Origin of the sequence: Micromonospora cynarisoli (genome assembly GCF_030518815.1) — a bacterium.
Taxonomy (GTDB): domain Bacteria; phylum Actinomycetota; class Actinomycetes; order Mycobacteriales; family Micromonosporaceae; genus Micromonospora; species Micromonospora wenchangensis.
The window spans coordinates 1,254,008-1,309,360 of the sequence record NZ_CP130426.1 but is presented as its reverse complement, the minus strand read 5'-3'; the positions used below and the strand labels follow the sequence as shown (position 1 = coordinate 1,309,360).

Below are 55,353 nucleotides of genomic sequence, written 5' to 3'. Positions count from 1 at the left end.
GCACTCGACGCTGATGTCCCCCCTGGTCTGGGACCTCGCCCACGTGGGCAACCAGGAGGAACTGTGGCTGGTCCGTGACGTCGGCGGGCGGGAGCCCGTGCGGCGGGACATCGACGACCTGTACGACGCGTTCAAACAGCCCCGCAAGGACCGCCCCTCCCTGCCGCTGCTGCCCCCGGCCGAGGCGCGGGCCTACGTGGCGACCGTGCGGGACAAGGTGCACGACCTGCTCGACGGGGTCCGGTTCACCGGGCGGGCGCTGGTCGCCGACGGCTTCGTCTTCGGCATGATCGTGCAGCACGAGCAGCAGCACGACGAGACCATGCTCGCCACCCACCAGCTGCGCTCCGGCCCACCCGTGCTCGACGCGCCCCCGCCCCCCGAGCCCCGGGCCCGGGTCGCCGCCGAGGTGCTGGTGCCGGCGGGGCCGTTCACCATGGGCACCTCGACCGACCCGTGGGCGTTGGACAACGAACGCCCGGCGCACACCGTCGACCTGCCCGCGTACGTCATCGACGCCGCGCCGGTCACCAACGGGGCGTACCGGGAGTTCCTCGCCGACGGCGGGTACGACGACCCGCGCTGGTGGAGCGCGGCCGGCTGGCGGCACCGCACCGAGGCCGGACTGACCGCGCCGATGCACTGGCGACGCGACGGCGACGGCTGGGCGTACCAGCGGTTCGGCCGGTGGGCCCCGGTCCGCGACGACGAGCCGGTGGTGCACGTCTGCTGGCACGAGGCGCAGGCGTACGCGAGGTGGGCCGGCAAACGGCTGCCGACCGAGGCGGAATGGGAGAAGGCGGCCCGCTGGGACCCGACTACCGGCCGGTCCCGACGCTGGCCGTGGGGTGACGACGAGCCGACCGCCGAGCACGCCAACCTGGGGCAGCGGCACCTGTGGCCGGCGCCGGTCGGGGCCTACCCGGCGGGCGCTTCGCCGCTCGGCGTGCACCAGCTGATCGGCGACGTCTGGGAGTGGACGGCGAGCCCCTTCCACGGCCATCCCGGCTTCGCCGTGTTCCCCTACCGGGAGTACTCGGAGGTGTTCTTCGGCGGCGACTACCGGGTGCTGCGCGGTGGCTCGTTCGGCACCGACCGGGCGGCCTGCCGGGGCACCTTCCGCAACTGGGACCACCCGATCCGGCGGCAGATCTTCAGCGGTTTCCGCTGCGCCCGTGACGCCCGGCCCGAGGAGGCCGACGGGTGAGAGGCGGCCCACGGGTGAGAGGCGGCGTCGCCTGATGTGCCGGCATCTGGCCTACCTCGGCCCCCCGGTGACCCTGCGGTCGCTGCTGTACGACCCGCCGCACTCGCTGGTCCGGCAGTCCTGGGCCCCCCGGGACATGCGCGGCGGCGGCACGGTCAACGCCGACGGTTTCGGCGTCGGCTGGTATCCCGGCCCCGGCGGGACGGACGGCGGGGGCGACGGTCGCGGCGGGGCCCCGGTGCGGTACCGCCGGGCCGGCCCGATCTGGTCCGACCCGACGCTGCCCGAGCTGGCCGCGGTGACCTGCTCCGGCACGGTGCTGGCGGCGGTGCGATCCGGCACGGTCGGCATGCCGGTGCAGGAGAGCGCCGCCGCGCCCTTCGCCGAGGGGCGGTGGCTGTTCAGCCACAACGGGGTGGTGCGCGGCTGGCCGGACTCGGTAGTCGGGCCGGCCGGCGGCCTGCCGGTGCGGGACCTGCTCACCCTCGACGCGCCGACCGACTCGGCGCTGCTGTGGGCGCTGGTCCGGCACCGGCTGCGGGCCGGCGCGTCGCCGGCCGAGGCGGTCGTCGCGACCGTCCGGGAGGTGGCCGCCGCGGCCCCGGGATCACGGCTGAACCTGCTGCTCACCGACGGCGTGTCGGTGGTGGCGAGCGTGTGGGGCCACGCGTTGTCGGTGCGCGCCGACGACGGCACGGCGCTGCTGGCCTCCGAGCCGGTGGACGACGCGCCCGGCTGGCGGGAGGTGCCCGACCGGCGGTGGGTCCGGGCGGGGCCGGACGGCGTGCACGTCGGCGAACTGGATTGACCGGACCGAACAGCACCTTCTCGATACAGGAGCAGACGACATGAGCGCGGAACCGCTGGAGATCTACCTGGAGGAACGGGACCTCGACCGGGCGCTGCGGTCCGACGTCCGGACCGGGCTGGCCGCCGACCCCAAGTGGCTGCCCCCGAAATGGTTCTACGACGCCCGGGGCAGCGAGTTGTTCGAGCAGATCACCCGGCTGCCGGAGTACTACCCGACCCGGGCGGAACGGGCCGTGCTGGCCGTCCGGGCACCCGACATCGCGGCGTCGACCGGGGCGAAGACGCTGATCGAGCTGGGCTCCGGTTCGTCGGAGAAGACCCGGCTGCTGTTGGACGCGTTCACCCGGCACGGTGGGCTGGGCACCTTCGTGCCGCTTGACGTGTCGGTGAGTGCGCTGCGGCAGTCCACCGCGCAGATCGCCGCCGACTACCCGGCGCTGCGGGTACGCGGCATCGTCGGCGACTTCACCAGGCAACTCGACAGGCTGCCGACCGGTGGCCGCCGGTTGGTGGTCTTCCTGGGCGGCACCATCGGCAACCTGGTGCCGGCCGAGCGGGCCGACTTCCTGGCCGCCATGCGCGCCGCCCTGGAGCCGGGCGACCACCTGCTCATCGGTACCGACCTGGTCAAGGACCCGGCGGTGATCGTCCCGGCGTACGACGACGCGGCCGGGGTGACCGCCGAGTTCAACCGCAACGTGCTGCGGGTGATCAACCGGGAACTGCACGCCGACTTCGACCCGGACGCGTTCGCCCACGTCGCCCGCTGGGACCCGGCGCAGGAGTGGATCGAGATGCGGCTGCGGGCCCGACGCGCGGTGCGGGTCCGCGTCGACGCGCTCGACCTGACCGTCGACTTCGCCGCCGACGAGGAGCTGCGCACGGAGGTGTCGGCGAAGTTCCGGCCAGCCGGGATCCGCGCGGAGCTGACGGCGGCCGGGTTCCTGCCGACGGAGTTCTGGACCGACCCGGACGGCCTGTTCGGGGTGACCCTGGCCCGCGCCGCCTGACCGTCGGTGGGTCAGGCCGGCCGGTCCGCCGCCGACCGCGCCTGACCGCCGGCGACGACACCGCCGGCCCGGTGCGTCGGGGCGTCGACGGGCACCCTGCGGGGTGACGTGGCGCACCCGGCGCACCGGCCGGTCGGGCCGGTCGGTTAGGCTGGCCCGGCGAAGGGGAGTAGCCCCCAATGTCGTGGTCGACACACTGGTGCGTTCCGCACCCGGCCACGCGGCCCCACCAGCGGTGGGGCGGGCGAGACCTTCGACTCAGGCTGTCACACAGCCGGGTCGAGGTCGCCCCGTAACCTCCTCCCGGCCTGATCGGGAAGGTTCCTCATGGACGGTTTCCTCGTCGCGCTGGTCGTCAGCTTCGGCGTCATCTTCGTCGCCGAGCTGGGCGACAAGTCCCAGCTCATGGCGCTCACGTTCGCCACCCGGTTCAAGACGGTCCCGGTGCTGATCGGCATCACCGTCGCCACCGCGATCGTGCACCTGGCTTCGGTGGCGATCGGGGTCGGCCTGAACGCGGCCCTGCCCACCGGATGGATCTCGTTGGTCGCCGGCCTGGCGTTCCTCGGCTTCGGCGTCTGGACGCTGCGCGGCGACAAGCTCACCGAGGAGGAGAAGCGCAAGGCGGAGAAGACCGGCAAGTCCGCCATCGTCGCCGTCGGTGTCGCGTTCTTCCTGGCCGAGTTGGGCGACAAGACGATGCTCGCCACCATCACCCTGGCCACCAAGTACGGCTGGTTCGGCACCTGGCTCGGCTCGACGCTGGGCATGGTGGCCGCCGACGCCCTGGCGATCCTGGTCGGCCGGCTGCTCGGCCGGCACCTGCCGGAGCGGACCATCCGCTACGGCGCCGCGGTGCTCTTCGCCATCTGCGGCCTGTGGCTGATCCTGGAGGCGGTGCGGGAGCTGTCCTGACCGCCGACTAGCCGGGGTGCGGGCGGGTAACGCCACCCGGTGAGGCTGGACGAACTGCTGCGGCACGGCGACGCGGTCGCGGTGGGGGTCGTGGAGACCATCGGCGCGACCGTCATCGTCGTCGGCGCGCTCTGGGCGGCGCTGCGGATCGTGGTCGAGGGGCTGCGGCACCGCAGCGCCGCCGTGTTCACCCCGATCCGGCTCTCCCTCGGCCGGTTCCTCACCCTCGGCCTGGAGTTCCAGCTGGCGGCGGACATCCTGCGGACCGCGGTGTCGCCGACCTTCGCCCAGCTCGGTCAGCTGGCCGCGATCGCCACCATCCGGACTGCGCTGAACGTCGTGCTGCGCCGGGAGATCGCCCAGGAGAAGCGGCAGGTGGACGCCGGCCCGGACGCCGGTGACGGGGCGCGCCCCGACCAGCGGGCGGCCTCGGGCGGCAGCGGCGGGAACCCCTGATGACCGACCTCGTGGTGCTGCTCGCCACCCTGGTCAGCACGCTGGCCCTCGGTGTCGGCGGCGCGGTGCTGCTGACCGTCGGGTCCTGGCGGACGGCCCTGCGGGTCCTGCTCGACCTGCTGGTCGCGGCGGGCCTGCTGCGGCTGGCCGGCGGGCCGGGCTGGCCGGCGCTGGCGTCGGCGGTCGCGGTCGTCGTGCTGCGCCGCATGCTCTGGTCCGGTCTCGACCCGGCGTCGACTGCCGCGCCGCCGACTACCGACCCCCCGGCGTGGGTAAGCCGAGCCCATCCCCACCGGGGGCAGCAGGCCACGAACCGGACGTGACGGAAGGATTCCCCTATGAGCCGGCACGACGAGCCGAACGAGTACGGCTTCGCGGGCGGGGCCACCGCCCCGCAGCCCCCACCGGGCGGCCGCTCCGACGAGCAGGACCGCGCCGAGGCGGTCGCGGTGCCGGGCGACGACCTGACCGGGTCGGTCACCGAGGCGCTGGAGGAGACCGAACCGGACGAGCGGGACGACGCGGCCCGGCGACGCCGCTGACCGGCCGGCCACCGTCCGCCCGGTGACACACACCGGGCGGACGGTGGGTTCAGCGTGGTGAGGTCAGGGTGGACAACCGGGGGGCGTCGTCGACCCGGGCGTGCTGGTCGTCGCAGCACGCCGCCAGCCGTTTGACCAGCTCCTCCGGGTCGCCGTACGGGTCCAGCCCGGCCAGTTCCGCCGGGTCCAGCGCGGGGACCCGGACGTGGGAGATGAGCGGGTGCAGCGGCCGGCTGTCGATCTCGTCGACGCCGAACAGGTCCTCGTGCAGCTTCTCCCCGGGGCGCAGGCCGGTGTAGACGATCTCGGGGGGCTGGGCCGCCTCGGCCGCCAGTCGCTGGGCCACCTCGGCGATGCGTACCGGCTCGCCCATGTCCAGCACCAGCGCCTCCCCGCCCCGGCCGACGACGGCGGCCTGGAGCACCAGGTGCACCGCCTCCTGCACGGTCATGAAGTACCGGGTCACGTCCGGGTGGGTCACGGTGATCGGGAGCCCGGCCCGGACCTGGGCCTGGAAGGCGGTGAGCACCGAACCCCGGCTGCTGAGCACGTTGCCGAAGCGGACGCTGAGGAACGCCGCGCCGTACCGGTCGGCGTAGTGCGCCGTCAGCCGCTCGGTGATCCGCTTGGAGTAGCCGAGGACGCTGATCGGATTGGCCGCCTTGTCGGTGGAGATGTTGACGAACTCGGCGACGTCGCGGCAGGCCTCCAGCAGGTTCAGCGTGCCCTGGACGTTGGTCTTGACCGCTTCGCCCGGGTGTCGCTGCAACAGGGTGAGGTGTTTGAGGGCGGCGGCGTGGAAGACGATGTCGGGCCGTCGTTCGGCGATGATCCGGGCGATCCCGTCGGCGTCGCGGAGGTCGGCGAGGATCAGCTCCGGCCCGTCCAGCAGCGCCCGGCCGTGCAGTGACATCTGGAGCGCGTGCAGCGCCGACTCGTCCCGGTCGAGCATCATCAGCTCGCCGGGGTCGCAGCGGGCGATCTGCCGGCACAGCTCGGAGCCGATCGAGCCGCCCGCCCCGGTGACCAGCACCCGGCGTCCGGCGAGCCCGTTGCGCTCCACGGGTAGTTCGGCCACCCGCTGGGCCCGCCCGAGCAGGTCGGTGAGTTGCAGGTCGCGGACGGCGTGCGCGGTGACCGGGCGGTCCAGCAGCTCGCGTACGGGCGGCAGCACCTTGAACGCGGCGCCGGCCTGCAGGGTGCGGCTGCGGACGTCGCGCATCAGCTCGGCGTCCGAGCCGTTGATCGAAAAGATCACCGTGCCGGCCCGGGTGGCGCGGACGGCCTGGATCAGTTGCTCCCGGCCGCCGAGCACCCGTAGCCCGGCCACCCGCAGCCCCTGCCGCTCGGGGTCGTCGTCGAGCAGCCCCACCGGCAGGTATCCGCTGGTCGGGTCGCCGAGCAGCACCCGGACGAGGCGTTCGCTGGCCGCGTCGACCCCGTAGATCAGGGTGCGGTCGGCCGAGCGGGCGGGCCGGGCGTCGCGGTCGCGTCGCCACCGGTAGGTGACCCGGCCGGCCCCCATCAGCAGTAACGCCACGGCGGCACCGAGGATCGGCACGCTGGCCGGGATGGGGCGTTCGGCCATCGGCAGCAGCGCGGCCAGCGCCACGGCGGCGGCCAGCACGACCGTCCCGCCCAGGTCGCGGGCCTCGCCGACGCTGCCGACCGGGTGCCGGCCCCGGGCGGTGAACCGGACCTGTTCGAGCGCCGCGTGGATGACCGCGCACACGCCGGCGGCGCCGAGGGCGAGGGCGCACTGCCGGGGGGTGATGCCGAACTCGTACCGGGCCCAGGAGGCGACCAGGAAGCCCGCGCACCAGGAGGCGGTGTCGAGCGTTAGCAAGGACAGGGCCTTCGCGCGTCGCGTGACCCAGTCGCGCCGCTGGCTGGGGTCGTCGTCGGGCTGGGGGTCTACGTGGTTCATTGGCGTCCTCTGCGTTTTGTTCCGTGATTGCGAGGATTCGGCACTGAAGATCGGTTTGCATCGTATACGTTGTTTTTGCAACTTAAAGGGCTACTCGCTGCGTTTAGATACTCTCACGGCGTTATAAGAACCTAGGGAGACTTCGTGCTTTTTCACCAGCTGGCCGTTCCGCCGGAACGGAGGGCGTGATGGACGTCCGCACCTGCCTGCGCCTGGTCCGCCGTCACTGGTGGATCGTCCTGGTCACGCTGATGCTGACGGTCGGCTCGGCGGCGCTGGTCACGGTCCGCACGGCGCCCCGTTACGTGGCCTCGGTGACCTTCTTCGTCACCGCCCCCAACCAGGGCGTGAGCAACGCCTACCAGGGCGAACTCTTCCTCCAGCAGCGGGTGAAGTCATATGCCGACCTGCTGCGCAGCGACCGCCTGGCGCAGGCCGTGGTCGCCGACTCCGGCCTCGGCCTCACCGCCGACGACATCCAGCGCCGGGTCGCCACCTCGACCGAACCGGGCACCGTGCTGCTGCGGGCGAGCGTCACCGACACCGAACAGACCCGGGCCATGAAGGTCATCGAGGTCCTGTCGGCCAAGTTCGTCGAGCTGGTCAAGAAGATCGAGACCACGTCGGACGGCAAGGCCGGGCCGACCCGGATCGAGGTGGTGGGCGGCCCCCGGGTCAGCGCCAGCCCGGTCTCCCCGAAACCCAACCGCAATCTCGCCCTCGGCGTCCTGGTCGGGCTCCTGCTCGGCGTGGCGCTCGCCGTGCTGCGCGGCATGGTCGACATACGGCTGCGGGACGCCGCCGGCCTGCAACGCGCCACCGGCAGCCCACTGCTCGGCGACATCCCGTTCGACCAGGGGGCCAAGGCGGCGCCGCTGATCGTCGGCGAGGCGGCGACGTCGGCCCGCGCCGAGGCGGTCCGCAAGCTGCGGACCAACCTGCGCTTCGTGGACGTGCACGAGCCGGCCCGGGTGATCGCGGTGACCAGCGCGTTGCAGGGGGAGGGGAAGACCACCCTGTCCTGCAACCTGGCGATCGCGCTGGCCGAGGCGGGCTGGCGGGTGCTGCTGGTCGACGCCGACCTGCGCCGCCCCAAGGTCGCCGACTACCTCGGTGTCGACGGCGGCGTCGGGCTCACCGACGTGCTCGTCGGCGACGTCCAGGTCGGTGACGTGGTGCAGCGCTGGGGCGACAAGTCCCTGCTGGTGCTGCCCAGCGGCTCGACCCCGCCGAACCCGAGCGAGCTGCTGGGGTCCAAGGCGATGGCCGACCTGCTCCTCGCGCTGCGCGAGTCCGCCGACATCGTGGTGGTCGACACCGCGCCGCTGCTGGCCGTCACCGACGGCGTGGTGGTGGCCGTGCAGGCCGACGGCGCGTTGCTCGTCACCCAGCAGGGGCGCACCTCGCGCGCCCAGGCCGCCGCGGCGGCCCGGTCCCTGCACTCGGTGTCGGTGCGGCTGCTCGGGTGTGTGCTCAACATGGCCAAGGTGGCCCGCGCGGACGCCTACCAGTACGAGGCGTACCGGATCGCCACCGCCTCGGGGGCGTCGGTGCCGGCCGACCGCGCCACCGCCGCCCACCGCGACGAGCAGGGGCTGCACCCGGCCAGCGACCGGACGCAGGAACTCACCCGGCTGCCGCGATGAGTGCCGCCGCCGGTCCGGCCGGGCCGCCTGCGGGCGGGGCTGCGCGCGGGTCCCGCAGGTCGGGGGCGGCGGTCCGCCGTCGCCCCCCGGCCCGGGACCGCGCCGACCGGCCGGCCGGCCGACGACCCGTCGGTGGTACGCAGGGGGGAGCGCGGCGATGAGGGTCGGAATCCTGTCGTACCACTTCCCGCCGGAACCGGCCTTCATCCCTGGCAGCCTCGCCGAGGAACTGGCTCGGCGCGGACACGAGGTGCGGGTGCTGACCGGGTTCCCGGACTATCCCGGCGGCCACGTCTATCCGGGGTGGCGGCAGCGCTGGCGGCACCTGACCCACAGCGAGCGGCTGACCGTACGCCGGGTGCCCCGTTACGCGGGCGGCGACGCCTCGCCCGCCGCCCGGATGGCCGGCTACCTCTCCTTCGCCGGCAGCGCGGCGCTCGCCGGACGGCGTTTCCTGTCCGGCGTCGACGTGCTGTACGTCTTCCAGTTCCCCGCGACCAGCTTCGCTGTCGCCGGGCTGCTGCGGCTGCTCGGCCGGGTGCCCACCGTGCTGCACGTGCAGGATCTCTGGACCGGGGAGGTCACGGCCGGATCGCAACGACCCGGGCGGATCACCACCACCATGCGCCGGGTGCTGCGGGCGGCCGACGCGGTGGCGGTCACCGCCCCCTCGATGCGTGATCTGGTGCTCGCCGACGGGGTCGCCGGGGACCGGGTGCGCACCGTGCCCAACTGGACCGACGAGCGGATCTTCCAACCGGTACGCGCCGGACGGGCCGCCCAGGCGCTGGTCCGTGGGGACGCGCGCTGCGTCGTCATGCACGCCGGCACGATCGGCGAGCGGCAGGGCCTGGAGACGGCGGTCCGGGCGGCTGCGGCGCTTCCCGACCGGATGGATCTGGTGCTGGTCGGCTCCGGGGCGCAGGAGCGCCGGGTCCGGGGCCTGGCCAGCGAACTCGGGGCCGGCAACGTGCGTTTCCTCGACCGGCGGTCACCGTGGGAGATGCCCGAGTTGTACGCCGCCGCCGACTACCAGCTGGTGACCCTGCGGGATCTGCCGGAGCTGAACGGGACGGTGCCGGGCAAGGTGCAGTCCGCGCTGGCCTGTGCCGCCCCGCTGGTGGCCTCCGCCGGGGGCGACACCGCGGCGCTGGTGGAGCGGGCCCGGGCCGGGCTGTCCTGTCCGCCCGAGGACTGGGCCGCGCTGGCCGACCGGTTCTGGCTGGCCAGCACGATCCCACCGCCCGCGCGGGCCGAGATGGGGCAGCGGGGGCGGGAGACCTACCTGCGGGAGATGTCGCTGCGCGCCGGGGTGGACCGGATCGAGTCGCTGTTGCGGGAGGTGGCGTCGCCCCGGGTGCCCGCCGCTCAGTCCCCGATCCGGTGAGCTGAATACGAAAATTCGGTAACTGCCTGACAAGATTCCTTACCGTGCTACAAAACCCCTGAATGGTCATATCATCTGAAATGAGAGCGAGCAACGGGTGGCGGAGAGCGGTAGGCCGCGCAGCGGCCGACGGAGACTGCGGCGGCGGACCCGGCGACGGGTCCGCCGGGCCCTGCTGGTCTGTCTGGTCGTCGGGTCGGTGCTGCTCGGTGCCGCCGGCTGGGTGGGGTTCCGCGGCTGGCAGGCGCGCGCCCACCTGGTCAACGCGGCCGGGCTCGCCCGGGAGCTGAGCACCCAGGTGCTCGGCGGCGACCTCGACCGGGCCCAGCGCACGCTGGCGGCGTTGCAGGGGCAGGCCGGGGCGGCCCGGACCGTCACCGGGGGCCCCGGTTGGGCGCTGGCCCGGCACGTCCCGTACGCCGGGGACGACGTGGCGGCCGTCCGGACCATCGCGGTGGCCATCGACGATTTGGCCCGCGAGGCGTTCCCGGCGCTGCTGCGCACCGACCTGACCACGCTGGTGCCGACCGAGGGACGGCTGGACCTGGCCCGGCTGCGGGCCGCCTCGGCGGACCTGACCGCCGCCGACACCGCCGTGCGCAGGTCCCGGGCCGGCCTCGACGCGGTAGCCGCCGAGGACCTGGTCAGCCAGCTCGGCACGGCGCTGACCGAGCTGCGGGGGGAGATCGACCGGCTGGCCGGGCTGACCGGAGCGGCGGACCGGGGCGCCCGGGTGCTGCCCGCCCTGCTCGGCGCGGACGGGCCGCGCAGCTACCTGCTGCTCTCGCAGAACCTCGCCGAGCTGCGCGCCACCGGCGGCATGTTCGGCGCGTACGCGGTGATCCATGCCGACGACGGGCGGATCCGGATGCGCGAGCAGGGCACGAGCGCCCAGTTCGGGTGGTTCACCCCCGCGCTGCGGGTGGACGAGGAGGTGCGTCGGCTCTACACCGATCTGCCCGGCATCTACCCGGCCGACGTCAACCTGAGCCCGAACTTCCCCGCCGCGGCGAAGCTGTACCGGGAGATGTACCGGCGGCACAGCGGCGTGACCGTCGACGGGGTGCTGGCCGTCGACCCGGTGGTGCTGTCCTACCTGCTCCAGGCCACCGGCCCGGTGCAGGTGCCCGGCGACGCCACCCTGGTCAGCAACCAGGTGGTACGCACCCTGCTCAGCGACACCTACCAGGGCCGCGACGACACCGGGCAGGACGCCTTCTTCGCCGCCTCGGCCTCCGCCGTCTTCGACGCCTTCCTCACGAAGGAGGTCAACCCAAGAGTGCTTTTGTCGGCTTTGGAGCGCTCTATAACGGAAAGGCGGATACTGTTCTGGAGTGCCCGATCCACGGAACAGCGGACGTTCGCCGACACCCGGCTCGCCGGTGCGCTTCCCGAACAGGAGAGCACCCCGACCGTCGGGGTCTTCCTCAACGACGGCAGCGGCGCGAAGCTCGGCTACTACCTACGGCCGACGGCGACCCTCACCACCGGTGACTGTGCCGACGAGGGACGCCGGCAGCTCCGGCTGCGTTTCACCCTGCACTCCTCGGCCCCCGACTCGGGTCTCACCAAGTCGGTGCTCGGCCTCGGCAAGGCGGGCGACCCGTACACGGCCCGGACCCTGATCTCCATCTACAGCCCGGCCGGCGGGACCGTGCTCGACGCCCGTCTGGACGGGAAACCGACCCCGCTGGGCAGTGGGGTCGAGCGTCGCCGACAGGTCGTCATCGCCACCGTCGACGTCGCTCCCGGCGCGACCCGGACCCTCGACGTGAACCTGCTCACCGGCAGGAACACGTCCGGCACCCCTGAAATCTGGCACACACCGACCGCCACCCCATGGACCACCCAAGTAGTTCCCGCACCTAGCTGCAAACAGTAGGAGGAGACCATCATGCGGCTATCCCGCATTCTCATGGCGCTGACGGTCGGTCTGGCCATCGTGGCCGTGCCGACCGCCGCGGGGGCTGCTCAGCCGCAGCCCTCCCCCACCAGCACCCCGCAGCCGCCACCGGACTATCCGCCCGGCACGCCGTCGCTGACGGTCAACCAGCCGACGATCATCATCGGCGAGACGGTGGTGCTCACCGGCACCGGCTTCGGACCGAACGAGATCGTCGACATCGACGTCACCGTGGCGCCCCTCGCCGCGGCCGTTCCGGGGCAGGCACCGGCCCGGCGCAGCGACGGCACCGCCGTCGCCATGGTGAAGGTCGACCATTCGCAGCCCGCGCCGCGGCACTTCACGGCGCAGACCGACGCGAACGGCACCTTCACGGTGAGCTACCGGCCGAGCGACGTCGGACGGCTCACCTTCACCGCGACCGGGCGTACCTCGGGCCGTACGGCCATCACGACGCTCACCGTGCTGCCGAAGAAGCACCTGCCGGTCACCGGTGACGACCTGAGCACACCGCTCAAGGTCGGCGGCGGGCTCGTCGGCGCCGGTGTGCTGCTGATGCTCACCGCGTTCGGCTGGCGGCGTCGCCACCGGTTCGGCATGACCCGCTGACCCGGAACCACTGCGGTACCCGGTGCCCGTCGGACCTTCCGGCGGGCACCGACCGTGCCGGCTGCGTCGCCGACCGCCCCCGGGCGCGGATCGTCACCCCCGTCCGGTTCACTGGACGGGTGGACGAGGTGATCTGGGACGCGGCCCGCGCCGCCCGCGCCTGGCTGGACGCCGCCAACGGCACCGACCAGACCGAGCTGACCTGCCGCATCCTCAAGCTCAGCGAGGAGGTCGGGGAGGCGGCCGGGGCGTGGATCGGCGCGCTCGGCCAGAACCCCCGCAAGGGGGTCACCCACACCCGTGACGAGGTGGCCGCCGAGCTGGCCGACGTGGTCTTCACCGCCCTGGTCGCCATCGAGAGCCTGGGCCTGGACGCCCGGTCGGTGGTGGCCGCCTGCGCCGCGAAGGTCGAGTCCCGGATCACCCCGTGACGACCATGCTGGCCCGGACGGGCGGTATGGCTCCCGGTGCCGGTGCGAGGGTTGTCCGGTGCCGTCCGGTCCGACCCCGGTCGCCGTGACCGGCGGCACCCCCGGGCCGGAATCCCGGCCCCGTCCCCGGCGTTACATCCCCCGTACGACCGCAGCAGCACCCGGCCGACCCCGCCGACCCGGCGGGAATGGCCCCGGGACCCCGGTCGTTACACCTGACCCCGGCACGAGTGGCCACCGCCCCGGCCGGGAAACCCTGAACCTCTTTCCCCCGTATGAGCGGCCCCCGACGTGGTGCCCACGCCCCTTTCCGCTGCCCGTCCCCCACGGGCGCACCCGGCCCTGACGGGCCGGGCGGGGCGTCTACCCCCGAAGGAGCAACCACCATGACCACCATTCTGCGTAAGAGCGTCCTCGGTATCGCCGGCCTCGCCTTCGCCGGAGGCATCGCCGCCGGCCCCCTGCACCTCACCGACACCACCACCGTCGACACCCGACCCGTCGCCGCCGTGCAGGCCGACAAGCCGGCCGTGGACAAGGACAGGCTGATCCCGCACGGTGTGCAGGGCAAGCAGTCCCGGATCGACCTCGACGACGAGCAGACCAGCAACGTCAAGGCGATCATCGCGGCGACGAAGAAGGCCGGCATGGACGAACGGGCCGCCGTGGTGTCCATCGCCACGAGCCTCCAGGAGTCGAAGCTGGAGAACCTGGGTCACCTGGGTGACCGCAACGACCACGACTCGCAGGGCCTGTTCCAGCAGCGTCCGTCCTCCGGTTGGGGCACGGTGGAACAGATCACCGACCCCGAGTACGCGACCCTGGCGTTCCTCAAGGGCCTCAAGCAGGTCGACGGCTGGCAGGACATGCCCCTGACCAAGGCCGCCCAGACGGTGCAGGTGTCGGCCTACCCCGACCACTACGCCCAGTGGGAACAGCAGGCCGCCGACCTCGTCGCCCACCACTGGAACAGCTGACCCGTACGACACGATGGCCGGCACCCCACCCGGGGCGCCGGCCATCGACGTGCCCGGGTGGCGCGGGTCACGGCCGGCAGGGGAAGGAGCGGGCGGGGTGCCGCGTTGAGCAGGGTGTCGGTGTGTCCGGTGTCCCCGGGCCTCACCTGAAATAGCCGTCGCGGAGTTCCGTTCGGCTGGAGCCGCGTCGCGCCACGCGCCGAGAGGCGACCCGCACATCGACACCCGCCGCCCCCGACCCACCAGGGTCGGGGGCGGCGCACTGTGTGCGTACCGGGCAGAATCACGGTGTGGACTGGTCCAGCTCGACCGGCGTGGTCACCCTGCCCAGCGGCGCGACCGTGCGCGGGCGGCGGGTGGCCGACCCGGTGTCCCCGGCCGACTTCGCCCTGATCCTGGCGCCCGGCCCGACGCCGGCCTGGGCGCACCGGCGCATCCGGTGGCCCGACTTCTGGCTGCCGACCGACCGCGTCGACGCCCTGGACGCCTTCCGTGAGGCGCTGCGCCGTGCCCACGCCGGCGACCGGGTCGAGGCCGCCTGCCGGGGCGGGATCGGTCGGACCGGCACCACCCTCGCCGCCCTGGCGATCCTCGACGGGGTGCCGGCCCGGGACGCCGTCCGGTGGGTCCGCGACCGCTACCATCCGAAGGCCGTGGAGACCCCCTGGCAGCGCGCCTGGCTGCGGCGGCTCCCCAGCCACTGACCGTGCGTCCGTCCGCGCCGACCCGCCCCGCCGGCGGCGGGCCACCGGCGGGGCGGGAGAGCGGCCCCGCTCAGCGGGGAGCGACGTACTCGCGCAGGTGCCTGGCGGTGAGGGTGTCGCCGTGGGCGACCAGGTCGGCGGGGGTGCCGGTGAAGACGATCCGCCCGCCGTCGTGGCCGGCACCGGGACCCAGGTCGACGATCCAGTCCGCGTGTGCCATCACCGCCTGGTGGTGCTCGATGACGATCACCGTGTTGCCGGCGTCGACCAGCCGGTCCAGCAGGGCGAGCAGTTGGTCCACGTCGGCCAGGTGCAGGCCGGTGGTCGGCTCGTCCAGGACGTAGGTGGCGGCCTTCTCCGCCATGCGCCCGGCCAGCTTGAGCCGTTGCCGCTCACCGCCGGAGAGGGTGGTCAGCGGCTGGCCGAGGGTCAGGTAGCCGAGGCCCACCTCGGTCAGCCGGTCCAGCACCACCCGGGCCGGGCCGGACGGGAAGAACTCCCGGGCCTCGGTGACCGACATGCCGAGCACCTCGCTGATGTTCCGGCCGCGCAGGGTGTAGGTCAGCACCTCGGGGGTGTACCGCCGGCCCTCGCACGCCTCGCAGACGGTGGCGACGGCCGCCATCGTCGCCAGGTCGGTGTAGACCAGCCCGATCCCCTTGCAGGTCGGGCAGGCACCCTCGGAGTTGGCGCTGAACAGCGCGGCCTTCACCCCGTTGGCGCGGGCGAATGCGGTGCGGATCGGGTCGAGCAGCCCCGTCCAGGTCGCCGGGTTGCTGCGCCGGGAGCCCCGGATGGGGGACTGGTCGACCACCACGACGCCGTCGCGGCGGGGCAGCGAACCGTGGATCAGTGAACTCTTGCCCGAGCCGGCCACGCCGGTGACCACGGTGAGCACCCCCAGCGGCAGGTCGACGTCGACGTCGCGCAGGTTGTGCAGGTCGGCCCCCCGGATCGCCAGGTGGCCGGTGGGCCGGCGGAACGCCGTACGCAGGGTCGCCCGGTGGTCGAGGTGCCGACCGGTCAGGGTGTCGGAGCGGCGCAGCCCGGCCACGTCGCCGGTGTAGCAGATCCGCCCGCCGGCCGAACCCGCGCCCGGACCCAGGTCGACCACGTGATCGGCGATGGCGATCGTCTCCGGCTTGTGCTCGACGACCAGCACCGTGTTGCCCTTGTCGCGCAGCCGTAGCAGCAGGCCGTTCATCCGGGCGATGTCGTGCGGGTGCAGCCCCACCGTCGGCTCGTCGAAGACGTACGTCACGTCCGAGAGGCTGGACCCGAGGTGGCGGACCATCTTCACCCGCTGCGCCTCGCCACCGGAGAGGGTGCCGGACTCCCGGTCCAGGCTGAGGTAGCCGAGGCCGATCTCCACCATCGAGTCCAGGGTGTCGCGCAGGTCGGCCACCAGCGGGGCCACCGACGGTGCGTCGATCCCGCCGACGAACTCCGTCAGGTCGCTGACCTGCATGGCCGCGCACTCGGCGATGGTGCGTCCGGCGATCCGCGAGGACAGCGCCGCTGCGTTGAGTCGGGACCCGCCGCAGGCGGCGCAGGTGGCGAAGGTGACCGCCCGGTCCACGAAGGCGCGGATGTGCGGCTGCATGGACTCCCGGTCCTTGGCCAGGTAGAGCCGGCGGACCTTCACCACCAGCCCCTCGTACGTCCAGCTGTTGGCACCGACCTTGATCTTCGTGGCCGGCTTGTGCAGGAAGTCCGCCCACTGCTGCGGGGTGAAGTCCTGGAGTTTGGCGTCCGGGTCGAACAGACCGGACCCGACGATCGTCTGCCAGTACCAGGAGTCGACGGCGAAGTTCGGCACCAGGATCGCCCCGTCGTTGAGCGAGCGTTCCACGTCCACCATGGCCGACACGTCGAGGTCGGAGACCCGACCCAGCCCCTCGCAGGTCGGGCACATGCCCTCGGCGAGATTGAAGCTGAACGCGCCGGCCCCGCCGACATGCGGTTCGCCGAGCCGGCTGAACAGGATCCGCAGCAGCGCGTACGCGTCGGTCGCGGTGCCGACGGTGGAGCGGGAGTTCGCCCCCATCCGTTCCTGGTCGACCACGATCGCCGGGGTCAGGTTCCGCAGCGAGTCGACGTCGGGACGGGACAGGTTCGGCATGAACGACTGGAGGAAGGCACTGTAGGTCTCGTTGATCAGGCGGCGGGACTCGGCGGCGACGGTGCCGAACACCAGGGAGGACTTTCCCGAGCCGGAGACCCCGGTGAACACGGTGAGCCGTCGCTTGGGTATGTCGACGGAGACGCCGGTGAGGTTGTTCTCCCGGGCCCCCCGTACCTCGATCACGTCGTGGTGGTCGGCGGCGGACTGCGCTGGTTGCTCCATACCTTCGATTTTCTCATTCCTGCTCCCGTAGCGACTTTCTCCGCGATTCACGCATCGCAGGTTGGGCTATGCGATGAAAAGTCTCAAACCACGTGACAACCACTAGGGTGGACGGGAGACGAGTGGTGGGGGAGGGGCCCGGGTGACGGAGGAGCGACGGTGGCGGCTGGTCGACGTCGCGGCCAGCGCCGGCATCTCCGCCCAGCAGGTGCGCAACTATCTGGCCGACGGGGTGCTGCCGCCGACCGACCGCACCCCGAGCGGCTACCGGATCTTCACCGACCGCCACGTCCGGGCCCTGGCGGTGGCCCGCCTGATGGCCGAGGGACACGGCTGGGCGCGTACCCGGGAGGTGCTGGCGGCCGTGCACCGGGGTGAGCTGCCGGCGGCGCTCGCCGCGCTCGACGCCGGGCACGCCGAGTTGGACCGTGAGCGGGCCGAGATCGCCCGGGTGCTGGGCGCGTTCGCGACGGTGCTGGGCAGCCGGCCGGGGGCCGTGCCCCGCCGGGATGCCCGGATCGGCGAGGTGGCGGCCCGGGTGGGGGTGCGGACCTCGCAGCTGCGCCTGTGGGAGCAACGCGGGCTGCTCCGCCCGCACCGGCAGCGGGGCACCGGCTACCGGGTGTACGACGTGGCCGAGGGGCGGGCGGCGCAGGTGGTGGCGCTGCTGCGCCGGGGCGGCTACCCCTTCGAGATCATCACGGCGGTGCTCGACGAGCTGCGTAGCACCGGCCGGCCGGACCGGGTGCGGGCCGAACTCGCCCGGCGGGAGCAGGAGTTGAACCGCCGCAGCCTGCGCCGGCTGCGGGCCTCCGCCGCCCTGCACGACTACCTGGACGGGATCGGCACCTGAGCCGGGCGGCCCCGTGGATCGCGCCCGCCCACTGCCGGACACCTGCGCACAGCCGGACGGCCCGGCGGATGATCCGCCGGGTCGTCGGTGATCGAGGTGTCAGTTCAGGCCGCAGGCGGCGAAGTTGTCGAGGTCGGGGCGTTGTGCGCCGACGCGGTTGAAGGCGATCTCGATGCGGTCGAGGGCGGCCTGGCGCTTGTCCTTGAGCGGGCCGAGGATGGCGTTGTTGATGAAGTTGGCGCCGCCCTGGGGGTTGGCGGCCTGCTGCGCGAGGCGGGCGTTGGCTTCGTTGATCTGCTTGTCGAGGTTCGCCAGTTCGGCCTGGACGTTCGCGGCGGCCTGGGCGGGTACGTCGGGCAGTTGCGGCGTCGGGCAGTTCACCGTCCGGGCCGCACCGGCGTTCCCGTTGCCCGCATTCCCGTTCCCGGCGTTGCCGTTGCCCGCGTTGCCGTTGCCGGCGTTCCCGGCACCCGCGTTGCCGGCGTTGCCGGCGTTGCCCGCACCTGCGCCGTTGAGCCCGCAGGCGGCGAAGTTGTCGAGGTCGGGGCGTTGTGCGCCGACGCGGTTGAAGGCGATCTCGATGCGGTCGAGGGCGGCCTGGCGCTTGTCCTTCAGGGGGCCGAGGATGGCGTTGTTGATGAAGTTGGCGCCGCCCTGGGGGTTGGCGGCCTGCTGCGCGAGGCGGGCGTTGGCTTCGTTGATCTGCTTGTCGAGGTTGGCCAGTTCGGCCTGGACGTTCGCGGCGGCCTGGGCGGGTACGTCGGGCAGTTGCGGCGTCGGGCAGTTCACCGTCTGGGCGGCGGCCGTGGTGTCGTTCCCGCCGGTGGCGGCGTTGCCGGCCTTGACGGAGCTGTTCAGCGCGCTGGCCACACCCGGGGCGTTCAGGCCGCAGGTGGCCAGGGCGTCCAGGTCGGGCCGCTGGGCGCCGGCCCGGTTGAAGTTGATCTCGATGCGGTCCAGCACCGCGACCCGCTTGCTCTTCAGCGGGCCGAGAATGGCGTTGTTGACGAAGTTCGCGCCGCCCTGCGGGTTGGCCGCCTGCTTCGCCAACCGCTCGTTCTGCCGGGCGATCTCCTCGTCCAGGTTGGCCAGTTCCCGTTCCACCCCGGCGGCGGCCGACGCGGGGATCGCCGGCAGCCTGTCCCGTACCGTCGGGCAGTTGACGGTCTGCGCGGCGGTGCTGCCGGTGTTCTCACCGGCGGAGGCGAGTTGCAGACCGCCGCCCAGCAGCAGCACCGCCAGGGCGCCCACTCCGCCGAGCTTGAGGACGGCATTCTTCCGCATTGGCCTGGCCATGTACCTCTCCTCTGATCTCCGGCGGGTCGTCGACGGCGTCGCGTCAGGTGGCCCGACGGTGGCTGTGGTCAAGGCGGACCGGGTGTCCGACGCCAGGCATCGGCGTCCGCCCCGATCCGTCCTTGCGGCGTGGGATACGGGGACCGGTCGAAGATCGTTCAAGAATTCCGGTGAGCTACCTGTCGCCCTCCGTGGTCGACGGAGAAACCGCAGCTCATCGGGGTTGGGAGCGATCCCGTCGGTGCGCGGGAGGGCCGATTCCGGCTACCTGAAGTCACGTTTCGGTCATCGACGGTCAGGTTCGGGACCCTGTCGGGCCGGCCGCGTCCCCTGGGGAACCCGTTCCCCGTCTCGGTAGGGTGCCTCACCATGAGAGCCCGGGTCCTGGCCGCCGGCGTCGCGGCCGTACTCCTCACCGGTGTGCCGGCCACCCCCGCCACCGCGGGCGGTGCGGCCCGCGCCGGGTCGGCCGCCGTCGTCGTGCCGTGCCCGAAGCTGCCGACGCCGAAGGTGACCCGACCGCCCCGGCCCACGCCGCCCACGGCCGTGCCCGAGCAGCAGCGGGTGGGGGGCGAGGCGCTGGCCACCCCCGGGCTGACCGTGCCGCCCGGGGTGCCCGCGCCGCCGCCGGTCACCGCGACCTCGTGGCTCGTCGCCGACCTGGACACCGGCGCGGTGCTCGGCGGCTGCGGCCCGCACGAGTACGGCACCCCGGCCAGCGTGCAGAAGCTGCTGCTGGCCGCCACCATGCTGCCGAAGCTGAACCCGAAGCAGGTGGTCACGGCCACCCGCGCCGACCTGGACATCGAGCCGGGCAGTTCCGCCGTCGGCCTGCTCGACGGCGGTCGCTACCCGGTCGAGACCGTCTGGCTCGGCCTGCTGCTCCAGTCCGGCAACGACGCGGCGAACCTGCTGGCCCGCCTGGGCGCGGGCAGCGCCGCCGCCGGGGTCCGTGAGATGAACGCCGAGGCACGCCGGCTCGGGGCGTGGCAGACCCACGCGGTGACCCCGTCCGGGCTGGACGGGCCGGGCCAGTTCACCAGCGCGTACGATCTGGCGCTGATTGCCCGGGTCTGCTTCGCCGACCCCACCTTCCGCCGGTACGCGTTGACCGAACGCACCCAGATCCCGGCCCAGCCGGCACTGCGCAAACCCGGCTTCCAGATCCAGAACGAGAACCAGCTGATCTACCGGTACCCGGGGGCGCTGGGCGGGAAGACCGGCTTCACCGACCTGGCCCGGCACACCTACGTCGGGGCCGCCGAGCGCGGTGGGCGACGACTCGTGGTGACCCTGCTCGGGGCCGAGGCCCGCCCGGTACGCGGCTGGGAACAGGGGGCGCGGCTGCTCGACTGGGGCTTCGGCCTGCCCCGGGACGCCTCGGTGGGGCGACTGGTCGAGCCCGGTGAACTGACCACCGCCAGCCCGTCGGCTCCGCCGTCTGCCCCGGTGGCCGCCGCTCCGGCCGCCCCCCGGCCGACGCCCGGCGCACCGCACTGGCTCGGCGGGGCGGCGGTCGGCGGGGCGGCCGGGCTGGTCGGCGTGCTGGCCGTCCTGCTCACGGTCGGCCGTCGACGGCGCTCCCGCCGCCGGGTCAGGCGGCGGGTCGCCTGGCACTGACGACGGTCACCCCCGCCGGGATCGGCCGGCGTCGACAACCGGTGGCAGCATCCATAGACTCCGGTCGTTCCGGTACCCGCCGTCTCTCCGGTACCACGAGTCCAGGAGGACCATCAGTGTCGAGTGAACCCCGACCGTCCGCCGCCGGGTCGCGCCCCCACGGCCGGCTGGCCCGCCTCGCCGGGGCGGCCCTGGCCTCGGCCGCGCTGGTCGTCGCCGGTGGCACCGCCGCCGTCGCCGCGCCCGCCGACGGGCCGTCCGCCGCCCGGACCACGAAGGGACCCTGCGCGTACACGTCCACGCCCGACGAACCGCCGGCCCGGCCGGTGCCGCTGCCGCCGGACCCGCGCCGGACGCCCGACCACGGCACGGTCCGGATCACCCTGCGCACCAGCCAGGGACCGATCGGACTCACCCTGGACCGCGAGCAGGCCCCGTGCACCGTGCAGAGCTTCCTGCACCTGACGAAGCACCGGTTCTACGACTGGACGCCCTGCCACCGGCTGACCGCCTACCCGACGTTGCAGGTGCTCCAGTGCGGCGACCCGTCCGGCACCGGTGAGGGCGGGCCGGGCTACCGCTACCGCGACGAGCTGCCCACCGACCTGCCGCCCGCGCCGACCGACCCCACCGGCGTGCGCCGGCTCTACGCCCGGGGCACGCTCGCCATGGCCAACGCCGGGCCGGACACCAACGGCAGCCAGTTCTTCCTGGTCCAGGCGGATTCGGCGCTGCGCCCCAACTACACCGTTTTCGGCAGCATCGACGCGGCCGGGCTGGCCACCCTCGACCGGATCGCCGCCGGTGGCATCGCGCCCACCCCCGAGGACCCGGCGCCGGTGGACGGCGCCCCGGCCCTGCCGGTGCAGATCCACCGCGCGATCCGTAGCCACTGAACGACGCCGGCCGGCCCGTAGCGGGCCGGCCGGGCGTATCGCCGGGCGGGGGCGGCTGATCGCCCCCGCCCGGCGGTCAGCCCTGCTCGCCTGCCGCCCGGGCCCGGTCGGCGTCCGCGTCGGCCGCACCGACCGGCACGCCGTCGCCGTCGCGGGCGGCGTCGGACAGGTCCACGTCAGCACCGGCGCGGGCGGCGTCGGCGCGGGCGTCGTCCGCACCCACCACGGGGCGGGTGTCGACGTCGTCGACGTCGACCAGGTCACCACCGGCCGCGAGGCCGATCGGGGCGTAGCGGGGGTCGGTCATGGTCTCCTCCTTCACCGGGGCCTACCCTCCGCTACCCCCATCCACCACCGTCGACACCTCCCGAGGCCGTCCGGCGGCATGTTAGCGGTCCGGCCGCACCCAGCGGGTGGGATTCGCCGGATCGCCGGACCGGCGGGGCGGGCGTCACTACCTTCGTCAGCGTGAGAGTTCGGGGACGTACCGCCGCCGTCATCGCCGCCGTGCTGCTGTCGCCGGTCGTCGCACCCGCCGGTGCGGCGGACGCCGCCGGGGCCGTCACCACCGGCCCGTGCGCGCCGGTGCCGGCCGTGTCCCGCCCACCCCGGGCGGTCCCGCCCCACCCGGACCCCGCCGCCCGGGCGGTCGGCGGCCCCGCCCTGGCCACCACGGAACAGGTCCGACCGGCCGGGACACCCAGGCCGCCCGCCGTGGCGGCCACCTCCTGGCTGGTCGCCGACCTGGACAGCGGCGACGTGCTCGGCGGCTGCGGCCCGCACGAGTACGGCACCCCGGCCAGCGTGCAGAAGCTGCTGCTCGCCGCCACCGTGCTGCCGAAGCTCGACCCCCGCCAGACGGTCACCCTCACCCACGGCGACCTCGACATCGAACCCGGCAGCTCCGCCGTGGGCTTCGCCGAGGGCGGCCGGTACCGGATCGAGACCCTCTGGTTGGGCCTGCTGCTCAAATCCGGCAACGAGGCGGCCAACGCGCTGGCCCGCCTCGGCGGCGGCCCCGACGGGCTGCCCGGCGGGCTGCGGGCGATGAACGAGCACGCCCGGCAGCTCGGCGCGTTGCAGACCCACGCGGTGACCCCGTCCGGGCTGGACGGTCCGGGCCAGTTCACCAGCGCCTACGACCTGGCGCTGATCGCCCGTGCCTGCTTCGCCGATGCCACCTTCCGCCGCTACGACACCACCCGGGAGACGACGATCCCCGCCCAGCCGGCGCTCGGCGAGAAGGCGTTCCCGATCCAGAACGACAACCAGCTGCTCGACCGCTACCCGGGGGCGCTGGGCGGCAAGACCGGCTACACGGACCTGGCCCGGCACACCTACGTCGGGGCCGCCGAGCGGGGCGGCCGGCGGCTGGTGGTCACCCTGCTCGGCGCGGAGGTGCTCGACAGGCGGGGCTGGGAACAGGGCGCGGCCCTGCTCGACTGGGGGTTCGGGCTGCCCCGGGGCGCGGCGGTCGGTCGGCTGGTCAATCCGGGCGAGCTGACCGCCGGCCCGTCCGCGTCCGCCACCGCCACCCCGCCCGCGCTGGCCGCCGCCGGCGGGCCGGGCCGGCTCGACCCGGGCAGTCACCCCTGGTCACGTCCGCTGTTCGCGGTCTCCCTGGCCGCCGTCGTGGCCGGGCTCGCCGGGCTGCTGCTCGCCCTGCGCCACCGGCCCCACCACGGACGCCGACGACGGTGAGACCCGGCGCGGACCACCCCCGGTGGCTGCCGCTCCGGTTGCTGGTCGCGGCGGCGGTGCTCGCGACGGCGGGCTGTGGCCGGCCGCCGCAGCCCGCGCCGGTGCCGAGCGCCGCCATGCCGACCCCGGCCGGGCCGCGCGCCCCCGCCGACGTGGTGCTGCTGTCCGAGGTCGACCCGAGCATCGTGGCGGACATCCGGTACGCCGGCCCGCACAACTTCGTCGGCCGGCCGGTGGACGGCTACGACGAGCCGCTGTGCCTGCTCACCCGGCCCGCCGCCGAGGCGTTGCGGCGGGTGCAGGACGCGGCCCGCGCCCAGCGGCTGAGCCTGCGGGTGTACGACTGCTACCGGCCGCAGCGCGCCGCCGACGCGTTCGTCCGCTGGGCGAAGGACCCCGCCGCGCAGCAGATGAAGGCGGAGTTCTATCCCCGGGTGGCCAAGTCGGGGCTGTTCGCCGACGGCTACCTCGGCGCGCCCACCGCGCACAGCCGGGGCAGCACCCTCGACCTGACCCTGGAACCCCGCCCGGCCCCGCCCCGCGCCTCGTACGCCCCCGGGCAGCCGCTGGTGGCCTGCACCGACCCGGTCGAGCGGCGGTTCGCCGACGGCACCGTCGACATGGGCACCGGATTCGACTGCTTCGACCCGCTGGCGCACACCGCCGACCCCCGGGTGACCGGCGTCGCCCGGACCCACCGGCAACTGCTCGAACGCCTGATGACGCAGGAGGGTTTCGTCAACTACGACCGGGAGTGGTGGCACTACCGGTACGCCGACGAGCCCTACCCCGACAGCTACTTCGATTTCCCGGTGGCCCGTACGTCCCTGCCCCGCTGACCCGCCCGGGTCCGTTCCCGGCGGGCCGGCAGCCGCAGGCCGCTAGGCTGCCCGACGGCTCCCGGCCGCCCGCCCGGGGCGACCCCGTCCCCGAAGGACCCGACATGACCACCGAACGGATCGGCCCGCCGCTGCGCGCCGGGGAGCGGGAGACGCTGCGCGCCTTCCTCGACTTCCACCGGGCCACCCTCGCCATGAAGTGTGAAGGGCTGACCGACGATGAACTGCGGCAGCGGGCCGTACCGACGTCCAACCTGACCCTGCTCGGCCTGCTGCGGCACCTCGCCGAGGTGGAACGCGCCTGGTTCCGCCGGGTGATCGACGCCGAGGACGTCCCGCTGCTCTGGTCGCAGGACGGCGACTACCAGCAGGCGTACGACCCGACGGGGTCGACCGGCGCGGAGGCGTTCGCGGCGTGGCAGCGGGAGGTGGAGCACTCCCGGCGGATCGAGCGGGAGGCGGCCTCACTCGACGTCACCGGCCACCAGGCGCGCTGGGGCGAGGATGTGTCGCTGCGCCTGGTGATGCTGCACATGATGCACGAGTACGCCCGGCACAACGGCCACGCCGACCTGCTGCGGGAGGCCGTCGACGGCAGCGTCGGCGTCTGACCCGCCGACCCGCCCGGTCCGGCGGTCGGCGGCTCAGCCGGCGGCCGGCCGGGTGCGCAGCGGCAGCCAGGCCAGCACGTCGCGGATCGTGGCGTCCCAGTACGGCCAGTCGTGGTCGCCTGGGGAGAAGTCCACGGTCACCGGCACGCCCCGGTCCCGGGCGGCCGCGACGAAACGCTCGTTGTCGTCGTACAGGAAGTCCTCGGTGCCGCAGGCGACGTAGAGCGGGGGAGTGTCGGCCCCGGCCCGACCCACCAGCGCGACGGTGTCGTCGTCGGGGCCGGCCGTCGGGGCGTCGCCCCAGACGGTGTGCCAGACGTCCGGGTCGAGCGGACGGTCCGGGGCGTAGCGGCGGTGGGCCACGTTGAGCGCCCCGGACAGGCTGGCCGCCGCGGCGAACCGTTCCGGCTGCCGCAGCGCCCACTTCACCGCGCCGTAGCCGCCCATCGACAGCCCGGCGACGAAGGTGTCCTCCCGGCGGTCGGAGAGCCGGAAGAACGACCGGCAGACCCGGGGCAGTTCCTCGGTGAGGAACGTCCAGTACCGGTTGCCGTGCTTCTCGTCGGCATAGAAGCTGCGCCCTGCCTGGGGCATCACCACGGCCAGACCCAGGGCCGACACGTACCGTTCGACCGAGGTCTGACGGGTCCAGGCGGTGTCGTCGTCGCTGAGCCCGTGCAGCAGGTAGAGCACCGGTGGGCCCGCGTCGGCGGGCTCGGGCCGCGCCGGGTCGGGTTGCGGCAGGATCACCGTCATCGACGTGCTCATGCCCAGGGCCTCGGAGTCGAACTCGCACCGCATCAGAGCCATGGCCATGGACCGTACCGTCTGACGGCCGGGGCGGACACGCCCGCGCCGTTCGGACACCCTAGGCTGTCGCCATGTCCGCCGAGGATGCCGTGATCGACCTGGACGCCCCTCGGCCCGGGTCCCTCGGGCCGGCCGGTGCCCGTGCCCGCCGTGCCGCCCGACCCCGGTTCGTCCTCGGCCTGGTGGCCGCCTTCGTGGCCGGCCTCGTGCTGGGCGGCTGGGGCGTCGACCGGTCGCAGGAGGCACGCGCCCGGCAGGAGCGGGAGTCGGCGGTCAGCCTGGTCGCCATTCCGGCCGCCATGGGCGGCAGCGGGGTGAACTCCGGCGGCCGGGCCCGGCTCGAAGGGTCACTGGCGGTGGTCAACGCCGGGCCGTCCCCGGTCACGGTACGGTCGGTCCAGGCGGACAGCCCCACCGTCGTCGTCCGTGATCTCGGCCGGACCCGGCTGATCCGGCCCGGCGGCACCGGCTGGATCGGCGTGGTGGTGCAGTTCCAGTGCGGGGAGGCACCCACGGCGGAGCCGCTGTCGGTGCGGTTCTCCGTCGAGACCGCCGACGGACAGGTCCGGGAGGTCCGCTACCCGATCGTCATCGTGGGCAGCCTCTGGCTCGACCCGCTCTCCACCATGTGCGACCTGCGATAGCCGGATCGCCACCCGGGCGAGGACGGATATCCGTTTGCGACGGTGCGGGCGTCCGCCTAGGTTCGACGTCGACGCCACACCGACCAGCCGGGGAGCACACCGTGTCGCCGTACCTCAGCACCGAGACCACGCGGTTCCTGCCGCGCGGCAGGGTGCTGTTGCCAGCCGGCGAGCGAGCCCGGGGTTGCCGGTGGCGGCGGGGGTGGCGGCGCGGATAGCGCCAGCGCGACCCGCGCAGCCGCCCACCCCACCGGGGGTCCGGGCGGCTTTTTCGACCCGGACACCCGCCGAGGGGTGTAGCTCAACGGGGGAGAGCACCGGATTCCACACCCGACGGTCGCAGGTTCGAATTCTGTCACCCCTGCCCCCCACGAACGAGGAGAACGACCATGGCATTCACCCCGCTGCCGGGCACGAAGGCGCCGGTACGGGTCTGGACCGACCCGTACGGCATCGAGCCCCAGGCCGCGCAGCAGTTGCGCAACATCGGCGCGCTGCCCTGGGTGCAGGGCGTCGCCGTGATGCCGGACGTGCACTACGGCAAGGGCGCCACCGTCGGCTCGGTGATCGCGATGCGGCAGGCCGTCTCGCCGGCCGCCGTCGGGGTGGACATCGGCTGCGGGATGAGCGCGGTACGCACCTCGCTCACCGCCGCCGACCTGCCCGACGACCTCGCGTCGCTGCGCTCGGCGATCGAGGCGGTCGTGCCGGTCGGCTTCGCCAAGCGGGACGACCCGGTCGACCCGCGTCGGGTCCGGGGCCTGGAGCAGCGCGGCTGGGACGACTTCTGGGCCCGGTTCGCCACCCTGGACCGCCGGGTGGCGCAGCTGGAGAGCCGGGCCCGGCACCAGCTCGGCACCCTCGGCGGGGGCAACCACTTCATCGAGGTCTGCGTCGAGCAGGACGGCCCGGACGCCGGGCAGGTCTGGTTGATGCTGCACTCCGGTTCCCGCAATATCGGCAAGGAGTTGGCCGAGCGGCACATCGGGGTGGCCCGTGCCCTGCCGCACAACGCCGACCTGCCCGACCGGGACCTGGCGGTGTTCCTCGCCGGCACCCCGGAGATGGACGCCTACCGGCGGGACCTGTGGTGGGCGCAGGAGTACGCGCGGCGCAACCGGGCGGTCATGCTGGCCCTGCTCTGCGGCGTGGTGCGGGACGCATTCCCGCAGGTCAGCTACGGGGAGCCGATCTCCTGCCACCACAACTACGTGGCGGAGGAGCACTACGACGGGGTGGACGTGCTGGTCACCCGCAAGGGCGCGATCCGGGCCGGCCGGGGGGACCTGGGCATCATCCCGGGGTCGATGGGCACCGGGTCGTACATCGTGCGGGGGCGGGGTAACCCGGACGCCTACTGCTCGGCGTCGCACGGGGCCGGCCGGCGGATGTCGCGGGCGCAGGCGAAGCGGACGTTCACCGTCGACGACCTGGCGGTGCAGACCGCCGGGGTGGAGTGCCGCAAGGACGCCGGGGTGGTCGACGAGATCCCCGGCGCGTACAAGGACATCACCGAGGTGATGGCCCGGCAGGACGACCTGGTCGAGGTGGTGGCCCACCTCAGGCAGGTGGTCTGTGTGAAGGGTTAGACCGGCCGACGCCCCCGGGCGTCGGCCGTGAGCCCCGGTGGCGCAGCGGACAGCGCGCCGGTCTACGAAACCGGAGAGCCCAGGTTCGAATCCTGGTCGGGGCACGGGCCGCCGTGACGGTCGGGCGGGGTGCGCTTCACGAGGCGTACTCGGTCGAGATCTCGGTGGCGTAGGTCTTCCACAGCGGTGCCATGGTCTCGGCGTTGACCGGCCGTCCAGAATCGATCATGGCCTTGAAGTCGCGGAAGTACTGCACGTACAGGTCCGGCGTGAACGTGTTTAGCATGACCGCGTTCCCGTCGCCGACGTTGGCGAACGTGTGCGGCGCCCCGGTCGGCACGATGACCCAGGTGCCCGGTCCGGCGTCGTACTGGTCCTCGCCGACCGTGAACCGGAACGTCCCCGCCAGCACGTAGAAGCCCTCGTCGTGCTGGGCGTGGCGGTGCTGCAACGGGCTCGGGGTGCCCGGCGGGACGGTGACCTCGGCGAACCCCAACCGGTGCTCGGTGTGCTCGCCGTTTTCCAGGATGCGGATCTGCTGCGCCCCGCTGCCGAGGATCTCGCCCTCACCGGGGCGGACGATGTTCACCGGGCGGCCACGGCGGTGACCGTACGTCCGCCTGCGGCCAGCTCGGCCCGGCAGCGCTCCAGGCGGCGACGGCGGATCAGGGCCGCGACGGTGAACGGCTGGTCCTCGAACAGCTTGTGCAGCCGGCGTACGGAGATGTGGTGGGCGGCGGCGATGCCGGGCGGGGACAGACCGGGGTCGGCCAGCCGGGCCTCGATGTAGCCGGTGATCCGCTCCCGCAGCCGCTCGTCCGGGGCCGGTTGCTCGTCGCCCAGCCGGGCCTCCAGCGCGACCGCGATCAGCTCGATGACGGCCGCTGCCGACCGCAGCGCCGCCGCCTCGCGCAACCCGGTCGCCGACCGCGCCGACTCCCGGGCCAGCACGGAGACCAGAGCGCCCGGACCGTGGCTGCCGTCGATGCGTACGCCGACGAGCCGGTCGATCTGCGCGGGCCGCATCCGCAGCTCCCGGCGCGGAACCAGGATGGTAACGTGCGCCGAGGCGGTGCTATCGAACCGGAGCCCGCGCGTCGGATCGAGCAGCACCAGGTCGGCCGGCCCGAGTTCGGCGGTGCCACGCCCCTGCTCGATCCGCGTCCGACCCCGGGTCATCACCTTGACCGCCAGGTTCCCGCCGTCGCAGGCGTCACGTTCCCGCCCGACACACGCGCTCGCGGGCGTGTCGAGGGAGACCAGCCGCAGCGGCCCGAGGTCGCGGGTGGTGACCCGGCCCGGGCAGCCGGCCCCGGCCAGTCTGTTGACCAGCGGCGGAAACCCGCAGGCGACCAGCTCGTCCCGGAACGTCTCTCGATTGCCGACCACCGGTCAACGGTAACGGCGACTCTTCCACCCGGATGCTGCGACGACGCCCACACCGCAGCGGCGGCGATCAACAGGGGTCACCCGGTCGACGCACCCTGTGGGGCCGGCTGCTCGCTGCATCCTGGTCAGGGCGGGTCAGTCCGATGGTGTCGGCGAGGCGGGCGACGTCGGCCGGGGTGGGGCCCGCGCGCAGCACGGCGGTCAGGGCGGCGCGGGCGGCGGGGCGGGTGCGGGTCTCACCGGGGGCGGTGCGGTCGGCGGCGAGCAGGGCCCGCCCGGCGGCGTCGGGGTCGCCCAGGTCGAGGTGGCTGCGGGTGATGTCGATGAGGTGGGCGGCGCGGTGTTCGGCGGGGAGCCGTCGCCAGCCGTCGTGCCCGGTGGCCCGGCGGTGCAGGGCGACGGCCCGGTGGTGGTCGCCGAGGTGGGTGGCGGTCAGGGCGCGGGCAAGGTCGACGCTGGTCGGGCCGAACGTGATGCCGTCCGGGTCGGGCGGCTCGTCGGCGGTGGCGAGCGGGGCGGCACGCTTGGTCAGGTCGTGGGCGGTGGCGGCGTCGCCGTAGCTGGCGGCGGCGAGGGCGGCCTCGACCAGCAGCGCCCCGGTCAGGGCCAGCGCCGGCGGGTCGCCCTGCGCCGCCGCCGGGCCGAGCTGGCGTACGGCGGTGAGGGCGGCGGTCCTGGCCAGCCGGCCCCGCCGCAGCGCCCGGAGCACCTGCGCGAGGGTCACCGCCGCCCGGCCGATCCGCACCGGGTCGCCACGGACGGCGGTCATCATGGCCCGGTCGGCGGCCAGCCAGGCCAGCTGGGCGTCCCCGAGCTTGACCAGCGTCTGGGCGGTGAGCCGGTGGACCCGCACCAGCAGGTCGAGGACGGGCGGGTCCACCGGGCCGGTGTGGCCGGCGTGGCGGCTGTCGGCGAGCAGGTCGGGCAGCACCCGCAGCACCTGGGGGTGCTGCCCGTTGCGGTACGCCGCCCAGGCGTGTCCGGCCTGGTCGCCGAGCCGCCGCAGCAGCGGTCCGGCCGGGGTGGACGCCGGGGGGTCGTGGCGGGCCAGCGCCGCCCCGACCCGTTCCACGGCGGCACCGACGTCGGTGACCGGTGCCGGCGGGGTCCGCCCTGCGAGCAGGAGGTGCGGCGCGACGCCGAGCACGCCGGCCACGGTGTCGATGACGGAGAGCCGATCGAGGGTTCGCACCCCCCGTTCGACCTTGTCGACCCAGCTCTTCGACTTGCCGATCCGGTCGGCGAAGACCTGCTGGCTCATGCCCCGGCGCGCCCGTAACTCGGCCATCCGCCGTCCGATCGCCGACTCGGTGTCGGTGCGCTGCCGGCCTGGGCCGGTCACCGGTCGTGTCCCGGCACGGGCATGGTGTGGGTGGACCCGCCACAGTGGGGACACCACCGGGACTTGACCCGGAACGCGAGCAGCCCGAGCAGGAAGCCCGGCACCAACCCCCCGAACAGGACCGACAGGACCTGGGAAATCATCTGCGCTCTCGCCTTCTGCCGCGCCGGTCGGGAGGCGGGATGACCGTTGCGCCTGTCACTCGCTGTCCCATAGGGTCTACTCGCAGTAAACGGTGATGCCGTGGTGCTCGGAAGTCGCGCCGGGCAGCGTTGGTGTTGAACGCGTGGAACGCAGTGCAACGGGGAAGGCCACCGATGGCAGTACGGCGACGCAACGAAAGACTGCTGGCCCTCGTTCGCGAGTGCCGGTGGTCGTACGACGCCTGTGCCGCAGCGGTACGTGCCGTCGCGCTGGAGAACGGTGGCGCGCTCCCGTCCTGTGATCGTTCCCATGTGGGGCACTGGATCGCCGGAGTAAAGCCCACCCGAGACGACCTCCCGCTATTTGGCCGAAGCCTCCTCCCGCCGGTTGGGCCGGGTTGTCGGCCCGGCCGATCTCGGGCTTGTCGTCGGCGATAGCCTGGAACCTGATCTGACCGGCCTGGATTGGTGGAAGCACGACCCGGCCACTGATCTCCTGACGCTCGGGAGAGCCGACGTGGAACGACGGGCGTTCGGATTCACCGCCCTGTACTCACTGGCTGCGCTTGCCGTTCCGCTGGACTCCTGGGAGGACATCGCGGAGCGGGGTCGACGGGCGCGGGGCGGGGGCGCGGCGGTGGGTCGCCGCGAGATCGACGCCGTGCGTGACATGCTCGCGGTGTTCAGCAGAGCCGACGAGCGGTTCGGCGGCGGGCATGCGCGGCTCGCCGTGGTCCAGTACCTCACCTCCGACGTGGCCGGCTACCTTCAGGGCACCTTCACCTCCGACCAGGATCGTCGGGCCATGTTCAGTGCCGCCGCCGAGTTGACCTATCTCGCGGGCTGGAAGGCGTTCGATTCGTCCCTGCACGGGGTGGCCCAGCGGTACTACCTCCAGTCGCTGCGGCTGGCCAACGAGGCGGACGATCGGGCGTTGGCCGGTTTCACGCTTCGGGCGATGGCGCATCAGGCTGTCGACCTGGGACATGGTGCGGAGGCGTTGCAACTCGCCAACTCGGCCCTCGCCTGGTCGAAGGGGAGGGCGACTCCGGCGGCGACCGCGCTGTTCACCGTTCTCGCCGCCCGGGGGCACGCCGCGACGGGCGACCCGGCCAAGACGTCAGCGGCGCTCAGGGCCGCCGAGGCCCACCTCGCGAAGGCGTCCCCGGACGACGAGCCGACCTGGATCCAGACCAGCGGTTTCACCACGACCTCGCTGGCGAGTCAGGCGGGCCAGGCGCTTCGCGACCTGGGTGACCTTCCCGCTGCGGAAACCGAGCTGCGCCGCTCGGTCGCCACTCGCGACACCGAGGCGTACCGGCGGATCCACACCCTGACGTTGGCCAACCTCGCCGACGTCCAATGTGTTCGCGGGCGGCTGCGCGAGGCGACCGAGAGCTGGAACGACGCCCTGGACTCGATGGTCGGCGTCCGGTCCGGCCGGGCTACCGTGGCCGTGAAGAACATACGTACCCGGCTCAGCAGCTTCGGCCCACGCCTGCCTGCGTTCGCGAAGCAACTCGACCAACGGGCCGCAGCTCTCCTCGTTGCCCCTTGATGCGCCTCGCTCGGCCATCCGCTCGCGCGGGCCTGCCGGCTGGTTCCCCACTACCACCTGCCAGCACGGGTAGGGGACAGCCGCGCCCGACACCCGACGCACGAGCCGTCGAGCCCGCGAAGGTGAACCGCGAGGACCATCTGCTCCGCACTGCTGGTCACCGCTCACCGTCCCCGGGTCAGTGGCCACGCTCGATCGGGAGCCGGTGCCGGGCATGACAGGGCAGATCGGCTCCACATCGGCAGATGCGCCCTCATCGCCGAAGTCCGATGCTCATCGTCATGTGGCCGACCCTCCGTCGTCAGGACGCGGAGGACATCTGTTGATGTGCCTCGTCCCGCGTCCGGCTTCAGTGAGGTTCAGCGTTATGCCCAGCTTGCCGCCGATCCAGAGGGTGAGCGTCCGCTAACCGGGTGTGCTGTCCGCTGGCGGCTACCGCCTGGGTGCGTATTCCAGGCACGCGTCACGCAATGTTGCCGCCTCTGGTGCTCCCGACTGCTCCACCTTGGCCAACAACTCCGCCGCCCGCCACCAGTTCGACGGCACTACCCGGCCGGACGTCACCGCCTGCGTCCCCAGCGCAGCCGCCTCGTCCGACTGGCCGGCGGCGACCAGGGCGAGACCGAGATCGAGGCGGGCCGACGCGGACCGGCGGGGCCGTGCTCCCCCGTCGCCGTACGGGTCCAGCTCGGTCAGCACCGCCCGCGCCACCTGCTCGGCGCCGGGATCACCCGCCCATGCCAGAGTCGTGGCTGCATAGGCAGCGGCCTTGGCGGGGTCGTAGCGATAGTGGTGCTCGGCCCGCTCAGGAACGGGCAAATTCGCTGTCAGTCGCTCCACCCGGTCCAACGCCCGCCGGGTCGCACCGACGTCTCCGATCCTCGCCCACGCACGAGCCTCCTGGGCAGTCGCCTGAATGCGGGCGGAACTCCCCCTCGGGGCGATCCGCTGCGCTTGCTGGGAGAGATCGAGTGCCGCCCGGTAGTCACCTTGGGTCAACACGTCCCAGGCCCGGGTTTCGAGACACCATGCCTGGACCTCGCCATGCTCAGCATGATCGGCAAGATCACGAGCAGCTCGTAGGTGGGCGACCGCAGCAGTCCGCTGCCGCAGATCGATGTGAACCGTCGCTCGTAGCACCGACAGCCAGCCACCGGCAACCAACAGCCGCCGCTGCTGCGCGAGCGTCACCCGTCCGTCCAGTAGCCGCCCTACGTACGAAAGATGCCTCCGCACCAACGGCAAGAGATCCGCCGGGGTCATCGTCGGATAGGAACTGGCCAGATCGTCGACGCCCTGCTCTATCCGATCGAGCACGTCCCCGCTGACATCGCTGGCGGCAACTCTCGCCCGCAGCTCACTGGCCTCAGCCGCATGATCGACTGGCGCATCCGCCAACCGAGCAAGCACACCCCCCGCTTCGAGAACATGGTCGAGGTGACGCGCCGTGGCGACTGTCGGAGCCTTGAGCGCCGCCTCCAACTCGTGCAGATGACTCTTGCTCCGATGGGCAAGCTGTCCCAGGAGGCGAAGTGACAACCCTCGTCGCTGCCGAAACTCACGGAGAGCTGCGCCGAAGCGCGGATCGACGGACGAGGCCATAGCGCCACTCCAAGATCACGAGGCCCAGGCAACCTGAACCGGCCGCCACCTAGTCGGACGGTACCCCGACATGTCGCGCGCCGAGTCCCCCTCGCCTGCAACTTCGGGATGTTCCGTTGGGTGCCGTCCACGCACATCATCTGAAGTCGAGATGATCTATTCGGCCCGTCGAGTGCGCCGCACGTGATCGGCGTTGACCGCTGCATGGGTCACGCTGCGAGCACGGCTGGTTGAGTGCTTACGCTGATGCCTATGGAGGGCATCGGGGCTGGGGCCATGTTGCCGTGTGGCGCGCTGAGTTGCCTGTTCGTCTGCCTCATGCTTTGCGCCGCCGCTGCGGCTTGGGCCACTCGGCCCGAACGTGGGCGCTGACCCCACGGATCGACCTTCGCGTCCCGAACGAGTGATCCGGATCGATCAAGAGGAACTGTGCAAGCAGCCGAAGAACCAACCTCTATCGTCCACAGCCTGCGAGCAGACGGAGTCACCGAGGGGGCGGGCAGATGAACGACGACCACGACGACGTCGGAGCCATGCGCTTCATCTTCGAGGCCGGCGTACTCAAACGCGCCGCCCGCACCGGGTGGTGGTTCGCCGGTGTCAAGCACCCCGAGTCCATCGCCGACCACTCGTTCCGGACGGCGCTGATCGGGATGATGCTCGCCGCCATGGAAGGTGCCGACCCGGCCCGGGTGTCGATGCTGTGCGTCCTGCACGACACCCAGGAAACCCGGATCACCGACATCCCGCACATCGCCAGGCGCTATCTCACCGCCGCACCCAACGCCACGGTCACCGCCGATCAGGTCGCCGCCTGCCCGCCGGCCGTCGCTGACCTCATCAGCGCCGCCGTCGCCGAGTACGAAGCGGGCGAGACGCCTGAGGCCATCGTCGCCCGCGACGCCGACAAACTCGAATGCCTCGTCCAGGCAGTCGAGTACCGCCATCAGGGCATCGGCAACGTCCAACGCTTGATCGACAGCTCACGTGCGGCACTGAAGACCGCCAGCGCGTACCGCCTGGCGGAAGCCGCCCTCAGCGGTCAACCCCTCGCCTGGCTCACCCCGCCCCCACCGCCGGTGTAGCCGCCAGGCGTCAGCTGCGGGACGTGGTCTCGCAACACGTTCGTTCGTCGTCGGCTGCGGGCGAGGTCTGCGCGGAGGTGCCGTACCGGTCGGAGTCGCCCTTGACGACGTACACCTCCCAGCGCTCGTCACCGGGCCCGCGAACCCAGACCTTGTCCTGCACGGCGTAGCAGCAGGAGGTGTCGTTCTCGGTCAGGGTGATCAGCCCGGCCTCGGTGAGCCGGTCGGTGGCGGCGGTGACCTGCGCGCCGTCGAACACCTCGACCCCCAGGTGGTCGAGCGCGGTGGCCTGGTCCGGGTCGCCTTCGAGCAGGACCAGCTTGAGCGGGGGCTCCTCGATGGCGAAGTTGGCGTAGCCGGGTCGCCGCTTGGCCGGCTCGGTGCCGAACAGCTTCGAGTAGAACGCGATCGACCCTTCCAGGTCGGAGACGCGCAGGGCGAGCTGGACGCGGGACATCCCACACCTCCGGTTGTTTAGATGCCTGTCTAGGCAGAAGATTGCACTCTGGTTTGATGCTTGTCAAACTAGACGGGTGTCGAGACAAGAACTGCCGGTCCTCGCCGACCCGTCGGCCTGCTGCACGCCGATGGTCACCGAGGCCCTGACGGAGGACGCCGCCGCCGGCCTGGCGCGCGGCTTCAAGGCCCTCGGCGACCCGGTACGACTGCGGCTGCTGTCCCTGATCGCCGCGCGGGCCGGCGGCGAGGTGTGCGTGTGCGAGCTGACCGACGCGTTCACCCTGACCGGCCCGACGATCTCCCACCACCTGAAGGTGCTGCGCGAAGCCGGGCTGATCGACTGCCAGCGTCGGGGCACCTGGGTCTACTACTGGATCGTCCCGGCCCGCCTCGCCGCCCTGTCCCGGCTCCTGGACGTCTCGGCCGCCGCCGCGTCGACCGGGCCGACCCGGTGACGCCCGACCCGCCGCACGCCGTGCTGCGTCGGGCGTCGGCGGAACTGGTCGGCACCGGCCTGCTCGTCACCGCCGTGGTCGGCTCCGGGATCGCCGCCACCCGCCTCTCGCCGGGCGATGTGGGGCTGCAACTGCTGGAGAACAGCATCGCCACCGCGTTCGCCCTCGGCGCGCTGATCCTCATCTTCGGTCCGGTGTCCGGTGCCCACTTCAACCCCGTCGTGTCACTCGCTGCCTGGTGGCAGGCCCGCCGTGCGGGAACCGGTCCGTCGACCCGTGATCTCGGCGCGTACGTCGTGGCTCAGGTGCTCGGTGCGACCGGCGGCACGGTGCTTGCGCACCTGATGTTCGGGTTGCCCGCCGTCGCGATCTCCACCCACCGGCGGGACGGGAGCGGACTGTGGTTGGCCGAGATCGTCGCGACCGCCGGGCTCCTGCTGCTGATCGCCGCCCTCACCCGGGCCCGCCGGACCGACTTCGCTCCGGCGGCGGTCGGGGCGTGGATCGGTGGCGCGTACTGGTTCACCGCCTCCACCTCGTTCGCCAACCCGGCCGTCACGATCGGCCGCATGTTCACCGACACCTTCGCCGGCATCGCCCCCACCTCGGCGGCCGGGTTCATCGCCGCGCAGCTCGCCGCCGTCGGGGTCGCGCTCGCCGCGACCACCTGGTGGTATCCGACCGTCCGCCAGCGGGACGCAGCGGCGGTCGAGCTGGCACCGGCACAGCCGGGACGGACCGCCTCATGACCGGCGTCCGGTCGCCCCGACCCGATCTCGTGCCGATGACCGACGAGCACGCCCCGGCGGTGCTCGACATCTACCGGCACGGGATCGCCACCGGCGACGCCACCTTCGAGGCCGAACCACCCACCTGGGCCCGGTTCACCGCCACCCGCCTGCCCGGACACCGCTGGGTCGCCCTCGACCACACGGCTGCCGACCGCGTGCTCGGCTGGGTCGCGTGCACCCCGGTGTCCGACCGGTGCGTCTACGCCGGGGTCGTGGAGCACTCCGTCTACGTCCACCCCGACGCCCGGGGCCGAGGCGTCGGCCGGCTCCTGCTCCACCGCCTCATCGACTCCACCGAACAGGCCGGCATCTGGACCATCCAGTCCGGGGTCTTCCCCGAGAACACCGCCAGCCTCGCCCTGCACCACGCCTGCGGCTTCCGCACCGTCGGCGTCCGCGAACGCCTCGGCCGCCACCACGACCGGTGGCGCGACGTCGTCCTCATCGAACGCCGCAGTCCCGCCATCACCTGACCGCCGCCGCACCGGAAGAGGTCCACCCATGAGCACCCCCACCCGGCACACCACGCCATCGGTGCTGTTCGTCTGCGTCCACAACGCCGGCCGTTCCCAGATGGCCGCCGGCTGGCTGCGCCACCTCGCCGGGGACGCCGTCGAGGTCCGCTCCGCCGGCTCCGCACCCGCCGAACACGTCAACCCCGTCGCGGTCGAGGCCATGCGCGAGGTCGGCATCGACATCGCGGGCGAACAGCCGAAGATCCTCGACTGGGACACCGCCGAGGCCAGCGACGTGATCATCACGATGGGCTGCGGCGACACCTGCCCCGTCTTCCCCGGCACACGCTACGAGGACTGGAAACTCACCGACCCCGCCGGCCAGCCGCTGCCCGTCGTCCGCGAGGTCCGCGACGAGATCCGCCAGTACGTCGTCCGGCTCCTCGACGGTCTGACCTGACTGTTCAACCTGATCGACCCCGTTCGCAGGTCCTAAATGGTTTGCCGGTGGTCGGCGGGCGTTGGGATGCTGCGGCCGACCGGGAGCGGGAAGGGGCCAGCATGCCGTCGGAGTCCGAGCCGGAAGTCCGTACCGTGGCCGGTGTCCTGCACGGCTGCCGGGAGGCGGGCCGGGCGGTGTTCCGGGGCATCCCGTACGCCGAACCGCCGGTCGGAGCCCTCCGGTTCGCCGCGCCGCAGCCGGTGCGCGGCTGGGACGGCGTACGTCAGGCGCTCGCCTTCGGTCCGCCGCCCCCGCAGCCCGGCGCGTTCGGGACGTCCCCGCAGGGGACCGGCGACGACTGGCTGACGCTCAACGTCTGGACGCCGGACCCGGACCCGGCGGCCGGGTTGCCGGTCCTGGTGTGGATTCCCGGCGGCGGCTACCTCGTCGGCTGTTCCGGCCTCCCGGAGTACGACGGCGGACACCTCGCCGACGGCGGAACCGTGGTGGTGACGCTCAACTACCGCCTCGGCTTCGAGGGATTCGGGCAGCTCGACGGTGCCCCGGCCAACCGGGGGCTGCTCGACCAGGTCGCGGCCCTGCGCTGGGTGCGGGACAACATCCGCGCCTTCGGCGGCGACCCGGACCGGGTGACGGTCTTCGGTCAGTCGGCAGGCGGCGGCTCGGTCGCCGCGCTGCTGGCCGTGCCGCGCGCCGCCGGGCTGTTCCGGCGGGCGGTCGCGCAGAGCGTCCCGGGGACGTTCCTCTCGCCCGAGCTGGCCGCCGACGTCGCCGCCGCCTGCGCCGCCGAGCTGGGGGTACGACCGACCCTGGCCGACCTGTCGACGGTGCCGCCGGACCGGCTGCCGGCCGTGGGCCAGGCGATCTCGGCCGGGATCGTCAGGTGGCGGGAGCGGTGGGGGTCGATCACCCACCGACCGATCCCGTTCGCGCCGGTCGTCGACGGCGACGTGCTGCCGGCGACCCCGTGGCGGGCGCTGGCCGACGGTGCCGCCCGGGACGTCGACCTGCTCGTCGGGCACACCCGCGACGAGCACCGGCTGTTCAGCCTGCTCGACGGGGTGCTCGGCCAGGTCACGCCGGAGCAGACCGGGACCGCGCTGCGGATGCTGGCCCCGGGCCCGGACGGTGCCCGCCGCTACCGGGAGGCGTTCCCCGACGCGACCGACGAGCAACTGTACGAGCTGGTCAACGCGGACTGGCTGTTCCGGATGCCGAGCCTGCACCTGGCCGAGGCGCAGCTCGCCGGTGGCGGCCGGGCGCACTTCTACGAGCTGACCTGGCCGGCGCCGGGCCTGGGCGGCGCCCTCGGTGCCTGTCACGGCCTGGACGTGCCGCTGGTCTTCGGCAACCTGACCAGCGGGCAGCCCGCCATGCTGATCGGTGATCCGCCTCCGCCGGCGGCACACGAGCTGTCCGGGCAGCTCCGGGGGGCGTGGACGGCGTTCGCCGCGACGGGCGACCCCGGGTGGCCGGCGTACGACGCGGGGCGCGGCACGCGCGTCTTCGACGAGCGGGCGGCGGTCGTCGCGTACCCGGAGGAGACCTCACGGCTGCTGTGGCGGGACCACACCTTCGCCGCGCTCCCGCTGCTGGCCTGACCGCGTCCCGGCGGCGGCGTGACCGGTGGCGGTGCGGGTGAACCGGCCGGCCAGCAGCGCGAACGCGTCGGCGAGCGGTTGCGGGCCGACGACGGTGATCTCGGCGTCGTACCGGGCGACGGCGGCGGCGAGGCTCACCCAGGACCACGACCCGAGGGTGAGCCGGCACCGGTCGGGGGAGATCTCCTCGACGAGGCCGTCGCGGGTGTGCCGGGCCACGGTAGCGGCGGGCAGGTCGAGGAGCACCGTGCCCCGGCACGGCCAGTCCGCCGACCCGCCGCCCGACCCACGGAACACCCCGGTGAGGTACGTGGCGACGTCCCCGCCGGGCAGCGGCCTCGGGGTGAAGCGCGGCCCGTGGGGCGGGCGCAGGGTGATCCGGTCGACGCGGAAGGTCCGCCAGTCGGCCCGGTCGAGGTCCCAGGCGACGAGGTACCACCGGCCGTCCCAGGTGACGACGTGGTGCGGTTCGGTGTGCCGGGCCGGCCCGTCGGTGCTGTCGGGCCCGTAGTCGAAGCGCAGGATCTCGCGGTTCTGCGCGGCGGCGCTGAGCGTCAGCAGCACCCCGCCGTCGACCGGTTCGGCCGCTGCGGTGGCGGGCCGGGCGACGGCGGTGACGGTGAGCGCCCCGACCCGCTGCCGCAGCCGGGTGGGCAGCACCTGCCCGACGGTGTGCAGCGCCCGCGCCGCGTCGTCGGCGAGCCCGCCGTCCGTGCCGGTCGCCGCGACCTGGAGGGCGACGGTGAGGGCAACGGCCTGCTCGTCGTCGAACAGCAGTGGGGGCAGCACGGTGCCGGCGGCGAGCCGGTAACCGCCGTCGGGACCCTTGACGGCGGCGACGGGGTAGCCGAGGTCCCGCAGCCGGTCGACGTCGCGGCGCACGGTACGCAGGCTGACGCCCAGGCGTTCGGCCAGCACCCCGCCGGACCAGTCCCGACGGCTCTGCAACAGCGACAGCAGGGCGAGCAGTCGGGCGGACGTGGTCGGCATGGAATCCATTCTGCCCGTAGTAGGTGCCATTCCCTGTCACCTACCGCTGCGAATCTTGCTCCCGACCAGCCCACTTCCGGGCGTCGAGCACCAACAGCAAGGAGTCGACCATGGGTATCTCCGCCACCACGCACCTCAACTTCCGGGGTGACGCCCGCGCGGCGCTGGAGTTCTACCGGTCCGTGTTCGGTGGCCGCAGCACCGTCGTCAGCTACGGCGACCTGGGCATGCCGAAGGACCTGCCGGACGCCGACCGGGTCGTCTTCGGTCAGGTCACCGCCGACAACGGCTTCGCCATCATGGCCTACGACGTGCCCGCCGGTGCCCCCGCCGCAGCCGCGCCGACCGCCACCACCCGCGAGAACGGGACGACGCTGACCGGCGAACGGTTCTTCGTCTCCGTCCGGGGCGACAGCGCGGAGGAGGTCGGCGCGCTCTGGCACCGGCTCGCCGAGGGCGCGGACCTGATCGAGGAGTACGGGCCGTCGCCGTGGGCACCCGGGTTCGGGATGCTCACCGACCGGTTCGGCGTCACCTGGGTCCTCGACGTCGCCACCCCGCACGCCGGCTGACCGCCCGGTCCGGGTCGGCGTCCGTCGCCGACCCGGACCGGAAGGTCACTCGGTGCGCAGCCCGTCGGCGCGGGTGAGCCGCCACAGCAGGGGCAGGCTCAGCCCGGTGATCGCCAGGACGGTCAGCGCGCCGAGCCCGACGGAGAAGCCGACCACCGGCCAGGCGACCGAGACCGGGGCCTGCACCATCCGCAGCAGGGCCGCGCCGAGGCCGAGCCCGAAGACGACGGCCAGCACCAGCCCTACCCCGACCGGCAGGGCGGTCTGCCACAGCACGGACCAGCCGAGGGTGCTGCGTCGGGTGCCCACCGCCACCAGCATGGCCAGCAGCCGGCGGCGTTCCCGCAACTGCTCCAGCGTGCCGACCAGCATGCTGGTGGCGATCAGCACCAGCGTGACGACCGTGCCGATGGCCAGGCCACGCCGGATGTCGGCGAACCGGGGCGACTCGATGGTCGAGGACAGCACGGACACGGGAGTGGCCAGGTCGATCGCGGCGGCGGCGTTGCGGACGTGTTCGACCGCGTCGGGGTCGGCCTGGTCGAGCTGGAGGTAGACGGTCGTGCGCAGCGGACCGAGGACCCGCGAGCCGACCGCGCCGGGAGTGACCAGCACCGCGTTCTGCATCCAGCCGGCCGGGTCGGGCCGGGCCTGCGCGGGCCGCGCCGTCGTCGGCACCCGCCACCGTGACCCGTCCTCGACGGTCAGCACCGTGCCGGCGGGGACGACCGCCGGGTCACGCGGATCGGACACCAGGAACGTGTCCCCGTCCGCGCACCGGTCGAGGTGGGCGAACTCGGCCAGCGCGGCGCAGTCGCCGACCCGGACGTCCACCGGTGGGCCGTCCGGCGAGCCGGCGTTGGCCCCGGCGCTGAGGGTGCCGGTCACGGCTGTCACCCCCTCGGCCCCGCCGAACTGCCGCAGCACCCCGGCCAGGTCCGGTTGGTTCTGGAACTGCACCTGCACCTGCGCCCGGGAGGTGTCCTGCCCGCTGGCGGTGGTGAAGTCCCCGGCGATCCCGGCGAAGAGCATCTGCAGGCCGATGGTGCCGGCGACGGCGACCGCGATGCCGTTGACCAGCCGGGCGGAGGTGGCGCTGTCCAGCTGCACCCGGCGGACCGCGAGCTGCCAGGACACCGGACCGCCGCGCAGCCGCCGTACCAGCAGGTCGGTCAGCCAGGGCAGCACGGTGACCGTGCCGATCAGCAGCAGCACCGCCCCGGCCGGCACCAGCCACCGGGTGACCCCGCCGTCGGAGTCGCGTAGGCCGGCCACGGGCAGGAGCAGGGCCAGGCCGGCGGCGGGCAGCAGCAGCCGCCACCAGAGCCGGCGGCGGACCGGGGTGCCGCGCCGGGTCACCCCGAGCGGCTCCACCACCACCGCGCGCAGAGCCAGCATCGCCACCAGTACGGCCAGCGCCGGCACCGCCAGCACGACCGCCAGCAGCAGTACGGTGGGCGGCCGGATGTCGGAGGCGTACACGCTGATGTCGTAGAGGGTGACCAGCGGGACCAGTTGGCGGCCGGCGAGCAGGAACCCGATGCCGACGGCGACCCCGAGCAGGGCGCCGGCGGCGGCCTCCCCGGCGGCGATCCGCCGGACCATGGTGGTGTCCGCGCCGACCAGGCGCAGCGCGGCGAGCCGCCGGTCGCGCCGTTCACCGCCGTAGCGCACGGCGGAACCGAGGAACACCGCGATGGGCAGCAGCAGCACCACGAAGATGACCGCCACCAGCAGCATCAGGACCGGGCCCAGGCCCTCGCCGGGCAGCCCGCCGCCGAAGCTGTCCAGCCGGGTCGCCCCGCGCGTGTCGGTCAGCCGGTCGTCGCCCTGGTAGTAGGCCAGTTCGTTGGGGCCGGCGAGGCCCTCGTCGGCGATGGTGCCGGTGACCCGCGCGCCGCCCAGCCGGGGAGCGAACAGCGGGCCGTCGGAGGAGTCGAGCAGCCGGCGCAGGGCGGGGGAGACGACCACCTCGCCGGGGGCGGGCAGGGCGGTCAGCCCCGGCGGGACGGGCGCGGCCGGTCCCTCCGGCCGCAGCAGCCGGCCCCGGACCGGCGTGCCCCGGAACTCGTTGTCCACCGGGTGGACCAGCAGGGTGCCGGGCCCGGCCGCCACCTGTTCGCCCAGCCGCAGGTCGTCGCGGGCGTCGCCGCGCGCCTGCCGGGCGTCGAGCGCCCCGGGCACGGCGGTGGCCAGCAGCAGCATGGCCACCCCGATGCCGACGCCGACGGCGGTGAGCAGCGCCCGCGTCCAGCCCTCCCGACCGCCGGTGACGGCCATCCGGGCGCCCATCGCCAGGTCCGCGAGCACGCCCCGGCCGGTCACGCCGCGACCTCCAGGTTCCGGGTCCGCCCGTCGCGCACCACGACCTCCCGGTCGGAGTACGCGGCCACCCGCGCCTCGTGGGTGACCAGGACCACCGCCGCCCCGGTGTCCCGGGCGGCCTCGGTGAGCAGCCGCATGACCCGTTCGCCGTTGAGCGAGTCCAGCGCGCCCGTCGGCTCGTCGGCGAAGATCACCCGGGGGCGGGTGACCAGCGCACGGGCCACCGCGACACGCTGGCCCTGGCCGCCGGAGACCTCGCCGGGGCGCTTGCCGACCACCTCGGTGACCTCCAGCCGTTCCAGCCACTGCCCGGCCCGCTGTTCGGCCTCGCGGCGGGGGACGCGGGCCAGCCGCAGCGGCAGGGCGACGTTCTCCAGGCAGGTCAGCTCGGGCACCAGCTGGCCGAACTGGAAGACGAACCCGAACTGCTCCCGGCGCAGGGCGCTGCGCTGGGCGTCGCTCATCGTCACCAGGTCCCGGCCGTCGAAGACGACCCGGCCCCGGTCGGGGCGGACGATCCCGGCCAGGCAGTGCAGCAGGGTGGACTTGCCGGACCCGGACGACCCGAGCACCGCGACCACCTCGCCCTCGTCGATGCGCAGCGCGGCGTCGACCAGCGCGACCGTCTCGCCGAAGCGGCGGTGCAGGCCCTCGGCGACCAGCAGCGGGGCGCTCATGCGCGCACCCGCGCGGCCAGCTCGTCGAGCCGGGCGGTGGTCAGTTCCAGCCAGCGCAGGTCGGCCTCCAGGTGGAACAGGGCGTGATCGCAGATCAACTGCTCGGCGAGGTCGCCGCCGCGCTTGCGCCGGGTCAGCTCCCGCATCAGCCGCAGGTGCTCGGCACGCTGCACGTCGAGCAGTTCGGCCGCCGCGCGGCCGGTGAGCAGGGCGAGCACCACCTTGGTGTAGAGGACGCTCTGCAGGTAGGGCTCGGGCTGTTCCGGGCGGGCCAGCCACTGCGCCACGTCGGCGACGCCCGCCTCGGTGATGGCGTACCGCTTGCGGTCGGGGCCCTCGCCGGGCTCGACCGCCTCCACCTCCACCAGGCCGCCGCGCAGCAGCCGGGACAGGGTCGCGTAGACCTGGCCGTAAGCGACCGGGCGGGAGTGGCCGAAGTGTTCGTCGTAGCGCCGTTTGATGTCGTAGCCGTGCCGGGGGGTCGCCTCCAGCAGGCCGAGGAAGGTCTGGCCGATGGACATGCGGGTGACTATACACATCGCGTATACGCGCGTTGTCTACACCCCGCGCCGACGTCGCCGCGGCCGACTCCCGGCGGTCTTCCCGGCGTCGCCCGGGAATGTGACACCGTCCGACCGATTGACCCGGAGATTGATACATGTCAGTGTTTCCTTCCCCGGCGTCTCCGGCGCGACCCCACCCCCGGGTCGCGGGACCCGTGCACCCCCATGCCGACTCCGGCACACGGGACGGTGACGCCCGGGCGGACGCCCCGCCGACCCCCATGAGGAGCTCGCATGAAGCGCAGAACCCTGGCGATCGCCGCCGTCACCGCGGTGACGCTCGCCCTGGCCGCGCCACCGGCCTCGGCCACCCCGACCGCCCGGCCGGCCACCGCCGCGCCGGCCGTCGCCGCGCTCGCCGCCCCGGACGTCTCGGTCAGCAACGTCCAGGCGCACCTGGCCCAGTTCCAGAGCATCGCCACCAGCAACGGCGGCAACCGGCGGGCCGGCTCGGCCGGCTACACCGCCTCGGTCGCCTACGTGAAGTCCAAGCTCCAGGCCGCCGGCTACACGGTCACCGAGCAGACCTGCACTAGCTGCACCTACCAGGGCAACAACGTGATCGCCGAGTGGCCGCAGGGCCCGAGCACCGACGTCGTCATGTTCGGCGCGCACCTCGACGGCGTCGCCGCCGGGCCGGGCATCAACGACAACGGCTCCGGCTCGGCGGTGCTGCTGGAGAACGCCCTGGTGCTGGCCCAGCAGAACCCGACCATGACCAAGCGGGTCCGGTTCGCCTGGTGGAACGGCGAGGAGCAGGGCCTACAGGGCTCGAAGTTCTACGTCAACTCGCTGACCACCGCCCAGAAGGGCTACATCAAGGGCTACTACAACTTCGACATGGTCGCCTCGACCAACGGCGGCTACTTCATCAACCGGGTCACCTCCACCACCGCCGCGCCGCTCAAGGCATACTGGGACTCCCTCGGGCTGTCGCCGGAGGAGAACACCGAGGGCCAGGGCCGCTCCGACGACTACTCGTTCCAGCAGGCCGGCATCCCCACCTCGGGCTACGCGATGGGGGCCAGCGCCCGCAAGACCAGCTCCCAGGCCAGCAAGTGGGGCGGCACCGCCAACGCCGCGTACGACCCGTGCTACCACTCGTCCTGCGACACCACCAGCAACATCAACGCCACCGGGCTCAACCGCAGCGCCGACGGCGTCGCGTACGCCATCTGGGACCTCGCGGTCGGCGGCGGCACCCCGACCAACGACTTCTCGGTCGCGGTCAGCCCGACCGCCGGTGGCGTCGCCCGGGGCGGCTCCACCACCGCCACGGTCAGCACCGCCACCACCAGCGGCAGCGCCCAGACCGTCACGCTGTCGGCCTCCGGTGCGCCCAGCGGCGTGAGCGTCTCGTTCAGCCCGTCGTCGGTCACCTCCGGCGGCTCGGCCACCATGACGGTCAGCGCGTCGTCGAGCGCCACCCTCGGCACCTACACGCTGACCGTGACCGGCACCGGCTCGGCCACCCGGACGGCCAGCTACACCCTGACCGTCACCGGCGGCACCGGGAGCTGCACCGGCGGGCAGGTCGTCGGCAACGGCGGCTTCGAGTCGGGCACCAGCCCGTGGACGGCCACCTCCGGCGTCATCACCAACTCGTCCAGCCAGCCGGCCCGCACCGGCTCCTACAAGGCGTGGCTCAACGGCACCGGCAGCACCAGCACCGACACGCTGTCCCAGTCGGTGACCGTGCCGGCCGGCTGCTCCTCCTACACCCTCGCCTTCTACCTGCACATCGACACCACCGAGCGGACCACCACCGTCGCGTACGACAAGCTGGTGGTCCAGGTCGGCAGCACCACGCTGGCGACGTACTCGAACCTGAACAAGGCCAGCGGCTACACCCTGCGCTCGTTCGACGTGGGCGCGTACGCAGGGCAGACGGTGACCCTGAAGTTCACCGGCACCGAGGATGCCTCGTTGCAGACCAGCTTCGTCATCGACGACGTGACGTTGCAGGTGAGCTGACCGACCCGGGTGGGGTGGACGCCTGGTCCACCCCACCCGGACCGTCATGACGGTAAATGTCATACCCGGGTCCGACCATGGGGGGCATGGCTGCCCCCGCGCTGTCCCACCACAGTGGTCGACCCTGTTCCGTGCCGCTGCGCGAGCTGCGTACCCGGCTGACCCAGCTGATCGCGATGGCCGAGCTGACCGACACGGTCACCCTGGTCACCCGCGACGGCGACCCCCGGCCGGTCGCCGCGATCGTGCCGGCCCCCGCCGCCCGCAGCGCCGCCCAGGCCCGCGCCGACGGTGAACGCCTCGCCACGGTGACGGCGGGTTGGGCCCGCCGGCTGGAGGAGTCGCACCGGCAGGGCGCCCTGCGGCACGCCGCCGAGTTGCGGGCCGTGACCGACGCCCTCGCCGAGGTCTGGGCCGAGCTGGACCGGCACGTCCCACCCGGCACCGACCCGGCCGTCGACCGGCTCCGCGCCGCCCACGCCGCCCTGCGCCGCGACTGACCCCGACCCGACCCACCTCCTGCCCGACCTGCCTCCCGCCCCGGCCTGTCTCCGGCCCGACGCCCGGGTCGGTCCCCACCCGCACCGCGCCGGCACGCCCACCGCCAGACGCGCCGCGCCCTGGTCCCGCCCATCCCCACCCCATCCCACCCTGGCCCCGGCCCACCTCGCCTCGGTGATCAAGAAGTTTGCGTCAATTGATCAAGAGGTTTGCGTCAACTTGAAGATCGAAGCTGACGCAAACCTCTTGATCACCGAGAACAGAGGCCGGAGCCAGGGACCGGGGGCCGGAGGGCGGGGGAGGGGGCGGGGGGCCGGTGCGGGGGCGGGAGATGGTCAACTGACCGGGGTGGGGGTTTGTGCCGGGCGGTCGGGGGTGACTGGGCGGTCCAGTGTGCGCCAGGGGCCGCCGAGTAGCGGGGTGAGCACCACCAGCAGGTAGCAGCCGCCCACGGTGAGCAGGGTGGGCGTGGTGCCGAAGCTGTCGACGGCCACCCCGGCGGCGAGCGCGCCCAGTGGGATGCCGGCCCAGCAGCCCGCCCCGATCACCCCGAACACCCGGGCCCGCAGGTGGGCCGGCACCCGTTCCAACTCGACCGCGCCGAGCAGCGGATTGATCGCGCCGGCGGCGAAGCCCGCCCCGGCGAAGACCACGACCACCCAGGGCAGCGGCGGCGCGGCGGCCAACACCCAGAAGGGCGGCGCACCGGCCAGCGCGAACGCGGTGACGAGGGTCGCCCGGCGGGGCAGGCGGTGGCCGACCGCGCTGAACAGCAGCGACCCGACCAGCGCGCCGCCGCCCATCGCCCCGACCAGTAGGCCGAACGCGGTGGCCCCGCCGAGTTCCCGGTCGGCCACCACCGGCAGCAGCACGCTGCTCTTGGTCGCGTCGAAGAAGTTGGTCACCAGCACCAGCAGCACCACCGCCCGCAGCAGCGGTTCCCGGGCCAGGAAGCGCACCCCGGCGGCGAAGTCCCGCCAGTAGCCGCCGCCGGTCGGCCCGGTCGACTCGGCCGGGCGCAGCGACCGGGGCACCAGCAGCGCCACGACCAGCGCCGAGACCGCGAAGGTGGCGGCGTCCACGGCCAGCACCGGGAGCGCGCCGAGGGCGGTCACGAGCAGCCCGGCCACCGGCGCGCCGACCAGCCGGGCACCGCGTTCGGTCGCCTCGTACCAGCCGACGGCCCGCTCCAGCGGCGCCCCGGCGGCGGTGGCCGCCTCCGGCAGCAGCGCGTTGCGGGCGGTCTGCCCCGGGGTGTCGAGCAGGCCGCTGGCGAAAACCAGCCCGAGCAGGGCCCAGAACGGCAGGCCGACGGTGGCGTCGAGCAACGGCACGGCCGCCACGGTCAGCCCGGAGACCACGTCGGCCAGGACGCTGGCCCGCCGGTAGCCGATCCGGTCCACCAGCACCCCGCCGAGGGCGCCGCCGAGCACCACCGGCACGGTGGCGACCGCGCCGGTCAGGCCGGTGGCGGAGGGCGAGCCGGTCGTGGCGAGCACGTACAGCGGCAGCGCGATCAGGGTGAGCATGTTGCCGGTGAGCGAGACGGCGTGACCGACCAGCAGGCCGACCAGGGGAGCGCGGCGGCGCGGCGGCGTCACCGCGGGTCCCGGAAGGCGTGGTAGATCAACGACACGGAGGCGGCCCCGGGCCGGTCCGGGTCGCTACGGTCCCGCCAGCGGGCGGCCAGCGCCTCCAGGTCGGCCCGCAGCTCGATCAACTCGTCGCTGGTCAGGTGCAGCGAGGAGTCGCTGCTGGCGGTGCCGCGCACCCACTGCGGCTCGAGGGTCGCCTCGACGTCGAGGTAGTGGCCGAGGCGTTCGGCATACCGGTCGAGGACGGCGCGGCGCAGCAGGTCGGAGGCGGCCCGCCGCTCCGGGTCGGCGAGCGCCTCGACCGGCTCCCAGGACGTCCGCGCGTGCGTCGCCCGCCACCAGCGTTCCCGGCGGTCTCGGGCGTGCTCGGGGGCCTCCTCGACGAAGCCGTGCTCGGCCAGCTTGCCCAGGTGGTAGCTGACCGACCCGACCGCCTCGTCGATGGCGTCGCTGAGCATGCCGACGGTGCGTGGGCCCCGCACCCGCAGCTCGCCGAGCAGCCGCAGCCGGGTCGGGTGGGCCAGCGCGCGCATCGCCCGGGGGTCGGTGAGGTGCCTGGTGGTTTCCTCCGTCATGCGCTCACCCTAGAAGCACAAGACATGAAGTACAAGAAGTCTTGTGAAACTGTGGCAGCGCGCCGGGGTGGCGACGCGCTGCGGGGCGCGGACGCGCCGGGGAGAATGCGACGGAGCGACGGCTGACGCGGACCCGGCCGGGACCAGGAACAGAGGCGGTGCCGATGACCGAGCCGGCGGTGACCACCGCAGCCGGCCCGGTGGCGTCCACCGGGCCGGGAGCCGGGGGCGGGCCGTGACGGCCGGCCTCGCCCTGACCTTCGCCCTCGGCGCGGCCTTCGGCTACGGCGTCGGCTCGGTCCTCCAGGCCGTCGGGGCCCGACGCGGGGCCAGCACCCTGCGGGCCCTCGGCCATCCGCTCTACCTCGTCGGCCTGGGCTGCGACACGCTGGCCTGGCTCGCCTCCCTGGTCGCCCTCCAGAAACTGCCCGTGTACGCGGTCCAGTCGGTCACCGCCGGCTCGCTGGCCGTCACCGTGGTCGTCGCCCGGATCGTGCTCGGCGCGCGACTGCGCCGCCGGGACACCGGGGCGATCCTGCTCACCGTCGCCGCCCTCACCGTCATCTCGCTTGCCGCCGGCCCCGAACCACCCGTCACCGCGTCGACGGCGCTCCGGGTCGGCCTGGCCGGCGCGGCGGTGCTGACCGCCGTCGCCGCAGCCGCCGCCCTGCGGGTCGCCCGGCCGATCGTCGCCGCCACCCTGGCCGGTCTCGCCTGGGGAATCACCGCGCTGTGCGCGCGGGCGCTCACCCCACCAGCCGACCCGTGGGGCCACCCGGGCGCGGCGGCCTGGGCCCTGCTGCGGGAGCCGGTCACCTGGGGCCTGGTCGTCTCCGGGGTGGCCGGGACGGTCCTCTACGCGCACGCGCTGCGGCACGGGCAGGTCGGGCCGGTCACCGCCGTGCTCTGGGCGGTCGAGATCGTCGTCCCGTCGGTCGCCGGGGTGCTGCTGCTCGGCGACGGGGTACGTCCCGGCTGGCTGCCGTGGGCGGTCCTGGCCACCCTGACCACCGTGGCCGCCGCGATCGTGCTGGCGGGTGCCCCGGGCACCGCCGACACCGCCGCAGCGGACGACGCCCCCGGCTGAACCGACGCCACGCGTCGACCGTGGTCAGCCCGGGCGGCGGCCCTCGCCGGCCGGTCGCCGGCCCTTGAGCCGGCGGCCCAGTTCCCGGGCGATCTCCCGGTTGGCGTCGCGTTCGGCGAGCACCTGACGCTTGTCGTACGAGCGGCGGCCCCGGGCCAGCCCGACCTCCACCTTCGCCCAGCCGTTGCTGAAGTACATCGACAGCGGCACCAGGGTGATCCCGGGGTCGCGCAGCTTCTCCAGGATGCGGGCGATCTCCACCCGGTGCAGCAGCAGCTTACGGGTCCGCCGGGGCTGGTGGTTGGTCCAGGTGCCGTAGCCGTACTCGGCGATGTGCAGGCCGTGCAGCATGATCTCGCCGTCGCTCTCCTGGGCGAACGCGTCGACAAGCGACACCCGCCCCTCGCGCAGCGACTTCACCTCGGTGCCGGCCAGCACGATGCCCGCCTCGTACGTCTTCAGCACGGTGTAGTCGTGCCGCGCCTTCCTGTTGACGGCGACGGGCCTACGCTCCGCGTCCCGCGACACCACGACCACCCCCGCCCGGATCTGCCAGCGGCGTACACCCTACCGCCGGTGCCGGCCCGTCACCTGCGTGGCAGGATCGCCGCATGTCGGAGTGGGCGGCGATCACGCCGGAGGACCGGGACTGGACAGGCGTCATCGACGACGGGTGCGCCGAGTGCGGCTTCGTGCCGCAGCGGGCCGACGCCACCGGGGGCCGGCTGCGCGCCACCGTCCCGGTCTGGCGGGAGGTGCTCTCCCGGCCCGACGCGACCCGGCGGCCCACGCCGACCGTCTGGTCGCCGGTGGAGTACGCCTGCCACGTGCGGGACGCCTGCCGGATCTTCCGGGGTCGGCTGGCGCTGATGCTCGACGAGGACGACCCGGTCTTTCCCAACTGGGACCAGGACGCCACCGCCGTCGAGGACGACTACTTCCACCAGGCGCCGTCCCGGGTGGCCGGGGAACTCGCCGCGCAGGCCGAGTCGACCGCCGCCGCGTTCGACGCCGTCACGGCCGCGCATTGGGACCGGCCGGGCCGGCGCAGCAACGGTTCGGTGTTCACCGTGCGCCGCTTCGCCGTCTACTTCCTGCACGACGTGGTGCACCACGTGCACGACGTGACCCGCCCGACGACCACCCGCTGACCCCCGGCGCAGCCGTCCGGCCGGTAGGGTCCCCGGCCGTGACCGACGCCGACTTCCTCGCCGAGACCCGCGCCTCCTACGACACCATGGCCGCCGGGTACGCCACCCGGTTCCGGACCGAACTCGCCGCCCGCCCGGTCGACCGGGCCATGCTCGCCGCGTTCGCCGAGACCGTGCTGACCTGCGGGGGCGGACCGGTGCTGGAGGTCGGCTGCGGCCCCGGCCGGATCACCTGTCACCTGCGCGACCTCGGGCTGGCCGTCACCGGGCTCGACCTGTCCCCGGGGATGCTGGCGCAGGGCCGGCTGGCCCACCCCGACCTGCGCCTGGTCGAGGCGTCCATGCTGGACCTGCCGGTGGCCGACGGCGTGCTGGCCGGGCTGGTCGCCTGGTACAGCGTCATCCACGTGCCCGACGAGTGGCTGCCCCGGGTGTTCGCCGAGTTCCACCGGGTCCTCGCCCCCGGCGGGCACGCCCTGCTCGCCTTCCAGGTCGGCGACGAGACGGTGCGCTACACCGAGGCGTGGGGCGAACCGGTCTCGCTGGCGTTCCGTCGCCGTCGACCCGACCACGTCGCGGCGCTGCTGCACGCCGTCGGGCTGACGGAACGGGCCCGGATGTGCCGGGCCGCGCAGGAGTTCGACGGTGCCACCGAACGCACCCCGCAGGCCTGCCTGCTGGTTCGTCGGGACCACGACCGGGCGTGACCGGGCCGCCACGGCACCTCGTATCCTGTTGCGCGGATCTGGCCCGCCGTACGAGGAGGTTGGTGTGAGCAGTCGGACCGAGACGCTGGAGTTCCAGGCGGAGACACGCCAGCTGCTGCAACTGATGGTGCATTCCATCTACTCGCACAAGGACGTCTTCCTGCGCGAGCTGATCTCCAACGCCTCCGACGCGTTGGACAAGCTCCGGCTGGAGTCGCTGGTCGACTCCGACCTCGACGTGGACACCTCCGACCTGCACATCGAGCTGGTGGCCGACCCGCAGGCCCGGACCCTGACCGTCCGGGACAACGGCGTCGGCATGTCCCGCGAGGACGTCGTCTCGCTGATCGGCACCATCGCCCGCTCCGGCACCGCCGAGCTGCTGCGCAAGCTCAAGGAGTCCAAGGAGACCGCCGGTGGCGAGCTGATCGGCCAGTTCGGCGTCGGGTTCTACTCGACGTTCATGGTCGCCGACCGGGTCACCCTGCTCACCCGCCGGGCCGGGGAGGCCGAGGGCACCCGCTGGGAGTCCAGCGGCGAGGGCACGTACGTGGTGGAGACCGTCGACGACGCCCCGCAGGGCACCTCCGTCACCGTGCACCTCAAGCCCGCCGACGACGAGGACAACCTGCACGACTACGCCGACCTCGCCACGATCCGGCAGATCGTCAAGCGGTACTCGGACTTCATCGCCTGGCCGATCCGCACCACCGTGCCGGGCGTCGACGGCGGCGAACCCACCGAGGAGACCCTCAACTCCCGCAAGGCGCTCTGGGCGCGCCCGCGCGACGAGGTCGCCGAGGAGGAGTACCGCGACTTCTACCGGCACGTCAGCCACGACTGGACCGACCCGCTGGAGACCATCCACATGCGCGGGGAGGGCACCTTCGAGTACGAGGCGCTGCTGTTCCTGCCCGCGCACGCGCCGTACGACCTCTACCAGGCCGACGGCCGGCGCGGGGTGCAGCTGTACGTCAAGCGGGTGTTCGTGATGGACGACTGCGCCGCGCTGATGCCGAACTACCTGCGGTTCGTCAAGGGCGTGGTGGACGCGCACGACCTGTCGCTGAACATCTCCCGGGAGATCCTGCAGCAGGACCGGCAGATCCAGATCGTCCGCCGCCGGCTGGTCCGCAAGGTGCTCGCCACGGTCAAGGACATGCGCACCGGCAACCCGGAGCGGTTCGCCACCTTCTGGGGCGAGTTCGGCCGGGTGGTCAAGGAGGGTCTGCTGGAGGACCCGGACAACACCGAGACCATCCTCGACCTGCTGTCGGTGGCCTCCACCCACCACGACACCGAGCCCACCACGCTGGGCGGGTACGTGGAGCGGATGAAGGACGGCCAGACCGAGATCTACTACGCCACCGGCGAGAACCGCACCATGCTGGAGAACTCGCCGCACCTGGAGGCGTTCCGGGCCAAGGGCTTCGAGGTGCTGCTGCTCACCGACCCGGTCGACGAGGTGTGGGTGGAACGGGTCGGCCAGTTCGACGGTAAGCCGCTGCGCTCCATCGCCAAGGGCCAGGTCGACCTGGAGACCGAGCAGGAGCGCAAGGACACCGAGGTAGCCCGGGAACAGCAGAACAAGGAGTACGCCGAGCTGCTCACCTTCCTCGGCGGGGCGCTCGCCGACACGGTCAAGGAGGTTCGGCTCTCGTCCCGGCTGACCACCTCGCCCGCGTGCATCGTCGGCGACGCGCACGACATCACCCCGACCCTGGAGAAGATGTACCGGGCGATGGGGCAGGAACTGCCCCCGGTCAAGCGCATCCTCGAACTCAACCCGACCCACCCGCTGGTCACCGGCCTGCGCGTCGCCCACCAGCGGGGCGACGACAGCGCGGCGCTCACCGAGACCGCCGAGCTGCTCTACGGCACGGCGCTGCTCGCCGAGGGCGGTGACCTGGCCGACCCGGCCCGGTTCGCCCGGCTGCTCGCCGACCGGCTGGCCCGTACCCTCTGATCCGCCTCCGTCCCCGGCCGGGTCGACGCCCGGCCGGGAGCGGGTGGGGGCCGGCGTGTAGCCGCCCGGACGCCGGGTAAGCGCGGGGCCCGGCGGCAGGAGGCGGTGCGGTGGCAGACGCGTTCGTCAACTGGTCCGGCAGCCTCACCTTCACCCCGGCCCGACACGCCCACCCGGCCGACGAGGCCGAGGTGTGCCGGCTGGTGCGGCGGGCCCGGGAGACCGGCACGACGGTCCGTCCGGTCGGCTCCGGCCACTCGTCGAGCCCGCTGGTGCGCACCGACGGTGTGCTGCTCAGCCTGGACCGGCTGGCCGGCGTGCTGGCCGAGGACGGCGACCGGGCGACCGTGCTGGGCGGCACGAAGCTGCGGGCGCTGGGGGAGGGGCTCTACGACGCCGGGCTGGCCATGGACAACCTGGGCGACGTCGACTACCAGTCGATCGCCGGGGCCACCGCGACCGGCACCCACGGCACCGGCCTGGGCTTCGGCAACCTCAGCACCCAGGTCGTCGGGGCGCGGCTGGTCACCGGCACCGGGGAGGTGCTGGACGTCGACGCCGACCGGCACCCCGAGCTGCTGCCGGCGGTGCGGCTGTCGCTCGGCGCGCTGGGGGTGGTGACCCGGCTGACCCTGGACGTGCAGCCCCGCTACGACCTGCGCCGCCGCACCTGGTGCGCCCCGCTCGACTGGACCCTCGACCACCTGGCCGAGTTGCAGCACACCAACCGCAACATGGACTTCTACTGGTATCCGCGCAGCGACCGGACCCAGGTGCGCACCATGAACCGGGCCGACCGGCCGCCTGTGGAGCAGGGGGTGTGGGACACCGCCGGCACCGCACCGGCACGGCCCCGGGAGAACGAGGTGGGGCCCACCCACCGGACCATCCCCCGGGACCGGGCGCTGCGTTTCGAGGAGATCGAGTACATGCTGCCGTCGGAGGCGTTCCCGGCCTGCTTCGCCGAGGTACGCCGCCGGATCATGGCCCGGCACCGGCGGACGGTCGCCTGGCGGGTGCTGGTGCGCACCGTCGCCGCCGACGACATCTGGCTGAGCAACGCCCACGGCCGGCCCACCACCACCATCGCCTGCCTACAGAACACCGGCCTGCCCCACGAGGAGTACTTCCGGGACATGGAGGCGGTGTTCCGCCAGTACGGTGGCCGGCCGCACTGGGGCAAGAAGCACTGGCTGACCGCCCACGAGCTGCGCCCGCTCTACCCCCGGTGGGACGACTTCCGGGCGGCCCGCCGCCGGCTCGACCCGGACGGGGTGTTCCTCACCCCGGACCTGGCCCGGCTGCTGGAGCCGGTGTGACACCGCAGGTGGGGGCGCGGGTGTGGGTGGTGCCGGGCGGGCACATCCCGTTCCCGGGCAGCGGGGAGGAGCCGCAGTTCACCGGCTTCGACCAGCTCTGCGTGCTCAACGCCACGCCCACCGACGCCGACGTCGAGTTCGATCTCTACTACGAGGACACCGAACCGGTCGGGCCGTACCGGATCACCGTGGCCGCCCGCCGGATCCGGCACGTACGCCTCAACGACCTGATCGATCCGCAGGCGGTCCCCCTCGACCGCCCGTACGGCTGCCTGCTG

At 73.5% G+C, this 55,353-nt stretch carries 55 protein-coding genes, 2 tRNA genes and 2 pseudogenes (2 of these 59 only partly in view); 41 read left to right on the top strand and 18 right to left on the bottom strand.

What is annotated here, in order from left to right:
* The 7 genes from egtB to Q2K16_RS05445 all read left to right on the top strand — a co-directional run.
* On the top strand, positions 1–1,207 hold the 3' portion of the coding sequence (egtB, locus tag Q2K16_RS05475; protein ID WP_302743932.1) for an ergothioneine biosynthesis protein EgtB. It extends 131 nt beyond the left edge of the window; the window shows 1,207 of its 1,338 coding nt (coding positions 132–1,338); its start codon lies beyond the left edge, outside the window; its stop codon occupies positions 1,205–1,207.
* A gap of 34 nt (positions 1,208–1,241) precedes the next feature.
* Positions 1,242–2,015: an ergothioneine biosynthesis protein EgtC gene (gene egtC / locus Q2K16_RS05470; RefSeq protein WP_302743931.1), complete on the top strand. Its 774-nt coding sequence runs from the start codon at positions 1,242–1,244 to the stop codon at positions 2,013–2,015.
* A gap of 40 nt (positions 2,016–2,055) precedes the next feature.
* Complete coding sequence (gene egtD / locus Q2K16_RS05465) at positions 2,056–3,027, top strand: L-histidine N(alpha)-methyltransferase (protein ID WP_302743930.1); 972 nt, start codon at positions 2,056–2,058, stop codon at positions 3,025–3,027.
* Between the two features lie 327 nt (positions 3,028–3,354).
* On the top strand, positions 3,355–3,942 hold the full coding sequence (locus tag Q2K16_RS05460) for a TMEM165/GDT1 family protein (RefSeq protein ID WP_204960667.1): 588 nt from the start codon (positions 3,355–3,357) through the stop codon (positions 3,940–3,942).
* Between the two features lie 39 nt (positions 3,943–3,981).
* A complete protein-coding gene (locus Q2K16_RS05455) occupies positions 3,982–4,398 on the top strand; it encodes a DUF1622 domain-containing protein (protein WP_302743927.1) in 417 nt (138 codons plus the stop codon).
* On the top strand, positions 4,398–4,721 hold the full coding sequence (locus Q2K16_RS05450) for a hypothetical protein (RefSeq protein WP_302743926.1): 324 nt from the start codon (positions 4,398–4,400) through the stop codon (positions 4,719–4,721). The genes Q2K16_RS05455 and Q2K16_RS05450 overlap by 1 nt, the downstream gene beginning before the upstream one ends.
* Positions 4,722–4,736: 15 nt before the next feature.
* Positions 4,737–4,940, top strand: coding sequence for a hypothetical protein (locus Q2K16_RS05445; protein WP_088646463.1), 204 nt, complete (start codon positions 4,737–4,739; stop codon positions 4,938–4,940).
* Between the two features lie 49 nt (positions 4,941–4,989).
* Here the strand turns inward: Q2K16_RS05445 and Q2K16_RS05440 are convergent, their stop codons facing one another.
* Positions 4,990–6,867: a polysaccharide biosynthesis protein gene (locus Q2K16_RS05440; protein WP_302743925.1), complete on the bottom strand. Its 1,878-nt coding sequence runs from the start codon at positions 6,865–6,867 to the stop codon at positions 4,990–4,992.
* 188 nt (positions 6,868–7,055) lie between these two features.
* On the opposite strand from Q2K16_RS05440, the gene Q2K16_RS05435 reads away from it, so the two are divergent.
* The 7 genes from Q2K16_RS05435 (at position 7,056) to Q2K16_RS05405 (ending at position 14,524) form a co-directional block, all read left to right on the top strand.
* Positions 7,056–8,513: a tyrosine-protein kinase domain-containing protein gene (locus Q2K16_RS05435; protein WP_302743923.1), complete on the top strand. Its 1,458-nt coding sequence runs from the start codon at positions 7,056–7,058 to the stop codon at positions 8,511–8,513.
* A 157-nt stretch (positions 8,514–8,670) separates the two neighbouring features.
* Complete coding sequence (locus Q2K16_RS05430; protein ID WP_302743922.1) at positions 8,671–9,900, top strand: glycosyltransferase family 4 protein; 1,230 nt, start codon at positions 8,671–8,673, stop codon at positions 9,898–9,900.
* A 97-nt stretch (positions 9,901–9,997) separates the two neighbouring features.
* Complete coding sequence (locus tag Q2K16_RS05425; protein ID WP_302743921.1) at positions 9,998–11,782, top strand: DUF4012 domain-containing protein; 1,785 nt, start codon at positions 9,998–10,000, stop codon at positions 11,780–11,782.
* A gap of 12 nt (positions 11,783–11,794) precedes the next feature.
* Entirely contained in the window at positions 11,795–12,412 is a 618-nt protein-coding gene (locus tag Q2K16_RS05420) for a hypothetical protein (protein ID WP_302743920.1), read from the top strand.
* 119 nt (positions 12,413–12,531) lie between these two features.
* Positions 12,532–12,843, top strand: coding sequence for a MazG-like family protein (locus Q2K16_RS05415; RefSeq protein ID WP_302743919.1), 312 nt, complete (start codon positions 12,532–12,534; stop codon positions 12,841–12,843).
* A gap of 386 nt (positions 12,844–13,229) precedes the next feature.
* Positions 13,230–13,820 (top strand): hypothetical protein, encoded by a 591-nt coding sequence (locus tag Q2K16_RS05410; protein WP_302743918.1) that lies wholly within the window; start codon positions 13,230–13,232, stop codon positions 13,818–13,820.
* A 290-nt stretch (positions 13,821–14,110) separates the two neighbouring features.
* Complete coding sequence (locus Q2K16_RS05405) at positions 14,111–14,524, top strand: protein-tyrosine phosphatase family protein (protein WP_302743917.1); 414 nt, start codon at positions 14,111–14,113, stop codon at positions 14,522–14,524.
* A gap of 70 nt (positions 14,525–14,594) precedes the next feature.
* Here the strand turns inward: Q2K16_RS05405 and Q2K16_RS05400 are convergent, their stop codons facing one another.
* Positions 14,595–16,871 (bottom strand): ATP-binding cassette domain-containing protein, encoded by a 2,277-nt coding sequence (locus Q2K16_RS05400; RefSeq protein WP_302743916.1) that lies wholly within the window; start codon positions 16,869–16,871, stop codon positions 14,595–14,597.
* Between the two features lie 142 nt (positions 16,872–17,013).
* On the opposite strand from Q2K16_RS05400, the gene Q2K16_RS05395 reads away from it, so the two are divergent.
* A complete protein-coding gene (locus Q2K16_RS05395) occupies positions 17,014–17,724 on the top strand; it encodes a MerR family transcriptional regulator (RefSeq protein ID WP_302743915.1) in 711 nt (236 codons plus the stop codon).
* A gap of 99 nt (positions 17,725–17,823) precedes the next feature.
* Here the strand turns inward: Q2K16_RS05395 and Q2K16_RS05390 are convergent, their stop codons facing one another.
* Positions 17,824–19,020 (bottom strand): hypothetical protein, encoded by a 1,197-nt coding sequence (locus Q2K16_RS05390; RefSeq protein WP_302743914.1) that lies wholly within the window; start codon positions 19,018–19,020, stop codon positions 17,824–17,826.
* A 369-nt stretch (positions 19,021–19,389) separates the two neighbouring features.
* Between Q2K16_RS05390 and Q2K16_RS05385 the strand changes: the two genes are divergently transcribed.
* Positions 19,390–20,640, top strand: coding sequence for a D-alanyl-D-alanine carboxypeptidase family protein (locus Q2K16_RS05385; protein WP_302743912.1), 1,251 nt, complete (start codon positions 19,390–19,392; stop codon positions 20,638–20,640).
* A 116-nt stretch (positions 20,641–20,756) separates the two neighbouring features.
* Positions 20,757–21,536, top strand: coding sequence for a peptidylprolyl isomerase (locus Q2K16_RS05380; RefSeq protein WP_302743910.1), 780 nt, complete (start codon positions 20,757–20,759; stop codon positions 21,534–21,536).
* Positions 21,537–21,612: 76 nt separating this feature from the next.
* On the opposite strand, the gene Q2K16_RS05375 is transcribed toward Q2K16_RS05380, so the two are convergent.
* A complete protein-coding gene (locus Q2K16_RS05375; protein WP_302743908.1) occupies positions 21,613–21,843 on the bottom strand; it encodes a hypothetical protein in 231 nt (76 codons plus the stop codon).
* Between the two features lie 161 nt (positions 21,844–22,004).
* Here Q2K16_RS05375 and Q2K16_RS05370 point away from each other — a divergent pair, with 161 nt between their 5' ends.
* The 3 genes from Q2K16_RS05370 to Q2K16_RS05360 all read left to right on the top strand — a co-directional run bounded on the left by Q2K16_RS05370 (position 22,005) and on the right by Q2K16_RS05360 (position 24,687).
* Complete coding sequence (locus Q2K16_RS05370; protein ID WP_302743906.1) at positions 22,005–23,237, top strand: D-alanyl-D-alanine carboxypeptidase family protein; 1,233 nt, start codon at positions 22,005–22,007, stop codon at positions 23,235–23,237.
* On the top strand, positions 23,234–24,076 hold the full coding sequence (locus tag Q2K16_RS05365) for a M15 family metallopeptidase (RefSeq protein ID WP_302743905.1): 843 nt from the start codon (positions 23,234–23,236) through the stop codon (positions 24,074–24,076). The genes Q2K16_RS05370 and Q2K16_RS05365 overlap by 4 nt, the downstream gene beginning before the upstream one ends.
* A 104-nt stretch (positions 24,077–24,180) precedes the next feature.
* The gene (locus tag Q2K16_RS05360; RefSeq protein WP_302743904.1) at positions 24,181–24,687 is read left to right on the top strand and encodes a DinB family protein; all 507 of its coding nucleotides are present in this window, start codon (positions 24,181–24,183) and stop codon (positions 24,685–24,687) included.
* A 33-nt stretch (positions 24,688–24,720) separates the two neighbouring features.
* Here the strand turns inward: Q2K16_RS05360 and Q2K16_RS05355 are convergent, their stop codons facing one another.
* Complete coding sequence (locus tag Q2K16_RS05355) at positions 24,721–25,497, bottom strand: alpha/beta hydrolase (RefSeq protein WP_302743903.1); 777 nt, start codon at positions 25,495–25,497, stop codon at positions 24,721–24,723.
* A 71-nt stretch (positions 25,498–25,568) separates the two neighbouring features.
* On the opposite strand from Q2K16_RS05355, the gene Q2K16_RS05350 reads away from it, so the two are divergent.
* The 4 genes from Q2K16_RS05350 to Q2K16_RS05335 all read left to right on the top strand — a co-directional run bounded on the left by Q2K16_RS05350 (position 25,569) and on the right by Q2K16_RS05335 (position 27,834).
* On the top strand, positions 25,569–26,141 hold the full coding sequence (locus Q2K16_RS05350) for a hypothetical protein (RefSeq protein WP_302743901.1): 573 nt from the start codon (positions 25,569–25,571) through the stop codon (positions 26,139–26,141).
* A gap of 290 nt (positions 26,142–26,431) precedes the next feature.
* A tRNA-Trp gene (locus tag Q2K16_RS05345) sits at positions 26,432–26,505 on the top strand.
* A 25-nt stretch (positions 26,506–26,530) separates the two neighbouring features.
* The gene (locus Q2K16_RS05340) at positions 26,531–27,730 is read left to right on the top strand and encodes an RtcB family protein (protein WP_302743899.1); all 1,200 of its coding nucleotides are present in this window, start codon (positions 26,531–26,533) and stop codon (positions 27,728–27,730) included.
* 31 nt (positions 27,731–27,761) lie between these two features.
* Positions 27,762–27,834, top strand: a tRNA-Arg gene (locus Q2K16_RS05335).
* Positions 27,835–27,866: 32 nt separating this feature from the next.
* Here Q2K16_RS05335 and Q2K16_RS05330 read toward each other — a convergent pair.
* The 4 genes from Q2K16_RS05330 to Q2K16_RS05315 form a co-directional block, all read right to left on the bottom strand.
* On the bottom strand, positions 27,867–28,319 hold the full coding sequence (locus tag Q2K16_RS05330; protein WP_302743898.1) for a cupin domain-containing protein: 453 nt from the start codon (positions 28,317–28,319) through the stop codon (positions 27,867–27,869).
* Positions 28,316–29,119, bottom strand: coding sequence for an AraC-like ligand-binding domain-containing protein (locus Q2K16_RS05325; protein WP_302743897.1), 804 nt, complete (start codon positions 29,117–29,119; stop codon positions 28,316–28,318). Before Q2K16_RS05325 ends, Q2K16_RS05330 begins: the two co-directional genes overlap by 4 nt.
* Positions 29,120–29,186: 67 nt before the next feature.
* Positions 29,187–30,461 carry a helix-turn-helix domain-containing protein gene (locus Q2K16_RS05320; protein WP_302743896.1) on the bottom strand — a complete coding sequence of 425 codons (1,275 nt, stop codon included), beginning with the start codon at positions 30,459–30,461 and terminating at the stop codon, positions 29,187–29,189.
* Positions 30,458–30,604, bottom strand: a complete 147-nt coding sequence (locus tag Q2K16_RS05315; RefSeq protein WP_302743895.1) for a hypothetical protein — start codon at positions 30,602–30,604, stop codon at positions 30,458–30,460. The genes Q2K16_RS05320 and Q2K16_RS05315 overlap by 4 nt, the downstream gene beginning before the upstream one ends.
* A gap of 174 nt (positions 30,605–30,778) precedes the next feature.
* Between Q2K16_RS05315 and Q2K16_RS33165 the strand changes: the two genes are divergently transcribed.
* Together Q2K16_RS33165 and Q2K16_RS05310 are read left to right on the top strand one after the other, a co-directional pair.
* On the top strand, positions 30,779–31,042 hold the full coding sequence (locus tag Q2K16_RS33165; protein ID WP_489671853.1) for a hypothetical protein: 264 nt from the start codon (positions 30,779–30,781) through the stop codon (positions 31,040–31,042).
* A pseudogene (locus Q2K16_RS05310) lies at positions 30,957–32,162 on the top strand (NsdA family TPR-like regulatory protein); the annotation flags it as partial. The gene Q2K16_RS33165 and the pseudogene Q2K16_RS05310, both read left to right, overlap by 86 nt.
* Before the next feature lie 432 nt (positions 32,163–32,594).
* Here the strand turns inward: Q2K16_RS05310 and Q2K16_RS05305 are convergent.
* On the bottom strand, positions 32,595–33,764 hold the full coding sequence (locus tag Q2K16_RS05305; RefSeq protein WP_302743892.1) for a helix-turn-helix domain-containing protein: 1,170 nt from the start codon (positions 33,762–33,764) through the stop codon (positions 32,595–32,597).
* 503 nt (positions 33,765–34,267) lie between these two features.
* On the opposite strand from Q2K16_RS05305, the gene Q2K16_RS05300 reads away from it, so the two are divergent.
* Positions 34,268–34,849 carry an HD domain-containing protein gene (locus Q2K16_RS05300; protein WP_302743890.1) on the top strand — a complete coding sequence of 194 codons (582 nt, stop codon included), beginning with the start codon at positions 34,268–34,270 and terminating at the stop codon, positions 34,847–34,849.
* 10 nt (positions 34,850–34,859) lie between these two features.
* Here Q2K16_RS05300 and Q2K16_RS05295 read toward each other — a convergent pair whose 3' ends face one another.
* A complete protein-coding gene (locus tag Q2K16_RS05295) occupies positions 34,860–35,306 on the bottom strand; it encodes an ArsI/CadI family heavy metal resistance metalloenzyme (RefSeq protein WP_302743889.1) in 447 nt (148 codons plus the stop codon).
* Positions 35,307–35,382: 76 nt separating this feature from the next.
* On the opposite strand from Q2K16_RS05295, the gene Q2K16_RS05290 reads away from it, so the two are divergent.
* The 5 genes and pseudogenes from Q2K16_RS05290 (at position 35,383) to Q2K16_RS05270 (ending at position 39,073) form a co-directional block, all read left to right on the top strand.
* Positions 35,383–35,763: an ArsR/SmtB family transcription factor gene (locus Q2K16_RS05290; RefSeq protein ID WP_489671852.1), complete on the top strand. Its 381-nt coding sequence runs from the start codon at positions 35,383–35,385 to the stop codon at positions 35,761–35,763.
* Positions 35,760–36,503 (top strand): annotated as a pseudogene (locus Q2K16_RS05285) (aquaporin); the annotation flags it as partial. The gene Q2K16_RS05290 and the pseudogene Q2K16_RS05285, both read left to right, overlap by 4 nt.
* A gap of 44 nt (positions 36,504–36,547) precedes the next feature.
* Complete coding sequence (locus tag Q2K16_RS05280; protein WP_302746372.1) at positions 36,548–37,027, top strand: GNAT family N-acetyltransferase; 480 nt, start codon at positions 36,548–36,550, stop codon at positions 37,025–37,027.
* A 28-nt stretch (positions 37,028–37,055) separates the two neighbouring features.
* Positions 37,056–37,469 (top strand): arsenate reductase ArsC, encoded by a 414-nt coding sequence (locus Q2K16_RS05275; protein WP_302743888.1) that lies wholly within the window; start codon positions 37,056–37,058, stop codon positions 37,467–37,469.
* Positions 37,470–37,570: 101 nt separating this feature from the next.
* On the top strand, positions 37,571–39,073 hold the full coding sequence (locus Q2K16_RS05270; RefSeq protein WP_302743887.1) for a carboxylesterase/lipase family protein: 1,503 nt from the start codon (positions 37,571–37,573) through the stop codon (positions 39,071–39,073).
* On the opposite strand, the gene Q2K16_RS05265 is transcribed toward Q2K16_RS05270, so the two are convergent.
* Positions 39,020–40,063, bottom strand: coding sequence for a helix-turn-helix transcriptional regulator (locus Q2K16_RS05265; protein ID WP_302743886.1), 1,044 nt, complete (start codon positions 40,061–40,063; stop codon positions 39,020–39,022). The two genes, Q2K16_RS05270 and Q2K16_RS05265, sit on opposite strands and share 54 nt — an antisense overlap.
* A gap of 110 nt (positions 40,064–40,173) precedes the next feature.
* On the opposite strand from Q2K16_RS05265, the gene Q2K16_RS05260 reads away from it, so the two are divergent.
* Positions 40,174–40,635 (top strand): VOC family protein, encoded by a 462-nt coding sequence (locus Q2K16_RS05260; RefSeq protein ID WP_302743885.1) that lies wholly within the window; start codon positions 40,174–40,176, stop codon positions 40,633–40,635.
* Between the two features lie 45 nt (positions 40,636–40,680).
* Here the strand turns inward: Q2K16_RS05260 and Q2K16_RS05255 are convergent, their stop codons facing one another.
* The 3 genes from Q2K16_RS05255 to Q2K16_RS05245 are packed head-to-tail and all read right to left on the bottom strand — an operon-like array spanning position 40,681 to position 44,158.
* The gene (locus tag Q2K16_RS05255; protein WP_302743884.1) at positions 40,681–42,960 is read right to left on the bottom strand and encodes an ABC transporter permease; all 2,280 of its coding nucleotides are present in this window, start codon (positions 42,958–42,960) and stop codon (positions 40,681–40,683) included.
* Positions 42,957–43,637, bottom strand: a complete 681-nt coding sequence (locus Q2K16_RS05250; protein ID WP_302743883.1) for an ABC transporter ATP-binding protein — start codon at positions 43,635–43,637, stop codon at positions 42,957–42,959. The genes Q2K16_RS05255 and Q2K16_RS05250 overlap by 4 nt, the downstream gene beginning before the upstream one ends.
* A complete protein-coding gene (locus tag Q2K16_RS05245; RefSeq protein ID WP_302743882.1) occupies positions 43,634–44,158 on the bottom strand; it encodes a PadR family transcriptional regulator in 525 nt (174 codons plus the stop codon). Before Q2K16_RS05245 ends, Q2K16_RS05250 begins: the two co-directional genes overlap by 4 nt.
* Positions 44,159–44,434: 276 nt before the next feature.
* On the opposite strand from Q2K16_RS05245, the gene Q2K16_RS05240 reads away from it, so the two are divergent.
* Positions 44,435–46,174 (top strand): M28 family peptidase, encoded by a 1,740-nt coding sequence (locus Q2K16_RS05240; RefSeq protein ID WP_302743881.1) that lies wholly within the window; start codon positions 44,435–44,437, stop codon positions 46,172–46,174.
* An 86-nt stretch (positions 46,175–46,260) separates the two neighbouring features.
* Positions 46,261–46,674 (top strand): type II toxin-antitoxin system Phd/YefM family antitoxin, encoded by a 414-nt coding sequence (locus Q2K16_RS05235; RefSeq protein ID WP_302743880.1) that lies wholly within the window; start codon positions 46,261–46,263, stop codon positions 46,672–46,674.
* 336 nt (positions 46,675–47,010) lie between these two features.
* Here Q2K16_RS05235 and Q2K16_RS05230 read toward each other — a convergent pair whose 3' ends face one another.
* Both Q2K16_RS05230 and Q2K16_RS05225 read right to left on the bottom strand, forming a co-directional pair.
* Positions 47,011–48,276, bottom strand: coding sequence for an MFS transporter (locus tag Q2K16_RS05230; protein ID WP_302743879.1), 1,266 nt, complete (start codon positions 48,274–48,276; stop codon positions 47,011–47,013).
* Positions 48,273–48,845: a winged helix-turn-helix domain-containing protein gene (locus Q2K16_RS05225; protein ID WP_302743878.1), complete on the bottom strand. Its 573-nt coding sequence runs from the start codon at positions 48,843–48,845 to the stop codon at positions 48,273–48,275. The genes Q2K16_RS05230 and Q2K16_RS05225 overlap by 4 nt, the downstream gene beginning before the upstream one ends.
* 235 nt (positions 48,846–49,080) lie before the next feature.
* On the opposite strand from Q2K16_RS05225, the gene Q2K16_RS05220 reads away from it, so the two are divergent.
* Positions 49,081–49,932, top strand: coding sequence for a DMT family protein (locus Q2K16_RS05220; RefSeq protein WP_302743877.1), 852 nt, complete (start codon positions 49,081–49,083; stop codon positions 49,930–49,932).
* 24 nt (positions 49,933–49,956) lie between these two features.
* Here the strand turns inward: Q2K16_RS05220 and smpB are convergent, their stop codons facing one another.
* Complete coding sequence (gene smpB, locus Q2K16_RS05215) at positions 49,957–50,460, bottom strand: SsrA-binding protein SmpB (RefSeq protein WP_302743876.1); 504 nt, start codon at positions 50,458–50,460, stop codon at positions 49,957–49,959.
* A gap of 83 nt (positions 50,461–50,543) precedes the next feature.
* Here smpB and Q2K16_RS05210 point away from each other — a divergent pair, with 83 nt between their 5' ends.
* The 5 genes from Q2K16_RS05210 to Q2K16_RS05190 all read left to right on the top strand — a co-directional run.
* Positions 50,544–51,083: a DinB family protein gene (locus Q2K16_RS05210; RefSeq protein ID WP_302743875.1), complete on the top strand. Its 540-nt coding sequence runs from the start codon at positions 50,544–50,546 to the stop codon at positions 51,081–51,083.
* Positions 51,084–51,121: 38 nt separating this feature from the next.
* Entirely contained in the window at positions 51,122–51,790 is a 669-nt protein-coding gene (locus Q2K16_RS05205; protein ID WP_302743873.1) for a class I SAM-dependent DNA methyltransferase, read from the top strand.
* 64 nt (positions 51,791–51,854) lie between these two features.
* A complete protein-coding gene (htpG, locus tag Q2K16_RS05200) occupies positions 51,855–53,756 on the top strand; it encodes a molecular chaperone HtpG (RefSeq protein WP_302743872.1) in 1,902 nt (633 codons plus the stop codon).
* A 110-nt stretch (positions 53,757–53,866) separates the two neighbouring features.
* Positions 53,867–55,075 carry a D-arabinono-1,4-lactone oxidase gene (locus tag Q2K16_RS05195; protein WP_302743871.1) on the top strand — a complete coding sequence of 403 codons (1,209 nt, stop codon included), beginning with the start codon at positions 53,867–53,869 and terminating at the stop codon, positions 55,073–55,075.
* Positions 55,072–55,353, top strand: partial view of a sensory rhodopsin transducer gene (locus tag Q2K16_RS05190; protein WP_302743870.1) — the 5' portion only. It continues 96 nt past the right edge of the window; 282 of the gene's 378 nt are visible here — the first part of the coding sequence; the start codon lies at positions 55,072–55,074; its stop codon lies beyond the right edge, outside the window. Before Q2K16_RS05195 ends, Q2K16_RS05190 begins: the two co-directional genes overlap by 4 nt.

Excerpts from the sequence above, each read along its gene's own strand:
- Q2K16_RS05260 (WP_302743885.1), top strand. The coding sequence starts at position 40,174 with ATGGGTATCTCCGCCACCACGCACCTCAACTTCCGGGGTGACGCCCGC.
- Q2K16_RS05435 (WP_302743923.1), top strand. The coding sequence starts at position 7,056 with ATGGACGTCCGCACCTGCCTGCGCCTGGTCCGCCGTCACTGGTGGATC.
- Q2K16_RS33165 (WP_489671853.1), top strand. The coding sequence starts at position 30,779 with ATGGCAGTACGGCGACGCAACGAAAGACTGCTGGCCCTCGTTCGCGAG.
- Q2K16_RS05295 (WP_302743889.1), bottom strand. The coding sequence starts at position 35,306 with ATGTCCCGCGTCCAGCTCGCCCTGCGCGTCTCCGACCTGGAAGGGTCG.
- Q2K16_RS05400 (WP_302743916.1), bottom strand. The coding sequence starts at position 16,871 with ATGGAGCAACCAGCGCAGTCCGCCGCCGACCACCACGACGTGATCGAG.
- Q2K16_RS05270 (WP_302743887.1), top strand. The coding sequence starts at position 37,571 with ATGCCGTCGGAGTCCGAGCCGGAAGTCCGTACCGTGGCCGGTGTCCTG.
- Q2K16_RS05445 (WP_088646463.1), top strand. The coding sequence starts at position 4,737 with ATGAGCCGGCACGACGAGCCGAACGAGTACGGCTTCGCGGGCGGGGCC.
- Q2K16_RS05410 (WP_302743918.1), top strand. The coding sequence starts at position 13,230 with ATGACCACCATTCTGCGTAAGAGCGTCCTCGGTATCGCCGGCCTCGCC.
- Q2K16_RS05225 (WP_302743878.1), bottom strand. The coding sequence starts at position 48,845 with ATGACGGAGGAAACCACCAGGCACCTCACCGACCCCCGGGCGATGCGC.
- Q2K16_RS05235 (WP_302743880.1), top strand. The coding sequence starts at position 46,261 with ATGGCTGCCCCCGCGCTGTCCCACCACAGTGGTCGACCCTGTTCCGTG.
- Q2K16_RS05245 (WP_302743882.1), bottom strand. The coding sequence starts at position 44,158 with ATGTCCATCGGCCAGACCTTCCTCGGCCTGCTGGAGGCGACCCCCCGG.
- Q2K16_RS05275 (WP_302743888.1), top strand. The coding sequence starts at position 37,056 with ATGAGCACCCCCACCCGGCACACCACGCCATCGGTGCTGTTCGTCTGC.
- Q2K16_RS05430 (WP_302743922.1), top strand. The coding sequence starts at position 8,671 with ATGAGGGTCGGAATCCTGTCGTACCACTTCCCGCCGGAACCGGCCTTC.
- Q2K16_RS05350 (WP_302743901.1), top strand. The coding sequence starts at position 25,569 with ATGTCCGCCGAGGATGCCGTGATCGACCTGGACGCCCCTCGGCCCGGG.
- Q2K16_RS05265 (WP_302743886.1), bottom strand. The coding sequence starts at position 40,063 with ATGCCGACCACGTCCGCCCGACTGCTCGCCCTGCTGTCGCTGTTGCAG.
- egtD (WP_302743930.1), top strand. The coding sequence starts at position 2,056 with ATGAGCGCGGAACCGCTGGAGATCTACCTGGAGGAACGGGACCTCGAC.
- Q2K16_RS05450 (WP_302743926.1), top strand. The coding sequence starts at position 4,398 with ATGACCGACCTCGTGGTGCTGCTCGCCACCCTGGTCAGCACGCTGGCC.
- Q2K16_RS05300 (WP_302743890.1), top strand. The coding sequence starts at position 34,268 with ATGAACGACGACCACGACGACGTCGGAGCCATGCGCTTCATCTTCGAG.
- Q2K16_RS05280 (WP_302746372.1), top strand. The coding sequence starts at position 36,548 with ATGACCGACGAGCACGCCCCGGCGGTGCTCGACATCTACCGGCACGGG.
- Q2K16_RS05440 (WP_302743925.1), bottom strand. The coding sequence starts at position 6,867 with ATGAACCACGTAGACCCCCAGCCCGACGACGACCCCAGCCAGCGGCGC.
- Q2K16_RS05355 (WP_302743903.1), bottom strand. The coding sequence starts at position 25,497 with ATGGCTCTGATGCGGTGCGAGTTCGACTCCGAGGCCCTGGGCATGAGC.
- Q2K16_RS05390 (WP_302743914.1), bottom strand. The coding sequence starts at position 19,020 with ATGGCCAGGCCAATGCGGAAGAATGCCGTCCTCAAGCTCGGCGGAGTG.
- Q2K16_RS05305 (WP_302743892.1), bottom strand. The coding sequence starts at position 33,764 with ATGGCCTCGTCCGTCGATCCGCGCTTCGGCGCAGCTCTCCGTGAGTTT.
- Q2K16_RS05340 (WP_302743899.1), top strand. The coding sequence starts at position 26,531 with ATGGCATTCACCCCGCTGCCGGGCACGAAGGCGCCGGTACGGGTCTGG.
- Q2K16_RS05375 (WP_302743908.1), bottom strand. The coding sequence starts at position 21,843 with ATGACCGACCCCCGCTACGCCCCGATCGGCCTCGCGGCCGGTGGTGAC.
- Q2K16_RS05460 (WP_204960667.1), top strand. The coding sequence starts at position 3,355 with ATGGACGGTTTCCTCGTCGCGCTGGTCGTCAGCTTCGGCGTCATCTTC.
- Q2K16_RS05210 (WP_302743875.1), top strand. The coding sequence starts at position 50,544 with ATGTCGGAGTGGGCGGCGATCACGCCGGAGGACCGGGACTGGACAGGC.
- Q2K16_RS05360 (WP_302743904.1), top strand. The coding sequence starts at position 24,181 with ATGACCACCGAACGGATCGGCCCGCCGCTGCGCGCCGGGGAGCGGGAG.
- Q2K16_RS05250 (WP_302743883.1), bottom strand. The coding sequence starts at position 43,637 with ATGAGCGCCCCGCTGCTGGTCGCCGAGGGCCTGCACCGCCGCTTCGGC.
- Q2K16_RS05240 (WP_302743881.1), top strand. The coding sequence starts at position 44,435 with ATGAAGCGCAGAACCCTGGCGATCGCCGCCGTCACCGCGGTGACGCTC.
- Q2K16_RS05385 (WP_302743912.1), top strand. The coding sequence starts at position 19,390 with ATGAGAGCCCGGGTCCTGGCCGCCGGCGTCGCGGCCGTACTCCTCACC.
- egtC (WP_302743931.1), top strand. The coding sequence starts at position 1,242 with ATGTGCCGGCATCTGGCCTACCTCGGCCCCCCGGTGACCCTGCGGTCG.
- Q2K16_RS05315 (WP_302743895.1), bottom strand. The coding sequence starts at position 30,604 with ATGATTTCCCAGGTCCTGTCGGTCCTGTTCGGGGGGTTGGTGCCGGGC.
- Q2K16_RS05420 (WP_302743920.1), top strand. The coding sequence starts at position 11,795 with ATGCGGCTATCCCGCATTCTCATGGCGCTGACGGTCGGTCTGGCCATC.